Origin of the sequence: Streptomyces sp. AC602_WCS936 (genome assembly GCF_019049125.1) — a bacterium.
Lineage (GTDB): Bacteria > Actinomycetota > Actinomycetes > Streptomycetales > Streptomycetaceae > Streptomyces.
On the sequence record NZ_JAGMUF010000030.1, the window covers coordinates 1 to 46,207 of the forward strand.

Genomic DNA, 46,207 nt, shown 5'->3' on the forward strand with positions numbered 1-46,207 from the left:
GCTGGCTGGACTGGTACAACTACCACCGACCCCACACCGGAATCGGCGGCCAAACACCAGCCAGCCGCGTCACCAACCTGTCCGATCAGCACACCTAGCACAGTGATCCACTTCGCCGCTGGGGTTCCGTGAAATGCCTCCGGTCCTGCGTCGGGGCCGGCCACGGTCCGGCTCGTGCCGGTGGAATTTCTGAGTGATGAGCAGGCCGAGACGTACGGGACGTTCGCCGAGGAGCCGCTCCGCCCCGAGCCGCAGCGGTTCTTCTTCCTGGACGACGTGGCCAGGACCTGATCGCCCTGCGGCGGACGAAGCATCACCAGCTCGGGTTCGTGCTCCAGATGTGCACGGTGCGGTACGTCGGCCTGTTCCTGGAGGACCCGCTCCCCGCGCCGTGGCCGGTGGTCGAGCACCGGCCACGGCGCTTGAACGGCAAGTCGAACGCTCCCGCCGCATCGACGCCGAGGGGTTCCACCGGCTCCTCGACGGCGTCATCATCGACGACGCCGAAGTCTTCAACGACAAACTCCGCGAGTGGGAGGACTACTACAACTACCATCGCCCCCACGGCGGCCTCGGCGGCCAGACACCCTACGAACGCCTCAAGCAGAAGACCACGGCCCAGGCGTAATCGGTGATCGTCAGTGGCACACCGACACCGGACCCACGCTCGTCACAGGGTGCCACGAATCCTGGCGCTCAGTCCGCGACGAAGGGTGCGTATCCGACCGGGACCTCGCTCACCTCAAGGTCTGAGAAGAGCAAGGTCAGATCGTGAGCGTTGGTCTCAACGTGCACCTCATGGAAGTCGATCCCGACAGCCTTCGACCAGCGGAGGGCGGCCTCCGACTTGAGACGAAGCTCGGCACCGTACAGCTCGTGGTACTTCGCCCCCCAGACATAACCGCCGAGGTCAGGGTCAGCGGTTTCGTGGTCGAGTAGCTGGTCGTCCAAGGAATCCCGCCAGGTGTCAGTGGACAGGAACGTCTCACATCGGGCCTCGACGCAGTACCGGAAGAGATACCGCAGGTAGGTCGACGGGCTTTGGGGGCCGTTCCACACGTTGACGATGACCTCGTAGTCACGCATGTAGGTGGTGTATCCGTGGTGCACGACAACGGCTTCGATGTGTTCGTTCAGCGTCCGCTGAAGTTCGGCGGTGTCCATGCCACCCTTCTACCTCACGTGGCAAGTCCTTCGACAGCGAGATTCAGTGCGTAGGCAGGCGTCGGCTCAGAGATCGCCCGGACAAGTCCTCCAGGCGTTCGCGGGCTCGGATCCGCCCGCCTCACCGGTTGAGGTGAGGCGGGCGGATCCGGGGGTAGGGCTGCACCGGCCGGTTCAGGCCTTACCCGCCAGTTGCTGCTGCTCGGGCTCGTCGGAGCTGCTCCCACCGGGGTCGTCGGCCGTCGGCTTGGAGAGCCAACGCAGGGTGGCGGCTCCGAGCACGGCATGCAGCAGAGCGGCCACCAGGACGGCGGCGTGCAGGCCAGTGACAAAGGCGCTCTTCGCGTCCTGAAGCGCCGCGGGCACGAGATCCGGCAGGTGGCGCGTCTCCTCCAGGGTGGGAGCGAGGTCCGGCCCCTGGAGGCGGAAGATCAGGGCGGCGAGCGACCCGAGGATCGCGATGCCGAGGGCGTTGCCGATCTCGTTGCTGGTCTCGGCGATCGCGCCGGCCGAACCCGCACGCTCCGCGGGGACCGCGCCGACGGCGGTGTCGGCGACCACGCTGAAGGAGATGCCGTAGCCGACTCCAGCGATCATGGTCGAGGCGACGTACCAGCCGACGCCACCGGTGATGGTGGTGGGCAGGAGCAGAAGCAGGCCGCCGGCGATGGTGAAGTGGCAGATGATGAGCGCGCCCTTCTTGCCGATACGGTCGACGAAGGCGGGGGTGACGATGCAGGTGATGGTGAGGACCGCCGCTCCGGGGAGCGCGAGCAGTGCCGCGTGCAGGACGCTCAGGCCCAGGACGGACTGAAGGTAGATGCCGGACAGGTAGGCCGCCGCCGACCATGCCGCCAGCGGCAGCAGCCCGGTGATGATCGCGATCGTGAAGGTGCGGTCGCGGAACAGGGAGAAGTCGATCAGCGGGTGCTCGAGGTGCCGCTGGCGGAGCGCGAAGAACGTCAGGGTCGCAAGGCCGAGCAGCCCGGTCACGGCCGGCAGGACCGTAAAGCCGTCTGCGGCCAGGTGCTTGATGCCGTAGATCGTGAGCAGCAGGCCCCCGGCGGAGGCCACGACGCTGAGCAGGTCGACGCGGCCGGTCCGGGTCGCCCGTACCTCCCGCAGCAGGACCGGCGCGAGCACCAGGAAGACGGCGATGACGGGCAGGTTGACCAGGAAGACCGAGCCCCACCAGAACTGTCCGAGCAGCGCGCCTCCGACGACCGGACCGATGGCGAACCCGGCCGCGAACGCGGCGGCGAAGACCCCGATCGCCCGGGCACGCTGCTTCGGGTCGGGGAACAGCTCGCTAAGCACCGCGAGCGCGGAGGGCAGCAGGGTCGCGCCGGCCACGCCCATGAGGGCCCGGCAGGCGATGAGAAGCTCCGGGGTCGGCGCGAACGCCGCCCCGGCGGATCCGACACCGAACACGGCCGCGCCGATCATCAGCAGCTTCAGGCGGCCGTAGCGGTCACCGATGCTACCGAAGGCGACCAGCAGGGAACCCACGGCGAAGCCATAGATGTCCAGCATCCACAACGCCTGGTCGGCGGTGGGCGAGATGGCCTCGGTGATGCTCGGCATCGCCAGGAACAGGATCGAACCGTCCATCGAGACCAGCAGGACCGGGCCGAGGATCACCACGAGCCCGAGCCAGGCCCGCAGGCCGGGCGAAGGGTGTGCATGCTGTTGAGTCATGCCCTCGACGGTCCGGCACCGTGAGTACAGCAACCATCCCCGTGCTGTGGGTACACCTGACAGGTACACCCACAAACCCGGCCCGCGTCTTACGCTCGAACGCATGGAGAGCCTCGGAACGTTCCTGAAGAGCCGCCGCGACCGGGTCACCCCGGCCGAGATCGGCCTGCGCACCTACGGCACCTCCCGCCGCGTTCCCGGCCTCAGGCGTGAAGAACTCGCCCAGCTCGCCGGAGTGAGCGCGGGGTATTACACGCGCCTGGAACAGGGGCAGGCCGACACGGCATCCGAGCAGGTGCTGGACGCGCTGGCCCGCGTGCTCAGGCTCGACCAGGTGGAGACCGTCCACCTGCACAACCTCGCCCGACAGTCCGCGAAGCCCGGCCTGAGCCAACCGCCTCCCGAGGAACCGCACCCGCGCGTCCTCACACTCCTGAAGTCGCTCGGCGAGGCCCTCCCCGCGATCGTCCTCGGCAGGCGCGGGGACGTGCTCGCCTGGAACCGCACCGGGCACGCACTCTTCGCTGAGCACATCTCCTACGAGGCGCCACGGGACCCGGAGCAGCATCCGTCGATTCCCCGCATGTTCTTCCTCGACCCCCACACCCGGGCCATGTACTGCAACTGGCACGAGCTGGCCCGCGTCCACGTCGCCTATCTGCGGCTCACCGCGGGCCGGTACCCGACCGACGCCCGGCTCGCAGGCCTGATCGGGGAACTCACCATGCACAGCGACGACTTCGCGACGATGTGGGCCACCGGCGACGTCGCCGACTGCACCGTCGGCTCCATGCACCTGCGACACCCCACCGTCGGAACCGTGAACGTGGACTACCAGGTGTGGCTCCAGCCCGACAGCCCCGACCACCGGGTCGAGGTCTACACCGCGAACGACCCGGCCTCGTCCGATGCGCTGCGGGTCCTGACCCAGCAAGTCGGCCGGACCGACGAACCGGAGCCGCTCCGGCAGAGTTGACCCGGCCGTACCGAGCGTTCGCCGTGCGCCGAACGGCCACTCCCGTAAGACGCCCGGAAGGGGTGGGCGTCGTCGTACGGGAGTTGGCGTGCCGGGTGTGCGCCGGGGCGCCGGGGCGCCGGGGGTCAGGAAACAGCCTGTTCCCGTCTGCGCGGGAGCTCCTCGGCGGCCGCGTCCGGCTCCTCGCGGCAGCCAGCGCACCGCGAGGAGGCCGAGCGCGAAGGTGAGCGCGGCGGCGACGCCGATCGCCGCGTGCAGCCCGGTGACGAAAGCGTCCTTGGCCCGCTCCGCGTCCTCGGCGGTCAGGCCCGGGGTGCCCAGCGTCGTGCCGAGGGTGTCCGCGGGGCTGGGGCCGAGTAGCCGGAAGAGGAACGCGGCGAGCGAGCCGAGCTGGCCAACGCGTGAAGCCTCTGGTTCCGGAACGTGATCTTCGCAGACCAGTTCCTACCAGGGGCTTCTCGTGTATCTGATGCCAGGTCGAGCCCGTCTGACGGCCCTGGTCAGCCAGGAAGATCGCGGATCTGTCGGACGGGCGGCGTGGCCAATACCCTGAGCCCCGTCCGCACCACCTGGGGAGAGTCATGACAAGTAGGTTCACTGAGTTGGCCGTTGACTGCCACGACCCGGAGAGGCTCGCGGCCTTCTGGTGCGAGGTCCTGGACTTCAAGGTGATCGACCGGAGCGAGGGCAAGGTCGAGATCGGCTCCTGGGTGCCGACCGTCGACGGTGTTCGGGCCCGTCAGATGCCGCCCACCCTGCTGTTCATCCAGGTACCCGAGGGCAAGACCGTGAAGAACCGGCTTCACCTCGACGTCAGCCCGATCGACGGCAGCGCCGAGGACGAGGTGACCAGATTACTCGGCCTCGGCGCCACCAAGACGGATGTGGGCCAGGGGTCAGACCGAAACTGGGTGGTCATGGCAGACCCGGAGGGCAACGAGTTCTGCGTCCTACGCACCCTGGCACCGCAGGCCTAGACCGCGAGCGGGCACGCGACCCCCATCACACACCGCAACCGTCACGTGGCCGAGAAGACCTCAGTAGGAACACGCCTGGCTCCACTCCCCAGCCGAGTGCGCCGTCCGGCGCCGCACGACAGTCAGGTGAGGCCGGCGGTGGCGTTGTCCTCCCAGCCGTCGACCCGCTGGAAGTAGCCGTTCATGGAGCGGGAGTGCCGGGCCCATCCGCCCTGGTCGGCGATGGCCACGGCGTCCTTGCCCTTCTTACGTGCGGTCGTGGCCAGGCCGATACGGAGGGAGTGGCCGGTCCAGGCAAGCGGGATTCCGGCACGGGCGCTGATCCGCTTCACGGCCCGGGTGACGGAGTCGGGGACCATGCCGCCGGTGACGTTGCCGTGCCGGTCGACGCCGACGAACGCGGGAGCGTCCGGCTCCGACCAGTGCGGCGGGGCCTCGGCGGCGAGGCGGGACCGGTACGTCTTCCACGCCTCCACCGGGCAAATCTCCGGGTCCTGCTGGTAGTTGACCTTCGCGTCACGGACGCTGTGCTTCGTCTTGCCGGTGAGCACCGACACGACCAGGCCGCGCGGTGTCAGCGTGACGTCCCCGGCGAGGAGGCCGGCGGGGTCCTGGGCACGCGAGGCGTAGTGGAAGCCGGTCAGGACGAGCGCCTTGTCCCGGGCCCCGGCGAGATTGTCCGGGCAGGCCCTCGCCACCCGGTACAGGTCGGGGACCTCGGCCGCGGTGGCCTGGCCGCGGCCGCGCCGCTCCCCCGCCTTCAGCAGTTCCACGGCCGCCGCCTCCAGTGTGGCCCGCGCCTGTGCCTGGTCGTCCCGGCCCACCTCCGCACCGCGGCAGCGCAGTTCGACTACGGCCCCGGCGAGGATCGTGCTCGCCGACGAGGGTGCGTAGCCCTTGCCGTCCGCCCGGCCCCGGTCCAGCAGCCAGACGACGAACGCCACGAACGCGCCGCGCGTGGCCTCCAGTTCGGGAAATCCCTGCGCCGCGCAGAACCGCGTCCAGACCTTCCACGCCTTCGCGTACGTGTCCGTCGTGTTGGCCGGTCGCAGTCGCCGCTGCACCTGGTCCGCGAAGTCCTCCGCGTCCGCGAGACGCCGTGCGACCTCCACGCCATGGCGCTGCGCCCACTGGACGACCAGAGGAGACCGCTCCACTGGGACGGGAGTCGAGTCGGCCTCTTCTGGCGGATGCTCGGCGGCGGTGCTCAACGGGCGCTCCCCCGATCGGTCCTGACATCGGATAAGGAGAGGTTATCCGATGCCAGGACGCACGGCGCCCTCCGTGAAGGCCGGTCCGCCTCCCCATGAGGAATCGTGGCCACACTCCGCGAGAACCGCATGCGGGCCGACTGGGATGACCCCATGCCCTCCATGTAGATTCCGCAGAACCGGGTAAGAATCTGACGGAAGGCAACATGAAGATCACGATCGAGGGCGCGGACCGGGACTTCGCCGAGAAGCTCGTCGCGCTCGCCGCAGCGCACCACGCGGAGCTGACTGTCGCCGCCGTCGACACCGCCTGGACCGTCGAGCGGGCCAAGCGCTATCTGCGCTCGCTGACCGCCGGCGCCCGCCGGTTCGCCGAGATGGTCGTCGTCGACGGCGACGGTTACATCGACGCGGACCAACTGCGCTCCGCTCTCGGCAAACTCAACGGCCCGACCGTCGCCCTGTCCCGGGCCGTCCCGCGCGGCGTGCGCGAGGGCTGGTGGCCCGAGGGCATCAGCGCGCCCATCACACCGGTCTACGATCCGGACATTACGAGCTGGCAGAAGGTCATCGCCTACGAGATGACCAGTGACAGTGTCCCCGTCTTCCGCTCCGCCTTCGCCGCCCTGAACACCGGCTGAACAGCGGCCCCCGCGTCACCGGAGCCGCCCGCCCCTTGGAGCGGGGAGGCGCCGTCCGCCTTCGCCATACCACCCGGATGGGGCGCCGCCGACAACGTACCGCTGTCACGCTCGACGAGGGTGGCACCCGCGCAGGGACCGACACCGCCAACGCGCATCAGCGGGACAGATGAGCAGGTCAAAGGGGCGTTGCGCGTCTTGGGCTCTAACAAAGCTGCTGATCACGAGATTCTCGGCCTGCTGTCTCGTAGGTCTGGTTATGGGCATCCGTCATTCGCGGCCGTGGGTCGCGTCGGACGGACTGTGGTCGCTGGTCGAGCCGTTGTTGCCGAAGCCGGGTCCGAAGAAGTGCGAGGGCAGACCGCGGATGCCGGACCGGCAGGCCCTGTGCGGGATTCTCTTCGTCCTGCACACCGGCATCCATTGAGTACCTGCCCCAGGAGCTCGGCTTCGGCTCGGGCATGACCTGCCGACGGCGCCTTGCGGCCTGGAACGAGGCCGGCGACTGGGGCCGGCTCCACCAGCTGCTGCTGAACGAGTGCGGTCGACGAACCAGCTGGACTGGGAACGGGCAGTGATCGACTCCTCGCACGTGTGGACCGCACGCAGGGGACCAAAAGCGGACCCAGCCCGGTCGACCACGCACGGTCGGGCAGCAAGCACCCATCGGATGTCTCATCGTCGAGGGCAGGGCATCCGGCCCTCGTCGGAGCTCACCTCGCCGGGGTGATGTCGACCGACATCTCGGCAACAGCTGCCGCGAGGGATGCCTCGCACTCGGTGTCTGACGGCGCCGCGACTATCGCATAGCCCAGGCGAGCCATGTAACCGCGTGGCGGTAGCGCGACTGCTGCTCCTGCGGAGAGGAGAGTTCCGGTCGCGACGAGGTTGGGGTGGGACTCAGTGCGGGGAAGGCTGACTGCGTTGAACGTTCCGTCGCGATCCGCGTACACAATCTGATGCGCGGCGCTGCGGTGGACCTGTCGTTCGATGAGGGGCGGCTCTCCGCAGGCCACCCGGGCGGCGATGGTGGCGCCGTCCAGTCCCATGGCGAGTTTCGCCAGGTGCGGCACGAAGTCACCGGCGAGTCGACCGTTGACCTCGATGATCACTGGCCCGTCCGGAGTCAGTCTGATCTCGGTGTGCGTCATGCCAGTGCGGATGCCGAGCGCCGTGTGGGCTGTCCGCAGCATCTCAATGAGGCCGGCGTCGAGCAGCAATGGATCACCGGCGTTTATGGTCTGGCCGGTCTCCTCGAAGAAGGGCTCCGGACCGAAACGCTTCCGGATGATGTACATCGGCTCCAGTCGCCCGTCTACGACGACGGAGTCGACTGCGATCTCGGGGCCTGCCAGGAACTGTTCTACCAGGGCCCCACCACCATGCCGCTGGGCACCGTCTCGTGCAGCCGAGGCCGCGATCTGAAAACCCGTCTCGATGTCTGCCTGCGAACGGACCATGATGACGCCGATGCTTCCGGCGAGGCCGCGGGGCTTGAGAACCACTGGGTAGCCGAAGTCCTCGCCGATGGAGGCGGCTTCCGCAGCGGTTCTGGCGAAGGCGAAGCGGGGCTGACGGACTCCGCTGTCCGTGAGCAGCTGCCGGGTTCGTTCCTTGTCGCGGCAGTTTTCGGCGACACCGTGACCCAGGGACGGGAGGCCAAACTCGTCAGCGATTTGGCACGTGGCGGAAAGGAACATCTCCTCAAAGGTGAGAACCCCTCGAATGGGGACTGATGCGGCCAGCTTGCGTACGGCTTCGAGGAGGAAGGTTATGTTCGTGCTGACTTGGGCCGAGTTCAGTCGAGGTATCACCGTGTACCCGGAGACGTATTGCCGCTGCCAGGTGGGCTCTTGATCTGAAAGTAGCCAAACACGACTTCTTGAGAGCGACCGGAACAGCTCTTCCCGGTATTCCTTCGGTCCCGTACCTACGACAAGAAGAACGGGTTCCGTAGACATAAGTCCCCCATTGACAGGTTGCGGTGAGAACGACTGTGCGGGGGAAGTTGCTCCCTGAAATCCCGCCTGGAAGGCGGGTAGATGGTGGCTCGACTCCGCACCCCCGACGCGGATCGCCAGCCCAGACGCTACGACCCGGTGGCCACCTACGCAACAGACTTGATCATGTTTTTAAGGGTGCATGACCTGCAGAGATGCCACTATGTGTCGCCGGTCACACCCCGGTTGCGGAGGTAACCCATCCATGTATCGTTACCCCCCGTTCACCGTAGGGTCACCTGCGGTTAAGGGGGATTAGCGGGAGCGGGGGCCAGGCGCAGGCGTGCCGGCGATGACCTGACGTCTCAGGATCGGAACGTTTCCGGAGCCTCGCGCAGGGGCTTGACCGGCCTCTCCCACCTCCATCCGTATGTCTGTTTTTGGGGGCTTCATGGATTCCATCATGTCTTGCGACGTCGTGGTGGTTGGTGCTGGATTTGCAGGACTTATGTGCGCCGACCGACTGTCCAAGCTTGGCTACACGGTCACAATCATCGAGAAGGCGCCGGCCACCCTTGCAGGAACCAGCAGCCGAAACGAGGGATGGCTGCATGCCGGCACTTACCACGCTCTGTCGGTCAGGGATCCCCGCGAGGCTGCGGCCGTTGCCAAGCGCTGCCGCTTCGGGTGGGAAGAAATCCAACGGCGTTTCCCAGAGTGCGTAGAGGCCGAGAAGGGCAAGGCCGTCGCGATCCTCCCCGAAGCCCAGCTCGCTGAGTCGTTGAGCCGCTGGGAGGAGGCCCGTGTCGGGCATGTCCGGCTGAACGGCTCGCAGTGCGAGCAACTGGCTGATCATGTCCGCATCGGAGAGGACGAAGCGGCCTTCTGGGTCGATGACCTCGGGATCAATACCCGGATGCTGGCAGCCAGTCTCATCGCTGAACTGCGCACGCGCGGCGTACAGATCCTCCTCGGTGCCCGGATACTCGGCCGTTCGAACGACCGCTTGCACGTCGCGACCGCGGACGGGACCTTCGATCTCACCCACCGGTTCATCGTCTGCGCGGCCGGCTTCGAGACGGAACGCGCCTGCGCTGATCTGGAGATCCCACCAGTCCAGGTCCGGCTGTGGCGAAGCCACTTGGTGACCATGCCCAAGGTGGCGCCGGTGTCGGTGTTCGGCGTGGCTCCTCAGCAGGCCGCGATGATCAATCACGGGTCCTGGAGCATCATCGGTTTCAATGAGGACGCGACCGTTGTGGACCGACCGACGTTCGATGTGGACCCGGTCATCGCCGACCGGCTCGAAGAGGCCGTCCGGTGGAGGTTCCCCCAGGCTGACCTGAGTGCCACCAAGCGGTCCGCCTGTGTGAAGGTCGACTACGCGGCGCACGAGAACAGCGCGCGGTCCCTGAACATCCGCATGTTCCCGGTCCTCGACAACGCCGTGGTCGTTCTGCCCGGGAAGATGACCGAGGCTCCCTATAGCGCCAACGTCGTGGCCAGCCACGTCTTCGAGGTACTCGGCCAGGGCACCGTCACGGCTCGCCCCATCGACACCTACGCGTTGACCAGCCAGGGGAGCTGACCGTGCAGGATCACATCACCGGGTTGATGGACGAGCACCGTCGCAGGAACGGGCTCCTGACGCTGGCCGAGGTGGCGGCCCTGGCTGAGACGAACACCATCTTCGACCCGTTCTCGACGCTGATTGCGCGCGACGCCGCGATCGGCGAGGGCAACACCTTCTTCCCCGGGGCCATCGTGCAGTGCAACGGCGGGACGTGTTCCGTCGGCAGCGAGAACACTTTCTATCCATCGACACTGGTGATCGCTGCCAACGGCGGACGAGTCGTCATCGGCGACGGGTGCTCCCTGGGTCCCGGGGGGGTCCAGATCAAGGCCAACCAACCCGGCTCCGTACTGTCGATCGGCAACCGCGCGCGGCTGCTCAACGGTGCCGAGATCGTCGGATCCAGCTCCATCGGCGACGGTGCCCAGATCATCGGCGCCATCTCGGCACAGAGCGTCCAGCTGGCCGGAGGCGACGACTTCACGGGTCCTGACCCCGATCGTCGTGGCGCCGTACTCAAGGGGAGCGGGCTCGCCCGCGGAACGCGGCTCGAGATCGGCGACGTTGTGAACGGCCTCGGCGACTTCAGCTCAGCGGCCGTCGAGCGTCAGCTCGCTTACCACCCACGGAGCAAGTGATGAGCAGGACGACAGCCCAGCGAGTTCAAGGGGTAGAGCTCGGGCTCGGTCTGATCGGTATCGGCCGGCCGTGGCCCACCCCGGATGCCGCCGTGTGCACCGCCGAGCAGGCTTGGACCCTGCTCGATCGGGCGCTTGAGCTGAACATCCGCTTCTTCGACACGGCTGCCGCGTACGGCCGCAGCGAGGCGGTGCTCGGCGAGTACCTGGGCAATCTGCCGGCCGTTCGACGCGAGGAACTCCTGATCGCGACGAAGTGCGGCGAGACGTGGCCGACTCCAGCGGGCGCGCAGCCGGACCATTCGCTCGTCGCCCTGGAGATGAGCTTCGAGCGGTCCCATCGGCTGCTGGGCCGCATCGACCTCCTCCAACTGCACAAGTGCACCGTCGATGATCTGCGCGACGATCATCTCCTCGCCTGGTTCGAAGGTCTGCGGGCCTCCGGTGAGGTGGGTGCCATTGGTGTCAGTGTCTCCTCCGAGGAAGCGCTGCGGGCGGCGCTCGACACAGCTGTCTTCGACACCGTCCAGTTCCCGGCGAATTCGAGTAAACCCGACTTCACCGCCGCGTTCGCCGAAGCCGAGCGCTCGCACCTGCCCCTGCTCAACCGGCCCATGGCGTCCGGGGCTCTCGCCGACACCGGCAACCCCTTCGTCTTCCACACGGCCGCCTTCCAGCGTGCGGTCGTCCTGACCGGCACCACACAGGTCAGCCACCTCGAGGCAAACGCGGCGGCGTTCGCTTCGGCCATGGCCGCAGCGACAACAGATCAGGACGTGTAGATGACCACCACAGACACCCCGGCGACGGCCTCGATCATCCACCCCCTGTCGCCCCAGCAACGCCGCATGCTCGAGTTCATCGGCGGGCGTACGGACTCCTACTACCTCATGGTCGAGGCATTCGTCCTCAAGGGAGACCTGGACGTCGGCGCCCTGCGGCAGGGAGCTGTCAACGTACTGGACCGGCACGACGTGCTCCGTTCCGTGTACCCGGCCGATCAGGACGGCTACCGGACCATTGGTCCCGGCGCCGACCTGATCGACCGGATCTGGATCGAGGCACCAGGAGGGCGTTTCGCCTCGGCCGATGAGGCACTGGCCGCTGGGCTGGACACGGCGGCTCGACCGATGGGCCTGGACAGCGAGCCCCCGCTCAGGATGTGGCTGACCCGCCTGAACCAGACCGAAGCAGTACTGATCGTCTGCGGACACCACCTGGTGTTCGACGCCTGGACCTTCATGCTGTTCTACGAGGACCTCGCCGCCGAATACCGGACCCTGACGGCCGGCGGTAAGCCGCGGCGTCTGCCGCAGCAGTACTCCGACGCCCAGGCGCCGCAGGACGACGACGCGCTCGACGGCTGGTCCACGCTCCTGGGCCGTCGATACCTGGCTACCAGGGCACTGGACGCCTGCGCCAAGACTCCCAAGGGCCCCGGTGCGGTACACCGCCGTGTCTGGCCCGGGTTGAGCGCCGGCGTGCTCGGCGCTGCCAGGCATCACTCAGTCACCCCGTTCGTCATCGCCTCGGTGGCGATGCTGCAGGCCCTGTCGGACGTCCTCGGCGACGAGGAGGCCGTGTTCGGCTCCGCCTACGCAGGCCGGACCACGGCGGCTTCCGCAAACGCGCTCGGCTACTACTCGACGACCCTGTTCGTCGGAGAGGATCTCGGCGCCCACTCGTCAGTGGACCAGCTCATCTCCTCCGTCAACAGCGGCTTGAAGCGTTGGCACCACTGCGCGCGCATCCAGTGGGAGGACCTGCTCGCGCGCTACGACGCAAATGACCTGTATCCGGTGAAGTTCGCCTTCCAACCCAAGGAACTGGCGGAACGGCAGCTGAAACTGCCCGGCATCGACACCTCAAGGATCAGCCGCAAGAAGGCGAACCTGTCCGCGCGCCGGCCGGTCAACTTCATCGGCTCCTACGACGCCGACGTCGTGTCGGTGTCAGTGATCACACGCACCGATGTGCTCACCGACGACCAGGCGACGTCGCTCATCGACGGCTTCGGCCGACGCCTCACGGCTCTCGCTGAATCGGCATCGGCCCGCTAGTCGCTCGACCCACACCGCAACTCATCACAGGTGGCACGCACGCAACGCCGTGCCGGAACGGAGAGACCCAATGCAGTCCGAACTTGATGTCATGGAGAAGGAGATCGCGACCCTGTGGGCAGAGGCCCTCGGCCTCGACAGCGTGGCCGGTGACGAGGACTTCTTCGACCTGGGGGGCACCTCCATCACTGCCATCCGGCTGCTGCCCGAGATCACGGAGCGGTTCGGCGTCGAGCCGAGCATCGGAGTGATCTTCGATCACCCCACCGCACGCGCGATGGCGGTCGCCCTGGCCGACCTCGGCGCCAAGGTCGCCGGCTGACCCCACGGCCGATCCGTACAAGCACTCACCGAAACGGGGGAACATCCTTGAGTACAGAGCGCACCGGCGGCCCGATGACACATCCCGTTGTCAGCCTCCTCAACCATGCGGTCACAGCCCGCCCCGAAGGCAGCGCGATCGAAACAGCCGACCGCGTGATCAGCTACCGGGAACTCGGAAACGCGGTGGAGGGCCTTGCCGCATGGTTCGGCCTTCAGGGGGTCGCCCCTCGCGACCGGATCCTCATCAGGGGCGAACGGAGCAGCCTGTTCGTCACGGCCCTCCTCGCCTCCTGGTCGGCGGGGGCCGTGCCGGCACCGGTCGACGGCACGCATCCGGAAGCCCGGATCGCGCGCTACCAAGCGGCCGCCCGGGTTCACTGGGTGCTGTCATTGACACCGGAACCCACTCTGGTCCGTGTGGACCACGGCAGTGCACCCGTACCCGGGGACGGCCTGAGCCACATCCTCTTCACTTCCGGCACCACTGGAAATCCCGCCGCGGTCGCCGTCGGGCCCGAGCCTCTGCGGGCCATGTCCGCTTGGTATGCGCAGGAATTCGATCCCAGTCCTACCGACCGTATCGGACTGCTCGGCGGTCTGGGCCATGACCCGGTCCTGCGGGACGTGGTAGCTGCCCTCCTGGGAACGGCGACCTTGGTGGTGCCCGCTCCCGAGGCGTTGAGCATGCCGGGCCAGCTGGCTGCCTTCGCGGAACGCGCGGAACTCACCATCCTGCACGGCACGCCGGCCCTGCTCGAGTTCGGCCTGCTCCCAGGCGCCGGCCGGGATCGTCGGCTGTCGAAACTCCGGCTGGTCCTGTGCGGCGGCGCCCCCCTGCCGGGCGAGGTCGGGAGACGGATGAAGCTCCTCTGCGACAGCGCCCGCCTGTTCAACGTCTACGGCGCAACGGAGACGCCGCAAATCGCCGCCGCCCATGAGTTGCGCGCACCGCTCGGCGTCGGGGAGCACGTGCCGATCGGCAGCGGGGTGGCTGGTGCAGTCGTCCTGCTGGGGGCCGAGCTCCCAGGCGCAGACCTGGAGGCGGACGAGATTGTCGTCCGCAGCAGGAACCTGGCACTCGGATACCTCGACGACGAACGGGTCAACGACCGCTTCCGGCCGGACCCGCTGGGTGTGGAGGGCTACCGGCTCTATCTGACCGGGGATCTGGGCGTTCGCGAGGCCGACGGCGAGCTGTACGTCACGGGCCGAGCCGATCGGCAGATATCCGTCAACGGCTACCGGGTCGCCCTGCAGGAGATCGAAGCCGCAGCCACTCGCCACCCGCACGTCACCGAGGCGGCCGCCATGCTGGAAACGGGACCCCGCGGAGACTTCTTGGCGATCACCGTCACCGTCCGTGATGGAACACCCGTCACGTCGACCGACCTGCGTCGTCACCTTCGCGGTGAGCTGCCCGCACACGCGGTGCCCTCGGCTGTTCGCTTCGGCGAGTCGGGTCTCGACCGCAACCACAAGGCGCGTCTGGTAGCGAATGGCTGACGAGGTGGCGCAGAAACAGGATTCACCGATGGATCACACCGAGATACTGAGGTTCGCGCGGATTGAAGAGGTACCGGAGGACGTCTGGCGTGACCTCTCCGAACCAAGCTCCCTCTTCACCGCCCGCGCCTGGAGCCTGACGCTACGACGCTCCAACCCGACCGTACCCGTGGAGTTCTGGGCTGCCCGTAACAGTGAGGGCTGGCTCCTGGGCATACCCGTGCACATCTACCCGGAGGCACCAGGCCGGTCCACCTACGATGTGTGGGCACTGCATCGTCAAGACCTCGAGCCGGCCGCGGACTCCAACCATCGTTCCCGCCCCCACGTCCTCATCGGCACCCGCAACGGACAGCGCAACGGATTTCTGCGCTCCACCCGGCAACTGGACCCGAAGCTCACCGGGCGACTCCTCAGTGCGATCGCCGCGGAGCACCACACGAGTGTGGTCAGCATGCTCTACCTCGATCGCGCGCTCCTGCACGAGGTCCGCGGCCAACTCGGCAACTGGCACGCCGGATTCATCGGCGCAGCGGCCGAGCTCCAGGTGCCGGCCGGCGAAACGGATGTCGACGCCTTCACGAGGACGGTGCGCGACGGCCGGGCACGCGGACGTATTCGGGCCGAACTCCGCAGTATCGCGGACGAGGAACCGGCGATCCGCATCGAATCCGTCAGCGAGATCGAGGCGCTGGCTCCCCGACTGGCGCCTCTCCTCGTGAAGCTCAATCGACGGCACGGCCAACCGGCGGACGAAGCAAGCATGTCCGCATACATCTGCGCAAGCGCCAACTCCGGGCTTCAGCCGCAGCTCTTCCTGACTGGAAGTCTCGCCGAGCCAAGAGCCTTCTCACTGAGTGTGCAGGACAGTCACCTGATGTCGGTCCGTGTGGTCGGCCTCGACGACGACCGGCTCGGCAGCCGGGCCACAGACTACCCGCGCGTCCTCGTTTACGAGCCGTTGGCGTACGCCATGCGCGCGGGCGCGCAGGCCGTCGACCTCGGTGTTGGAGCCCTCTACGCCAAAATGCTCCGTGGGGCGCAGGCCGTGCCGCTGTACAGCCTCGTCCGACTTCCTGACAGCCTGGGCGCCACCGTCACCGCCGGCGGAGACCGCATGCGGCTCGCTGACCTTCGTGCTGAAAGCCCGAAGCTGTCCGAGGAGACGCTCCTTGGCTGGGCGGTCGACCATGGCTAGCCAGCTCCTTGGACGCGAGCAACACACTGGCTGGCGGCAATTCAACAACTACTGGGCGAGCCAGTCTTTCGCCCAGGCAGCCGGCCAGGTCCTCAACGTCGGATTCCCGCTCATCGCTGCGGAGCTCCTCGGCCTGAGGCCATCCGAGGTCGCGGTCACCACCTCGCTACAGTTCATCCCCTACCTGGTTGTCACTCCCATAGCGGGCATCATCGTGGACCGGATCAATCGCATCCGGCTGGTGATGACCTGCCATGCGCTGCGCGCGGTCCTCCTCGCACTGGTCGGCCTCCTGGCCGCCAACGCTTCCCTGACTGCCCCAGTTCTCTGGCTCACGGTCTTCCTGGCGGGTGCGCTGAACGCCCTGGCAAGCGTTGGCACGCTCGCCCTTGTGCCCGATCTGGCCCCGGACGGCGGCCTGGCCAAGGCCAACAGCCGGCTACAGCTGTCCATGTCGATCACGCAGGTCATCGGCCCCTCTGCTGCCGGCCTCCTGCTGGCTGTTTCCGGGAACTTGGTCTTCTTCGCCATCGCTCTGGCATTCGGTCTGGCTGCGGCCATGATCGTCCGTACTCGGGCCCGCGAGGTGGAAAGGGAAAAGGAATCCACGGATTCCTGGCTGGCGACGATCGTCGCCGGGGTCCGGTTCGTGCGCCAGACCACAACTCTGTGGGTGCTGCTGCTCCAGATGACCTTGTTCAACCTCTTCGAGCAGGCTGTGATCACGCTCTTCATGCTGTTCGCACTCCGCGAGCTGGACCTGGGCTCCACCCAGGTGGGCCTCGTCTTCGGCGCGGGAGCGATCGGATCCGTGGCCGGCGCCTGGCTCGCACCGCGCTTCAAGAGTGCGCGCGGTATCTCCGCCATCCTCGTCCTCTCGACCGGGCTGGCCTCTGTCGCACCGTGCGCGCTCCCGTTCGTTCCTCAGGGGTCACCCGTCGGGGCCATGGCCATGAGCGCAGTCGCTTTCTGCTTCTACGGGTTCGGGCTGACGGTGTTCAACGTCCACTCGAACACCCTCCGTCATCAACTCGCGCCGAGGGAGCTCCAGGGCCGGCTCGCCGCCGTTTTCAGGACCAGCGCCTTCACCTCGATCGCGCTGGGTGCAGCCCTCGGCGGTGTGCTTGCCGAGCAGATCTCATTCAGAACCGCCATCGGGGTCGCCTGCACCGGCCTGGTGTCCGCCTTCCTCCTCTTCGCCTGCCTGCTCACCCGCGCCACCAGAACCACATGAACACCACCTCATCGATCGTCCCGTCCACCGGCCGACCCGGAAAGCATGCCGTGCACAAGCAAGAGCAGATCATCCGTTCCTTCCGCCAGCTCAGTCCCGAGTCCATCAGCCTGGACGCACCGCTCGTCACCCTGTTCAGTGGTGGACTGGACAGCAGCTACCTGCTGCTGCGTTTGCGAAACTCGGGATACACCAACGTCCACGCGCTGAGCGTCGACCTCGACGAAGACGAGACCCGCGAACAGAAGCAGCGCATCGCCGACGAGCTCGGAGTGCGCCTGCACATCGTCGATGGTCGGCAGGCCTTCGCCGAGGAGTTCGTTCGCGCCGCCATCAAGGCCCAAGCGGTCTACCTCGACACTCACCCGGTCAGTTCGACACTCAGCCGTCCCCTCATCGCCCGATGTGCGGTGGAACTCGCCCGGGAACTCGGCGCTGTGGCCGTCCTCCACACCGCCAACCGGTCCCAGAACACCCTGCGGCGGCTCAACGGCGCCCTCGCCCTGCTGGGCTTCGACGGCTACTACGGGAGTCCCTACGACCTTGAGCCCATCGACCGCGACCAGAAGATCCAGGAACTCAAAGAGGTCGGCCTGGACCAGATGAGCGAGCGGATCGTCAGCGGGGACTCCAATCTGTGGTGCCGCGAATTCGAATCCGGAATCCTCGATGACCCTGAGGACCACGCCGTACCCGAGCATATGTACCGCTGGAGCCGAACGGAATCCGGGCTTCCTCCGGCTACGTTGGAAGTCCGGTTCCACGAGGGGACGCCCGTCGCGATCGACGGGGCGCACAAGCCTCTGCTCGAACTCATCAACGATCTGAACGCACGAGTCGGCGCCTTCGGCATCGGCCGGTACAGCGGCTTGGAGCACCTCGACAACGGCGAGAAGGTGCTCGAGATCAGAGAGATGCCGGCTGCCTGGTTGCTGCTGCGGACCTACCGTCACCTGGAGACCGCCTCCCTGGGGGCGGAGACCATCCGCGAGAAGATGCACCTCGAGCAGCTGTGGGTCCGGGAATCTCTCGAGGGCCGTTGGTATGGAGAGCTCCACAGTGCGCTTCAAGCGTTCATCGACATCTGCGCGCAGCAAGTCAGCGGGACCGTGCGCTGGAGGCTGACCGCCGGTGGCGCGGAAACGCGATCCATCGTGGCCGATGACCCCCGCTATCTCCGCGACAGGGAGATGTGGGAGAAGGAATCGATCCGAGCGGAGAACGCTCCGTACCTCGCGACCTGACAAGGTGTGCGGTCGACGCCGGGCCACTCCCGCGGAGCCGGCCCGCGTCCGCCACATCGCCCTCCTGCGCACCTAGGGCGCCGACGGCACGCCCGTGCGATACGAGACCACCACCCGGCCGACCGGAACCAAGACCACTCCTTGGACTCACTGCCGCCAGCGCCTCCACGACCTGACGGACGTGCAGCTTGAGGACAGAACCTACGCAGCCGAACACCTCGACCAGGTCTGACTGGCAAGCGCACGTGCTCTGGCATAGGTGCCGTCCGCCACAAGTCGGTGGATCAACGGCCGACGTCCCCTTGCTGATGCTGGTCAGCTGGAACGTGCACTCCCCGCATCGCCGAGGACGAGGTCGCTTCTCGCCGTGAGAATCGGCCTCAACTGGTGAAGGTGCAGTATTCCGACGCTGCGCTATTCCTCGGGTTCCGTGCAGGCGGTCAGGTAGGGGCGACTGCGACCTCGCCAATCAGTCTGGATTTGGCACCCCGTACGCTCGTTCGTCATCGGACCGACGCAGACTGGCGAGGGAGTAGGAGCGCATGACGGGGGACAAAGACTCGCAAGAGCTCGCGGCTGGAGTCGGCCGAGCGGCCCAGCCTGCTGAGAACGCCCGCCCCCGACTCCGTACGGGACCTATTCACTGGCTTCTGTTCAACAGCACGTGCGTTGCGGCCTTGGTGAGCCTGATGTGGCTCGCGCCGGTGATCCCGCTGCCGGGCCTGCTACGTGGCGCGGCCTTCCTCGTCTCTGCGCTGCTGATACCCCTGGCGCTGGTCCTGGTGCCGGCCCTCTTGCTCCGCCACATCCCTCACAAGAAGCCGCCGAAACTGGCCATAGTCGCGCTCATCGTTGCCATCGTTGCCGCAGTCGTGCTGGCAGTCATCACTCGCCAGGCCGGCAACGAGCGGGCGCTGCAAGAGAGGGGCCGGTGGGCAGAGGCCGTCGTGATCGAGGTCGAGAACCGCAAGACCGACAAGTGCACGCTCCGCACCCGCGACGGCCGAAAGATCTCACCTCAGCTGTCGGAGGGCGACGGCTGCGAAGCGGATTGGGTCGAGCCAGGCGACAAGCTGCGTGTGCTGTACGACCCCAAGGGTGCAGCCGGTCCGGTGGAGAACGTGGACGGGGAGCTGGAACCCGACTCGTACCGAGGGGCGGTCGGCGGCCTAGCAGCGCTGATCATCGCGGCAGGCACGTTGGGCTCTACACGGCTGAATCGGCGGGGCAACGAGTAGGACGGGGACACCTCTCCATTTCGCCCCCGGACGGCGCTGCAACCACGCAATTACGCTCGTTTGTCGTACTGGGGCATGTCGTGAAGCCCACGCGGTGAATCCGTTGGCCGCCCCTCCGGGAGGCCGCTGAGGGCCGTGATCGCGAAGCCGACCGTCGACCAGCGCGGGGCCCGGTGCGCATTCGACTACGCGGTGGACTGTCGGATGCGACGAACCCGGCCGTGGGCGCGACAAGAGGGAGAGGAGCGGGTGGGGCCTCCTCGTCATTGACCTTCACGACCCGGGGCCGGCCGCTGGTCGCGGTCAGCGTCACGTCTGCGCTCGAGTGCCAGGAGGCGCACGGCTGGCCGAAGTGATGAAAGCGATCAGGAAACCGCTGGTCAGGGCAATATCCTCAGGTGGCTGGCCTGTGCGTGGTCTCGCGCGGCATACTCGGGGCATGGCTGGCATCGAGATCGACGACACCACCGCGGACGCGCTGCGGGCCCTGGCCGACGCCGCGGGACTGCCGCTGGACGTCTACCTCGCGCAGGTCGCCGAGGAGAAACGGCGCGAGCGTGCGCTGGCCGAGGGCGCGGAGATCTTCCGGCAGGTGACCAGCGACCCGGAAACGGCCGCGGCGTTCGACGCCGAGTACGGTGGCTCTGCGCCGGCCCGGACCGCCCCGCGGGCGGCCTGACCTGTGCCTGCCGAGTACTACGTCGACTACCGGTGGTTCCTGGAGCGCCAGGCTGAGCTGCTGGACGATCTCGCCGTCAACGACTATTCCGTCTTCGTCGGCCTGGCCGCCCGGCACAAGGTCGACCCGCCCCGTCACGACCAGCACCACCCGGATGCCTTCTGGCGTGCGGCAGTAATGCTGGAGGAGTGCGTCGTGCTCCGGCCGCTGCCCGCCCGCAACGAGCTGTACGGCTTCGGCGTGGCCGTGGCGTACCTCGGAATGCACGGGGAACGGGTGAACACCAAGTTCGAGGCCTGGCGGGACCTCATCGCCGACATCACCGCCCTGCGGCTCGACTCCTTCGCCGTCGCCGAACGCCTGCGCTCACTGCGCCTGCCGGCGGCCTGATCTCGCTGTCGTCCTCCCCCTCCTCCACACTCAGGGTTTCCGCCGGCGGTCAAGGCAGAGGCCATCTAGCGGCGAGAGCCGGGCCGTGTTGCCGCCGCGAGCACGGACCATACCCACGGATGCAGGGAGAAGCCGCCTGCTGAGCGCCGCGGTGGTAGCGGGGGCCATCCCCGCGGGTGCGGGGAGCAGGGCGACAGCTCACGGCAGTGGCTCCCCCGCCTGGGACCATCCCCGCAGGTGCGGGGAGCAGATAGCCGCCGGTGGCCGCGCCTCGACGGATCGGGGCCATCCCCGCGGATGCGGGGAGCAGTTCGTGGCGGGCGTGGCGCTCGCTGCGCTGCTGGGACCATCCCCGCGGGTGCGGGGAGCAGAGCGCGTCGAGGGTCTCCTCGCCGCCGTTCTCGGGACCATCCCCGCGGGTGCGGGGAGCAGTCGATGCCGCCGAAATCGGCCTGGCTGGTGGAGGGACCATCCCCGCGGGTGCGGGGAGCAGAGGGGCTGACCGACCGCCGCGGCGAGCCGCTCGGGACCATCCCCGCGGGTGCGGGGAGCAGGAGTCCCCCGGCTCGCCCCCGTACCTGTAGGCGGGACCATCCCCGCGGGTGCGGGGAGCAGTCGTCGCAGGCGACGAGGTTGCCGATCACGCAGGGACCATCCCCGCGGGTGCGGGGAGCAGCCGGACGCGCGTGAGCCCCCGCACGAGGGACTGGGACCATCCCCGCGGGTGCGGGGAGCAGGTACAGCTGGGCGGCGAGCAGGGCCGGGGTCAGGGACCATCCCCGCGGGTGCGGGGAGCAGTCGCATCAGACGCTCGGCGCGGTCGACGCGCTGGGACCATCCCCGCGGGTGCGGGGAGCAGAGCGGCGGCGGTTCACGGCCGCGCCCCGGCGAGGGACCATCCCCGCGGGTGCGGGGAGCAGACTGCTTGGCCTGCGTCTTTATGACTGCAGGGACGCGGTTTCAGTGACTTTTGCAGATTCCGACAAATAGGGCATGGGTAGCTCCGTAGCTACTTGGCGGATCAGCCGCTCATTCTAGTCTCGAAGGGCCTTCTTCCTGGGGACTCTTCGAGCTGCCCTTCTCAGGCTCTCTTCACAGGGGCGTAGGTCCAAGGCCGAACGCTCGGGCGAGACTTGCCCGGATCACACTGTCTCCAGTGCGCACGACCGAGACGAGATCTCCTCGCAGCTCGTCCGGCATGCCCTCTCTCCCAAGGGCGCAGGCACGCACCAGGTCACGGCAATCCTGCGCTTGCCGGCCCGAGGCGATCGCGGTGAACAGGGGGCTGGTCAGAGTCTCGCGGGCCGCGTAGCCGTCCCGGGCCTTCGTCGTCCTGCGGTGGAGGTCGTCGACGATGCGGCGTGTGGCAGGTGTCTCGGTGGAACCGGTCGTGTCGAGGACTGTGAGGCCGAGGCGGGTGTCGAAGACGGTCATGCCCGGTTCGGTCTTCCGGCCGATGTACGCCGTCACCAGGTCCGCCACTTGGCGGTCGACCGGCTGCCCGGCGGCGCGGCGGCACAGGACGGTCAGGCAGGCCGTGACGGCCTGTTCCCACGGGTCGCCGGGCGTCGTGTCGGCGAGGAGGGCAGCGGCCCGGGCGATGTCGCCGGTGGTGAGCGCCGCGAGTACCGCGGTCTGGCGTCCGTCGAGCATCCGGCTGCCGACGCCGCGATGGGCTTCGATGTGTGCTTCGGCCTCGGCCCACCGTCCCGTGGTCGTGAGGGTGCGGGTGCCGTCGGCGAGGAGCACGCGCCACAGCCATGCGCGGACCTCGTGACGGTCCTCGTCCGTCGCGGTGAGGTCCGACGGTACGGCGACGCCCTCGAACCGGGCGGCCGTACCCGCCTCGACCGCCGCGTACAGGTCGAGCAGCCGCTGGCGTCCTTCGTCCGCGTGTCCGGCGCGGATCTGGAGGCGGGCGAGGTTGACGACGGGTTCTAGGCCCCGGATGGCGCTCATGCCGGGCAGGGGGCACGCGTCGAGATAGGCGGCGGCGTGGCGGCGGCACAGCTCGCGGGCGAGGTCGGGGAGGCCGACGTCGGAGGCGATGAGCGCGGCCTGGTTGCAGGCGGACGATGCGAGCCCCTGGTCGCTCTTCTCGACCGCGGTGCCGGTGAGTTCGACCAGGGCGCGTACGCGCTCGGGCAGTGGCAGGCAGGGAGGCCGGAATCGGGCGACGAGCGGGAAGCGTTGGGCTGTGGGTCCGTACGGGTCCATGGGTCCCCCGGGTGGGAGTGGGAGATGGTGCCCGCCGGCCACATGCCGGCTGGCGGGCACCGTCCGTCCGCTGCGTGAGGCGGTGTCAGCGCCAGTCGACGACGATGCGGTTCAACGGGGTGTCGAGTGTGAACAGGCCAGGGCTCGGCTCGGCCGTGGGGGCGTCGAGGGGGCGGAGCTCGAAGGTGGCCTCACGGCCGCGGTACTCCCGGTCCCAGGTGCGGACGGCGTCGGCGACCCGCGCGGCCAGCTCGTCGCCGCCAGGGCCGTGACCGATGACGCCGAACTCCCAGAGTTTGCCGCCCTCCGGTGTCTTCTGCTCCGACACCCGCCGCGCGAGGTAAGCGACGGCGCCCTTGTCGACGACCGCCGAAGAGGAGGGGTAGGGGTCCTCCGTGAGGAGAGTGCCCTTGGCGGTCCGGGGGAACAGCATCCGGATCAGGCCCGAGGGCAGGGAGCAGGTCACGAACAGTTCCATCCACTCGGGCGACTCCATGGCACGGACCGTCATGCCGGTCCACTCCTCGGTGCGCGGCTGGTACAGGACGCCGGTGAGGGCGTCGGCGTCGATGATCTGTCCGGCCGGGGCCTGCAGCCGTACGGTGCCGTCCGTGCTGAGCGGGATGACGCGGCGGGCGTCGTCGGCGATGCCGCGTCGCAGCGGCATGAAGGTGTTCATCTCGCTGCCGAGGGACACCCATCGGCCGTCGCGCTGCTCGTAGGCGACGGAGCGGGAGACGGTGCCCTTGAGGCGCTGGGGGACGAGGAGGCGGCCGCCGGGCGCGAGCTGCTGCAGCCAGGCGTGCGGCACTCCGTGCGCGCCGACGGTGGCGACGATCCGGTCGTACGGTGCGCCTTCGGCGTGGCCGAGGGCCCCGTCGCGGGTCACCGCCGTGACGTTGCCGACCCCGGCGGCGGCGAGGTGCGCACGGGCGCCCTCCACCAGGTCGTCGTCGACGTCGAGGGTGGTCACGTGTCCGCTCTCGCCGGTCAGGTGGGCGAGCAGAGCGGCGTTGTAGCCGGTGCCGGCACCGATCTCGAGGATGCGCTCGCCGGGGCGGACCTCGAGCTGGTCCAGCATGAGGGCCACTACGCCCGGCTGGGAGGCGCACGAGATCGAGGTGCCGTCGGTGTCGTACTTGATGTTCACCGGCGCGTCGGCGTAGGCGTCCTCGAGCGACGCGCCGGGCACGAACACGTGGCGCGGCACGGACCGCAGAGCGTGCTCGACGGCAGGCGTACGGGCGTACCCCTGCGCGCGCAGCCCGTCGACCAGGGCGTTGCGGAGGCGTACGGCGTCCGCCCCGGGGGTGGCGATCGTGTCGTTCACCCCGTGGACGCCCTCCCCTCCGGTCGCTGTTCCACTGGACGGTGCGGCGTTGTCGCTCGTTCCCATGACTACCTCTCGTGCGATGTCGGACATGGCGCTCTGGTCGTCCATGAGGAGACCGGCGCGGTTGGAGTGGAAGATCGTGTGGTGGGCGATGACGGCTCGGAGACCGCGGGTGAGGGCGCCACGACCGGCTAGGGCGGCCAGCTCGGCACCCGCCCGTTCGAAGGCGGCCACCCATCCGCCGTGCCCTGCGAGCGGGCCGCCCGGGCGGCACAGGCCGTGGGCGTCCACGGTCATCAGCTTGCGCATGGCGCGCTGGAGTTCGGGGGTCCGGTCGCCGGGCAAACGGCCGGCTGCCGGCCGGAGGGCGGCGACCTTCGCCCACACGTCGCCCTGCTCGAACCAGTCCAGTCCGGCCGCCCGCATCATCGCGCTCGCCAGCAGCACGGCGGTTTCCCGGCGCCCGAGGCTTTCCGGGCCGGTCCGCCGGTGGGTGAGCAGGTGGCGGCTGTCCCGGTGGAACAGTTCGTGGGCGACTTCCATGGCATCGGTTCCGCCGAAGGCCTCGGTCTCGGGCTCGTAGACGCAGGGCAGCCACGACACGACCGGGCCCCCGTCCTGGACGAGGTCGCTCAGCACCGCTTCCACGGCGGGTGACGGCTCGTCGGCACGGTACCGCAGCGGCCAGGGCTGCTTGTTCATGAACCACCAGCCCGCGAGCTGCCCGCCCTGTTCGGCGGCGAGGAGGACGGGGGTGATGCGCTCGGAGACGGCGCGCTGTGCGCTCTCACGGTCGGTGAAGGTGATGTTGTGCTGCTGCCAGCGGTCGGGGGGCATGCGGGTGTCCTTCGGTCGGTGGTCGGTCAGGCGACGAGCAGGCAGGCGTCCCAGGCGGTTCGGGGCGGTTCGGCGGCGCCGGCCGCGAGGAGGGCCAGTGCGATCCCGGCTGCACCGTCGAGGAGGCCGGGGCCGCGCTCCTCGTCCTGGACGAGCGCCGTGGCGGTGTGCGCCGGGTCGGTGTCGGGTGGTTGTACGGCGGCCAGGAGTGCCGGGATCACGGCGCGGAGTTGTCCGGCGGTCGAGGGGTGGGCGTCGTCGGCCGCCCGGGCGGCGATGTGAGCGAGGCCGGCGAATCCGTGGCACAGGGCGTTGTCCGTCGTGGCTCCGAGCTGGGCGGGATCGGTGAGAGCGACCACGAGGGCGTTCTCGGCGTCCAGTCGGCGACGGGTGTCGCCGAGGGCGAGTGCGGCAAGTTGCCGGGCGCGGGCGAGACCGGCGGTGCCGTAGCACCAGGACGGCCGCCGCGGTGCGGACGGAGCGAGGCGGCCGGCGCGCAGCTCGGGCCGGGTGACCCAGTACGGCCACGCCGGGCCGTCGTCGGTGTCCTCCTGCCAGTTGTCCAGCCAAGCCAGGATCCGGCCCACCGCTTCGTACTGGCCCACGACGAAGGTGCCGTGCCGGGCGGCGAGCGCCAGCAACGCCAGTACCCCGCCGATGCCGTGCGCCATGCCGCTGTTGGCGTGTCCGCCGGGGAAGCGTTCGTCCGGACGGCCCGACGGACCCGTTGGCGTCCACCAGCCCGGCAGGGTTTCTCCGTCATGGGTGATCGGCTGGGTGAGGCGTACGCAGTAGCGGAGGACGGCGCGCAGGCCGGAGGAGTCGGGGGCGCGGCGCAGGAGGTGGGCGCCGTAGCCGGTCAGGCCCCGGACGGTGTCGAACTCGGCGAGCGCCGGGAGACGTCCGGTGTCGATTCGGCGGTGAGCGGCGTCGACGCGGCGCTTCGCGTCGGCCGCCGTCTGCCGGTCCAGGGTGGCGAGAGCGCGTCGGTAGGCGCCGGGCAGGTGATCGGCGGCGCAGGCCAGTGCGTGCGCGAAGGCGGGCGCCCCGTAGAACGGGTGGCTGTCGGCACCGCTGGTGAGCGGCTCGCGGGAGGCGGCGGCGAGCCAGTCGTGGGCGCGCTGCCACGGGCCGAGGCCGGCCGCGGCCCGTTCGATGTGCAGGAGTGCGATGCCGGGGAGACCGAGGGCGAGGTGCTGCCGGTGTGCCGTCGGGAACGTCATCCCGTCGGGGTCGGCGAGGTGCTCGGCGACGGCGTCGGCCACCAGGCCGAGCGCGGTCTGCGCCGTCTGTGCGGTCATGGCGTCCTCCCGGTGGTGCGGGCGGTCCAGGCCAGGGCGGCGGCTCGGGCGAGGTGGAGGCAGGTCTCTTCTTCGGGGAAGTTCACCGCGATGTGCCGTACGAAGTGGACGTGCAGCAGCGAGGTCAGGACGTCGTCGAGGGCGATGCCCTGCGTGTGGGGTCCGGGCAGATGCCTCCGGTAGGCGGCGAGCGCCGCGTCACGGTCCGCCCACGCCTGCACGATGGGCGTCCCTCCGGGGGCGGCGCGCAGGGCGGCCCAGCCGTTGCCGGGGTCGGCCAGACGTACGGCGTCGGCGAACTGCGGGCGCGGTACGGGGCCGGGCGCCGTGGGCGGGATGTGGTCGATCAGCCAGCGCGTCCCGGCTTCCGTGCTGCCGAGGAACGCGGAGGCGATGGAGACGGTGTGCGCGGCCACCAGTGTGCGCTCGTGGGGGCGCCACGGTTGGGAGAGCTGGGCCAGGACGGCCCGCGAGTCCGCGCGGAACACGTCTTCGGCCGCGTCCCATGCGGCGCCGCAGCCCCAGCGTCCCGTCTCCCGGTAGGAGGTGGGGTAGCGCAAGTCCGCCAGCAGGCCGGTGTGGCGCAGTTCGTCGGCCCACACGCTCACTGTCCGGGCCGTCTCGGCGAACGCCTCGGGCGTGGGGAGCGCGATGCGCAGACGCAGGTGCTGCTCGGGGTCGCGGAAGCGGACGAACCACCACGGCGGGCCTCCGAGCCGTTCGAGCAGGTCGGGCAGGTGGCGGGAGAGCAGCGTGTCCTGGCGGCGAGCGTCGCCGTACAACGCGGCCAGCAGCACCGACGATGCGGCCGGGGTCTGTGTCTGGACCGTGGAGAGCGCCCGGGCCGGGGTGGGAGCGGGCAGCACTGGCCACGGAGACGGGCGGGTCGCCCGGAGCGGCACCACCACCTCGTGGGCACGGCCGTCGCACCAGCCGAACGCCCCCGGCTCCGCCGCCTCGACGAGCACGGCCTGGCGTACGCGGTCGAGGTGGTGGCGCAGCAGCGTCCGGTGGCCGGCCTCGTCGAGGTCGAGGAAGAGACGCCGGTCGTTCTCCACGAGGTGGACCCGCCGGGGCAGCCGCCGTCGGGAACGCCAGCCGGTGAAGGCGGCGTCCCATTCGGCCCGTGGGCGTGCGCGGCCCGGCAGCTCGGATGCCTCGAGGCGCCATCTGGCCGGGGTGAGCACGACGCGCCCGTACCGCAGGCGCGGCAGGAACGGCATCGCCGCCGCGGCGCCCCAGTCGAACACGGTGACCTGCGCGCACTGGGCGCGGGGCAACTCGGTGAGGAAGCGGACGAGCGGCGGAGTGTGCGTGCGGAGGTTCAGCGCGTGCATCCCGACGGCCTCGACGCGCCGGCCGCGCTCCGGATCGGCCAGGTACATGCGGCGGCCGTCGCACCCCACCGCCAGGTCGGTGGGAACGAGGACGTCGGCGTCGGGTGCCCGGTGTTCCTGGAGGCTGATCACGGTCGGCAGGACTCGCGGGGTCCGCGTGACGTGGGCGCTCTCCGGCAGCAGCGGCGGAAAGGAGAGCTGCGCGGGCACGGTGTCGCCGTCGGCGGCCGGGAGGCCGGACAGATCGGCGGCCAGGGCCGCCCGCTCGGCCGGGGCCAGGACGCCGAGAAAGCGGCCCGTGGTCACACCGACGCCGCGGGACACGCTCACGATCTCCAGCCGGAACCGCCCGAGCCGCAGCTCGTCCACGCCGGCCGCATGGACCCGCACCCCCACCTCCAAGTGCGGCGGCACGCGCGGTTCGTCGGGCCCCACGTCCAGGGCGTCGATCAGCTCGTCGGTGAGGAGCACCTCGTCACGGCCGTCGAGCGCGGCGGCCTGCGCCAGCCGTACGAGGGCGTCGTCCCGGGCGGAGAGGCGAGGGCGGCGGGCGCCGGGCGAGGAGCCCGGGTAGCCCTCGGGGTAGCCGATGCCGCTGTCGGCGACGACTTCCTGGAGCGGCACCATCGTGCCGATGCCGTACCGCTCGTAGAACCGCTGGTGGTACGCGCCCCACGCCGCGGTGCCGTAGGGGCGGGCGCTGAGGCGGGTCAGGAGCAGCGCGGCGCGCTCGGTCTCACGGGCGACGGCGTCCGGCAGTACGAGCTGCGCGTCCAGGCGCAGGTCGAGCGCGACGGGGTGGCGGCGCAGGCCGGGCACGAGGGCCCTCATCCGGGCTGCGACACCCTCGCGCCCACTGCGCGAAGCGCACCTCGTCAGCGCGGTCCGGATCTCCCCCAGTTCGCGCACGGTCCCGGCGAGAGCGGGGAAGGAATCGGCGCCGGCCAGGCGGAGCTGGTCGAGGAGATGCCCGAGGGCGTCGGTCTCGGTGCTCGGCGCGTGCAGGCCCGTGATCAGCACCCGCCGTCGGATCAGCTCGGTCAGCAGCCGGCGTACCTTCTCCGGTCCGGCTTCGGGAAACTCCGACTCGAGCTTGTCCGCGAGCTCACCGGCCCGGACCGGCTCTCGCGCCGCGGCGAGGACAGCGCGCACGGGCTCGGTCAGAGCCAAGGACGCCTCGACCGAGCGAGGCCGCTCACTGCGCTTGCCCCGGTTGGTCCGGTCGCCTCGGTGGCTCCGGTCGTCGGACTGGAACGGCACGACGAGCCGGTCACCGCGGCTCGTCACGGTGTTGTTGACGACAACGGGCAGTCGTTCGAAGAGTTCCGGGCAGGTCTCCAACCGCTCGACGACAGCGGCCAGCCACTCCGCGCCCGCACGGCCGACGGCCACGTGCTCCCCACCCCAGGCCACACTCGCCTGCGGGCCGAATCCCGCGACGGTCACACCGGCGAAGAGCCCGAACGGCGTCGCCCTGTGCTCGGAACGCAGCAAGTAGCGGGCCACGGAGGGCACAACACGCCGTACGCCGCGCGCGGACGGCTCGACGCTCCCCGTGGACAACTCAGCGGACATGCAAAGGCTCCATACCCGCGCGGCCAGAACCGGGCTGGCGTGTTCGAGTGCTTCGGCGAGGTCGTCGTCGGCCAGGACCGCACGCAGCCACGCGGTGCAGGCGGCGACTCCGGCGACGGAGCGATCATCGAGGTCGGGTAGCGGAGGGCACGGCGGCGCCGGCCGGGCAACGGCTCGTAGCAGAGCGGTCGTGCCGGAGCGGAACACCGGGTACTGATCAGCCACCACTACCTCCGTGTGTGCGGGATGGGGGGCGGCTGGTGCCGCTGCGCCGCGATACGCGGCGGCGGCACCAGCCCGCGAAGGCGCGAAGACACGGAGTCTCCGGATGCCCTCGGGATGCTCAGGCGACGTTCGTGGTGCAGGCGCCGCAGGTGGATCCGCAGTTGTCGTCGGTCAGGTTGACCAGACCTGCCGGGTCGGCCACCTCGACGAGGGAAACGTCCAGGTCAAAGCCGTCCGACGTCCTCGGGGCCTGCCGGCTCACCTGAGTGCTGTTCGGTACTACCGTGTTGCGGGTCATCTTCGACTCCTTGGTGGTTGGAAGGTTCTGTGCGGTGCCGCCCGCCCCCGGCCGTACGGCACGGCGCCCCATGACCGGAGGCGGGAGTCTGGTGGGGCGGCGGCAGCCGGCCGCCGCTCTCGGGAGGTCATGCGGAGACGGGCGAGGTCGGGTCCGTGAGGCCGGGGCAGCCACAGAGGCGCGTGCTCACGCCCCGCCCCTCAGCAGGAGTTCGGCCCAGACCTCCTTGCCCCACGGGCGACTGCGCGGACCGTGCAGGTCGTAGCCCCAGCGGTCGGCGATGCCGTCGATCAGGAGCAGGCCACGCCCTGACTCGTCGTCCTCGCCGGCCCGCCCGAGAGCAGGTAGGTGTGAGGGCTCCCGGTCCACCACCCCGACACGTATCCGTGTCGCGCTCGGCCGCCCGACGATCAGGCGGATCGACCGGCACGTCGTGTGCGTGACGGCGTTCGCTACCAGTTCCGACATGATCAGCGCGGTGACGTCGGCGAGGTCGTCGAGGTGCCATGCGCCGAGGGCGTCACGAACGAGCGTCCGGCCTGCTTCGGCCGTGGACGGCTCGCACGGGAAGGTCTGGCTGTAGGCGGGGTGTCCGGTGGCTGCGGTTTGCATGAGAGTGATCAGACTCGTCATCGGGGTTGAGCCCTCGCGTCGTCTCGGTGCCCGGCCCACCCTGAGAAGGCGTCAGGAGAAGGCCGGACCGTCACCGGCCACCCGCTCCGGAGCAAGGGGCGAGCGGCCGACACCCAGACAACTCGCTTCCGCGGCCGGGTGGTTAGGGCGATCCACCCTCCGCTCCGAGGAAAGACCTAGGGCGATTTGACTACTGCTTTACCTGGTGGGTGAGGGGTCGTCAGGGCTACCGTGCGGGCATGGACACCACGCGCAACGTCGTGCTCGAGGCGTGGATGGCCGAACACGGCTACAGCTCCAACAGCCTCGCCGATGCCGTGAACAGTGCTCTCGAGCGCCTGACCGGGCGGCTTGGCGGACTCGACGGCTCGTCGGTCCGAGCCTGGAAGGCGGGCCGCGTCATGTGGCCCAAAGCAGCCACCCGCAAGGCGCTCGAGGACGTCAGCGGCCTGCCCGCCGTCGCTCTGGGGTTCGTGCCACGGGGCCGGTCTTCGTCCACCCCAGTCCCACCGCAGCAGGAGGACCCCGACATGAAGCGCCGTACCCTCGTCGGCGGCATCGCTGCGGTTGCCGCGGCAGCAGCGGCCGCGCCCGGCACCGCAGGGCCCCGCCGCATCGGCATGAGCGATGTGGACCGCCTGAACAAGCGCTTCGCCGAGATCATCGCCAGCGATCACCGACACGGTGGGCAGCTCGGCATCGAACAGCGGGCGGCCGCGCTCGCCGACGAGGCGCTGAACCTGCAGAACGCCGGCAGCGCCACCCAGCGCGTACGCAGCAGCCTCTACGCCTCAGCGGCGGCGTTCCGGTCGTCGGCGATGTGGGCCGCCATCGACGGCCGCCGCTACGACGTCGCCAAGGCGCACATGCGTGAGGCCCAGGCCCTCGCCGAGATGTCCGGCGACCAGGCCATCAAGTTCCGCATCTGGAGCCACACGGGCACCATGTACCGCCACATGGGGCGACCCGCCGACGCGTTCGCCGCGAACGACGTGGCCCGCAACCTGCACATCACGCGCCGCGACCCGATGTTCGCCTGCCTTGGACACGCACGCCACGCCGCCACCCTCGGCCACACCGGCGACAGCGCAGCCGTACGGCGGGCTCTCGGCTCCGCTCGGGACGCGCTCGAACGCGCCGACCCGGATCTGACTCGTCCGGTGTGGATGGCTCCTGTCCGAAATGGAGCAGAGCTCGAAACTCTCGCTTTGTCCGCACATCTCCGTCTGGGCAACTTCGAACAGGCCGAATCGCATGCCCACCGAAGCCTGTCCCTGCTCGACCCCCAGATGCAGCGTGACCGCGCTATCAACACGGCCCGGCTCGCACACGCCCAACTCGGACAAGGCGACGCCGACGCCGCGGCAGTCACCGCGATGACGGTCCCCATCGACGCCGCCACCAGGCACGCCCGGGTAACGCGCATGCTGCAGGAGTTCGGAGCCGCGCTACGGGCCTCCGCCCACGGCAGCATCACCGTCCAGACCTGGACCGTGTACACCGACGCCTGGAGGACCGCCGTATGACCATTACCTCCCTCGAACTGCGCACGCTCAACGACCTCGACGCCATCCGAGGCGATGTCCTCGACGTGTACGCCGAGATGCGGTTCCCACTGCTCCACTTGCCCAACTACGCGGTCACCGCGTTCGGTGAGCGCTTGGACCGCCACGGTGTCGAGCCAGGGTTCGTGGCCACCATCGCCTATGCGGACAGGCATCCGGTTGGCTTTGTCTATGGCAACATCATCGAGCGTGGCGACCGCTACTGGCAGCGTACGAAGCCGGCCCCGCCGGAGGGGTACACCAATCGTCCGGCCTTGGCCTTGAAGGAGGGCGGCGTCAGGCCGGCATGGCGGAAGACCGGCACCGCCCGGCGCATCCACGACGCCCTCCTGGCCACCCGCGACGAGCCCTTCGTCACCCTCATGGTCAATCCGGCCGCGGGCGACGGCAAGGTGCACGCGCTCTACAGGTCGTGGGGGTACGAGGACATCGGCCAGAGCCAGCCGTCACCGGCGTCGCCGGTCCTGACCGTAATGATCCGCGCCGTTCGCTGACCGCGGCAGGGGGCTGAACGCTCCACGCACTACGGCTTCGAAGGCCGAGCGCGTCATCGCCGCACCGCAGGCCGGGCGGCGCGGCCACGGTGCCGCCGTTGTCGGTGCCCGATGGCACCATCCAGCCATGAGCAGCGAAGGTTTCAACTGGCACGCTTTCCTCGGCCGGTGGCAGGAGGAGTGGGTTCCGCGCACGGACGCCGGCCAGGACGAGGGAGACGAACAGGCCCTCGTACGCCTGGGCAGACCCGGCGCGGACGAAGTGGCGATAGCCGCGGCCGAGCGGCGACTGGGGCGGCGGCTGCCACCCTCGTACCGGGCCTTTCTGGCCGCGAGTGATGGGTGGCACGTCGACCAGACGGCCGGGATCTACCGGCTCGGCGGGGTCTCGGACATCGACTGGTTCCAGGATCCGTACGACATGACCTCGCTCTACGAGGAGAGCCTGGGCCCCGATCCGAGCAAGGAGGAGGCCCTGCTGACCGGGATGTGGAAACGGGCGCTGCGGCTCGAGACGGAGTCCGACATGTCACACGCCCTGCTCGACCCTGGCGACACCGATCAGGACGGCGAGTGGGCGCTCTACGTCTACCACGGCTGGGGTGGTGAGCTGCCGGACCGCTACCCGTCGTTCCGCGCGTACATGGAGGCCATGTACGGCGGTTTCCACTCCGCCCGGGTGGACAGACCCGGCTTCGTGAACGCCACCACGCGCGCTCAGGACGCCAACGTGGAGGAGGCCCGTCGCCTGGCCCTGCGTGGACGGTACGAGGATGCCCTGCCCCGGCTCGAGGAGGCGCTGTCCTTCGGACGGCCGCGAAGCGCCGTCCTGCTCCACCAGATCCGGCACCTCCTGGACCCGCGCGGCTCCTTCGGTTACGACAACCTGGCGTCGGACCCTTGCTACCTGCCGGAGATCCTGCCCGTGGAGGCCATGAGTCCGGCGAGCGGCGCGTGGCGGCTGGGTGGGGACGACCACTGGCTGAGGATGATGGCCGCCCGTGGGGTGGCCCGGGAGACCGCAGAGGCGGTACTGAGGGCGATGCGCGAGGGCACGCACCGCTACGCGCCTCCCGGCACCTGGGGCGGAGCCGTCGCCGAGGCCCGGGAGCAGGCCCTGTGGGGCGCGGGTGACGCGGCGTGGCGGCTGCTGCGGGACGCGTTCCCTGCGTGGGAGGCACCGGGCCCCTTGCTGATCGCTCCGATCGGGCTGCTGGCCGATCCGGTCCTGGGGCCGCTGGTCACGCCCGAACGGGGGCGCGAGCTCCTCGGAACACCGCGAGCCGGACAGACGGGACCCGCTCCCGAGCCGGTGCCCGATCTCGACCCGCCGGGCATCGCCTGGCTGACCGGCCCGGGCGCGAACCGGAGGCCGTTCGACGGCTACCGCTGTGTCTGGGCCGACGGGATCGACCCGACCCGCCTGCCCTCCCTGATCGGCGAGGAGGGCGCCGAACTGAGCGCGCCGGTGGATCCGCGAACGGCTTCCTGGCGGGCGCCCAAGCCCCATGAGCGCGAGGGAGTGGAGCTCTGGGAGGACCGGGCCGTCGTCGCCGTCGGCCGCACGGGTGAAGGGTGGTCCTTCGCATTCGACGGCCACTCCCACCGGCACCTGAACGAACGGTTCGTGTCGCCCACAGCGGCCGCGTCCCTCTCCGGCCGCGCGGTCGTGGTGTGGCGCGAGCCGGCGCCTCCTTCCCCGTCTGACCGGCCGGCCGCGTTCCACCTGTCGGTGGCCGAACACGGCGAGGAGCTCTACGCCTTCACCGTACGGGGTACGCAGATCCAGCGCTCCGGCGCGATACCGGAGGCTTTGGAACCCGCACACCTGTTCCACCCGGAGGGCACCGAGCTGGACGGCGAACGGCGCGTACTGGAGGCCCTGCACACCGAACTCGGGCTCTCTCTCCCCCGCTTCGCGCTGACCCGGGGAAGACTCCGCACCTTCACCACCCGATCATGGACGCGGGCGCCACGCGCGGGCGAGGGGTACGTCTACATCAAGGTCGGAGGGCACCCGTCCTGAGCGCGGTGTGGGACACGGGTCCACCGGCGCCGGCGACGCCCCGGCCGTGGCTCTCGGCTCAGGTTGTCACGCAGCGCGTTTTGCGTCTTCCAGCCAGGTGCCAGGCGGCAGGAAACCCAGAGCCTCGCCTTGAGAGAAGCGGTGGGGACGGTCAGCCGAGGAGTCTCCCTCCCCGCGTTTGCCGTTGGCCCGTGGTCGGCTCAGTACCACCAGCAGATTGTGGAACTCGTGAGGCATAGCGCCGATTGCTGATGTACCCGTTCTCGTCGTGGCACCCACGTTCTCGTCGTGGCACCCATGAACCCCGCGAGTAGGACCATCCCCGCAGGTGCGGGGAGCAGCGTCGTCAGATCGAGGTCGTCTACCTGGACGGGGGACCATCCCCGCGCGTGCGGGGAGCAGACCCGCAGCGCCGGCCGCCGTGCCCCGTGGCAGTCACGCGGGCGCGGTGCAGAACTGCCGTACGCCGCGGAGCGTGGTGTGCAGCTTCCGCTGGGTCGCGCGGCTGTCGAGGCGTACGTCGAGGGCGCCGGGCAGGATGCTGTCGGCCCGCCGCCCGGCGGGCAGGCTCGAGGCGTCGAGCCCGTCACGGCCGGCGATGAGCAGGCCGAGTTCGTAGCGACTCACCGCGTCGGCTCCTGCGATGTGGTGGATGCCGGCCGCCGCGTCCTGGAACGCCAGTTCCAGCAGGGCGGCGGCCAGGTCGCCCACGTGCACGGGGCAGCGGATGTCGTCGGTGAACAAGGCGCCGTCCCGGGTGCCGGCGGCCAGCTGGTACACGGTCTGCTCGTGGGCGGACCGCCCGTGGCCGATGATCAGGGACGTGCGAGCGACGACGGGCTCCGGGTGCACGGCCAGGACCCCGGTCTCGGCCGCCGCCTTCGCCGCGCCGTACGGGGTGATGGGGTCCGGGAGACTGGACTCGTCGTAGTGCACTCGCGAGCCAGAGAACACAGCGTCGCTGGACACGTGGACCAGACGGATCCCGTGCTTCGCGGCAGCCATCGCGAGCCGGACGGGCCCCTGCGCGGTGATCGCCCAGTCGGCGGCGCCGCTCGAGACGTTGATGACGACGCGTGGCCGGACCTCGGCCAGGACGGCGTCGACGAGCCACGGGTCCCGCAGATCCAGGTGGTGCCAGGACGCTGTGGAGGTGTCGCCCGGCTTCGTGGCGTACGTCGCGGCTGTGGCATGTCCGGCTTCTGTCGCCTGCCGGACAAGTTCGGAGCCGAGGAACCCGCTGCCGCCGATGATCAGAGTGGTCATGGTGCGACACGGTAGACCGCTTGGAGCCGGCGGCGAGGGACCCCTCGGCGGTCCTGCGAACCCGTCGGCCTGTGGCGGCCACCGTGAAGTGCAGGTGACGGCCACGGGCCGACGGCGTTGCTCTCGGTTCTGACGGGCGGGCGGTTCCGGCCGGTTCTACGCCGCGGGTGCCCAGACGTAGCAGACGTCCGGCTCCCGCTCGTCGTTGCGGGCACCGTCGGTTCGGTCGGCCTCGACAAAGCCGTGCCTCTCGCAGAAGCGCCGGCCGGACCGGGACCATCCCCGCGCGTGCGGGGAGCAGTTCGAGATGCTGATCGGCCTGGTGATGGTGTCGGGACCATCCCCGCGGGTGCGGGGAGCAGTACTCGGTGAAGCGGGGCCCGGGCTGGTAGCCGGGACCATCCCCGCGGGTGCGGGGGGAGCAGTCGACCGCCGCGCCGGAGCGTACGAGGTCGTTGGGACCATCCCCGCGGGTGCGGGAGCAGGTGTTGGCAATCTCCGCCTGAAACCACACCATGGGACCATCCCCGCGGGTGCGGGGAGCAGGCCTTAGACCAGTCCCTACGGGACGTGTAAACGGGACCATCCCCGCGGGTGCGGGGAGCAGCTGGACACTCCGCCTCGCCACAGACCAGCGGGGGGACCATCCCCGCGGGTGCGGGGAGCAGGCCGAGTGGGCCGGGGCGTCGATCTCCAGAGCGGGACCATCCCCGTGAGTGCGGGGAGCAGAGCGTGTCGTTGGCGAAGGTGGTGAACCGCTCGGGACCATCCCCGCGGGTGCGGGGAGCAGTGGACCGACCTCGCTCGGGCCGCGAAGAGGAGGGACCATCCCCGCGGGTGCGGGGAGCAGTCGAGGTACGTCATCCCGGAGTGGTCCTGTCCGGGACCATCCCCGCGGGTGCGGGGAGCAGACCAGGCCGGACATGATCCCGTCGATCTCCTCGGGACCATCCCCGCGGGTGCGGGGAGCAGGTGGCCGTCGGCGACCAGATGTTCCACTGGCCGGGACCATCCCCGCGGGTGCGGGGAGCAGGAGGCCGACAGTGCGTCGGCGGTGTCGGCGCGGGGACCATCCCCGCGGGTGCGGGGAGCAGACTGCTTGATCTGCGAGCTTACGGTTGCAGAGGCGTGCTTCCAAGGACTTTCAACGATTCCGGCAAATGAGACATCTGACATCGATTGGCTCCATAGGAAATGCAGGATTGGCCAACCAGCTTGCTGCGGAACGTCACCGCGGCCGGTCCGGCATGCGCGCCCCCGTGGAGCCCGTACACGGTTACCGCACCTCATCTCCAAGAGGGTCCGCAAGGCTCGCCGGCGCGGCGCCGTGGACGCCGACATCGACGAGTGGGCGAGGTGGAGGACTCCTCGTCCCGGAAGTCGTGTTTGAGAAGCCGTTGAAGCCGCCGAGCACGTTCCGTTCCCGGCGGTGCCGGGTGGTGCCCGGCCCGGAGAAGGTGGGCGGGGCTGACGGAGAACCGACCGGCAACGAACAACCCCGCCCCACGGGGGAGGAGCGGGGTCCGTCCGTGCCCCGCGGAGCCGACCGCGGGTACTGTTCTGGTGTCGAAGCAGAACAGGAGCCAGTATGCACGCTCTGCCTGAAGACCACACCGGGATGCGGATCGCGCGTCTGCGCCGGGAACGACACCTCACCCAGAGAGCCCTCGCCGACCTGTCGAACGTGCCGTACAGCACGCTGACGAAGACCGAGCAGGGCATCCTCCCCGCCACCCCGCATGTGATCGGCGCGTGCGCCCGTGCGCTACGCGTGGAGGTCGCCACGATCGTCGGCCAGCCCTACGCGAGCGACTTGCGCGCCGACGAACTCGACGTCCTGATACGGCCCGTCCGGGAGGCCCTGGACGTCTACGACCTCGGTCCCGACCCCGACATCCGGTCCCGGCGCCCCGAGGAACTGCGGGACGAGGCGGAGAAGCTGTGCGCGGCCGTCCGCGCCGGCGAGATCAAGCAGGCCGCCGGCAACGTCGCCGGCCTCATCGAGGAGGCCACAACCGCGGCTCACGCGAACGGCACCACCGAGGGCTGGTTGACGCTCGCGTCGTTCTACCGGACGGCGTACGACGTCGCGGCCAAGCTCGGTTTCCCCGACCTGGCGCAGCTCTCCCTGGCCCGCATGGACTGGGCTGCCCAACGCGGCTCCGACGCCGTCCTCGGCGGCATGTACCAGTACCTCCGTGCGCTCACCTACCTGCGTGAGGGCAAGTACCGCACGGGCCAGCGCCTCGTCGCGCTCGGGCTGTCCACGCTCGAGCAGGCGGAGTCGACCCGTGAACGCAGGGTCGTCACAGGGCAGTTGCACCTCGGTGGGGCGGTGATGGCCGGCCGGGCGCACAACCAGGACCGGGCCCTCACTCACCTGGGTGAGGCCAGGCGGATCGCCGACGAGACCGGCGAGTCCGTCAAGGTGCACTGGCTCGCCTTCGGGCCGACCAATGTGAAGGTGCACCGCGTGTCCGTCCTGGCCGAGCTGGACGAGTACGGCAAGGCGGTCGACGCCACGGACGGTCTGACCATCCCCCAGGACTGGCCGAAGTCGCGGACCAGCCACCACTTCGCCGAGGTCGCCCGCGCCCAGATGTGGACCGGGAAGCTGGATGCGTCGTTTCAGAGTCTGCTGCGGGCCCGCAAGGCAGCACCGCAGCAGGCCAAGTACCACCCGACGGTGCGGGAGACGTACGCCGGCCTGGAGGCCGCGCACCGTCGTCTGCCGGAAAGCTTCCTGTCGTACGGCTCCTGGCTCGGCTCCACGGCAGCGCACTGAGCAACTGCGTCACGTACGGTCAACCATTGGCCCCGACTATCACCAACTCGTGATAGTTGGGGCCTTGTTGTGTCAGCACCATGTCGTCACTGGCCATTGCGACATGGAGCCGACCATGACGACGACGAACCTTGCGGAACAAGGGCGCAACCGTCGACGCGCCCCCGCCCCCATCAATGGATTACCGAGCAGCCTTGCAGGAACCCCGCCCTGGCTCGAGGTCTCTCTCACACGCCGCCCCGCCCCTGACGGCGGCGACGGCATGTCGGAGGCGGACGCCGTCTGGCCGCGGCGACTGCGTCGGCTCGTCCGTGCGAGTCTCATCCGCTGGCGGCGCCCCGACCTGGTGGAGACGGCGGAACTGCTGCTCACGGAGCTCGCGACCAACGCCCTGCGCCACGCACACGGCCCGGACATCGGTGTTCGGGTCCAGCTCCAGGACGACCAGCTCGTGATCGAGGTGAGCGACGGCTCCCCTCTCGTCCCCGTGCCACGCTGCGCCGGTCCCGACGACGAGAACGGGCGCGGGCTGCTCCTGGTCGAGGCGCTCGCCGGCGCGTGGGGCGTCAGCGCGGACGGCACGACGACCTGGTGCACCGTCCCCCTGGCCGATGGGCCCTGCGAGAGCGAGCCCGTCGCGGCGACCGCGCCGGTCTTGCGCGAGGTGCAGTTCGCCCTGCCCCCGGACTCCAGCGCCTCGACGATCGCCCGCATCTCCGGCCGGACCAGGCTCACGGTGCTGAACTGGCCCGGGAACGTCCACGCCGCGACCGACGTTCTCGGCTGCCTGGTCGACAACGCGGCCAAGCACGGCTCTTCCGCCGGTGAGGCCGGACAGCTGCTCTCCGTCCGGCTCAGTGTCACCGAGGCCCACGAACTGCTCATCGACGTCACGGACCCCGATCCGGCGTTCCCGGACTTCACCGATGCCGTGGACGGCGCCGTGGGGCGCGGCCTGTGGAACGCCCGGCAGCTCGGAGCCCGGCTCTCCTGGTTCATCGTCTCCGACAGCGCGGGCAAGACGGTACGCGCCACGATGAACGCCGGCTGGGTGGCCCTGTGACCGCGGTCGACGACGTGCCGAGGAACGCCGCGGGCGGGCCGATGGCGCCGTACGTGACGCCGTGGACGGGCGAAAGCGTTCTTGCCGCTTCCGTGACGGTCACCACGTCCGGTGTCGCCTACGCCGATCCCGTGCTGGACGCTCACGCGCGTGACCTGGACGGCATGCTGTGGGCTCTGTGCGCCGGCACGGCAACCGGGCGGCCCGAGTATGCGGCCGAGCTGCATCCCGGCCGGCAGCGGATCGCGATGGAGGGCCTCCTGTGCGCTGGCTGCGGGAAACCGGCCGCACGTGACGACCGCGGCATGCTGTGGATCCTGCCGCTCCTCGACCGCGTCGTGGACAGGCCCTGGGAGGACGTGCGCTCCGCGATTCCGCCCATGTGCGAGCCCTGCGCCGAGGTGGCGCCGATGCTCTGCCCGCGCCTGCGCAAGGGACATGTGCGGCTCCGGGTGCGCGAGGCCGAACTGATCGGTGTCCGCGGGACGCTCCACCCCCGCCCTGGCGCCCCGGGTCCCCCGGACTCCGACGCCGAGGTCCGCCACGACTCCCCCGAGGCGCCGTTCGTCATCGCCCGTCAGGCCGTACGCGAACTGCGCCGCACCACCGTCGTCGCCTTCCTCGCCGCCACACCCTGACCCCTCTCCGACGGCCCGGTGGATCCGACCGGTCCGCCGGACAGTCACCGGACAGTCCCGCGCGCGGTGCCCGCGTTGCGCGCTGCACCTGCCCTCGGCAGCGCGCAACGGGGGTCCCGCGGACTCCCCCGCCCGACCCTCGGGCGGCCGACTCTTCAAGGAGCTCAGCCATGACCACTGCCACCGCCACCGCCACTGCCACCGCGCCACTCACGACCGACACGCTCGAGGTCCCGCTCTCCGACGAGTGGGTGCTGGACACCACCATCACACGGACCCCGACCCCGATCGTCGAGGCCTGCGGCACCAACGACGGGTGCGCCCCGAGCTGCGCCTCGTCCTGCACGTCGAGCTGACCCGGCAGCCCGCTGGTGCGGGCGGTGCACGCTGCGCCGCCCGCACCAGCGATCACGCGATCACTCGATTACGGATGGAGGAACCCGTGAGCCAGCCGATCTACCGGCGGGACGATGACGCGCTCGTCCTGCGTGCCGCCGCAGCGCCGGCCAAGGCTCGCCCCTCGAGCTGGCCCGCCCTCGACTCGGCCGACGCATGCCGCCGATGGCTTGCCCGCGTCTGGGCCGACGGCACGTTCGCCGTGCCGCTGCGCGCCGCATCCCCACGCCTGGCCGACCACGTCGAGCGGATCCTGAACGGCGACGACGTTCCGCCGAAGAAGATCCGCAAGGTCACTTGCTCGGTCGCCGGGTACGTGCTGCGGGCCACGGGGCGTCCGACACCGTTCGGCCTATTCGCAGGCGTTGCCCTCGCCGAGGTGGGGCCCACGTCTGCCGCGATCGGCTCGGACCATCGGCCCGTCGCCCGTCCGGACACGCTGTGGGTCGACCATGTGCGCAGGGACCTGCAGGGCCGGGGCGACGTACTGCCGTACCTGACCCTCGGCATCAACTCCTTGGCCTTCCGCCGTGGCGGCACCATCAACACGCCCCGCTCGGGCGGCCGCATCGCAGGCGCCGGCATCACCCGGCCCGTGTCCGTCCTCCTGGAGGCGGCCACGGCACCGACGTCCGGCCGCGAGCTCCTGCGTCGGCTGGCCGAAGCAGGCGGCACTCCGGAGCAGGCCCGGCGTCTGATCGTGCAGGCCCTCACCGACGGGTACCTGACCAGCGACCTCGCCGCTCCCATGACCGTGGACGACCCCATGGGGCACATCCTGCGCGTCCTCACACCTCATCTGGCGGAGCTCGAGCCGGGGACCCGAAACGTCCTCGCCCACCTCCAAGAGATCCGCGGACTCCTTGCCGCGCACAACCGCGCATCGGGCCCCGACGCCCACAAGCTCCGCGAGACGGCCGACGACCGGATGCGGCTCGCCGCCGCGGAGAGCCGGAGCCGCGTCGGTCTCGACCTGGGGCTCGACGCCCGCGTACGCGTCCCGGCGCATGTTCTGGACGAGGCGGAGAAGGCGGCACACGCGCTCCTGCGCCTGACCCGCACGCGCGGCCCATCCCCGGTGTGGGCGGCGTACGCCACGCAGTTCTGGGAGCGGTACGGCGCCGGGGTCCTGGTCCCTGTCCGCGACGTCGTGGACCTGGCGACGGGTATCGGATTCCCCGCCGACTACCCCCTGTCGCAGTGGTCCCGTACACCGCCCGCGGTGCTGCCCCGTGACGAGAGACTCGCCGCGAAGGCGGCACAGGCGGTCATGGTCGGCACCCAGGAGGTCGTACTCACGGAATCGGACATCACGGACCTCGAGAACGTCGGGAACGTCGAGAACCGCGAAGACCTCGCCGGCCACGCCGGGACGACAGGACCGGTGGCGCCCCATGTCGAGATGGGGTTTCGCGTCCGGGCCGCCAGTCAAGAGGCGGTGGACCGCGGCGACTTCCTGCTGGACGTGCGCCCGGCCTGGACGGCGGGCGTCCTCTCCGGACGCTTCACCGCCGTACTGGGGCCCCGGCTGTCGGCCCCGTACCGGACACTGCCCACCATGACTGAGGGAGCACTGCCCGCACAGCTCTCCTTCGCGCCCGACTTCCCGCACGCGGAGAACGTCGCCCGCGTCCCCGCTCTGCTGCCCCACATCCTCAGCGTCGGCGAGCACCGTGAGCCGGCCGGCAACGTCATCGGACTGGACGACCTGGCGGTCGTCTCCACCGGCACGCGCCTGCATCTGGTCAGCGTCTCCCGGCGGCGCGTCGTCGAACCCGTCGTTCTGCACCCTCTCGCGCTCGAGAAGCAGGCCCCTCCCATGGCGCGTTTCCTGGCCATGCTCGGGCGCGGCTTCGCCACCGCATGGACCGCGTTCGACTGGGGCCCGGCCGCCGCCGCGCTGCCGTTCCTGCCCCGGGTCCGCCACCGCCGTACGGTCCTGTCCCCGGCACGGTGGATCCTGCCCGCCGCGTCTCTGCCCTCCGGTCCGTTCACCTCCGCCTGGCACGACGCGCTGACCGGCTGGGCCTCCGCCTGGCGCTGCCCGCCTCGTCTCGAGCTCCGCGACGACGACCGCTCCATGAGCCTCGATCTGGCCGAGCCGCTCCACGCACGCCTGATCCACCGGTACCTCCGGGCCCACGAGCACGCCATACTCACCGAGACCGTCGACGACGGCGACCTGGGGTGGATCGGGCACGCGCACGAGATCACGATGCCCCTGGCCGTCACCGGCCCCCAGGTACCGCACCCGGACCTGGCGGGAGCGCCGCTGCTGAAGAGCACGTGCCTGCACCACCCCGGGGACACGGGCACACGATGGCTGCAGGCGAAGGTGTTCACCCATCCGACGGCGATGGACGAGATCCTCACCGGGAGGCTGCCCGCTCTGCTCGAGGACCTCGGGACCGCCGACGTGTGGTTCGCGCGGTACCGCTCGCTGCACGAGACGGGCCACCTGCGCATCCGCGTCCCCGCCGACGGCGGGCCCGGATACCCGGGCACCCTGCGGAAGGTGGCCGCGTGGACCGGGCGGCTCACCGCCGACCGGCTCGCCTCCCACCTCGTCGTCGACGGCTACCGGCCGGAGACCGGCCGCTACGGCACCGGCCCCGCGATGGCCGCCGCCGAAGCCGTGTTCGTCGCGGACAGCCTCGTGGCACGCTACGCACTCACCGACGTTCCCTCACTCGCCACGGAAGTGCGGTGCGCCCTCGGCATGATCGACATGGCGGAGGGCTTCCTCGGCACCCGCGAAGGCCGGACATGGATGGCCGGCGCCCCGGCACCGCGGCCCAAGGGGCATCCCGAAGTCACCACCCGGCCCGCCGTCCGCCACGTGCGGTCCCATCCGCTGCTGACCGCCTCCCCACGGCTGGCGGCGGCCCTGGCGCAGCGCCGGGCCGCACTGGGCGCCTACCGGGCCCACGTCGACGGCCGACGCACCGAGCAGGTGCTCGAGTCGCTGCTGCACATGCACCACAACCGGATGACGGGTCCCGACCGTGTCGGCGAAGCCGCCTGCCGACACGCTGCCCGTCAGGCCTGCCGGTCCCTGACGGCACAGGGGGCAGCGTGATCCACGACGACCTGGGCAGCGGTCTGGCCGGCATCGCCCTGCACGAGATGGTGGTCGCCCGCGCCCGTGGCGACTGGCGCGCGGCCCACGCGGCGGCGCAGGCGGTCACCGCGCTGCCGTTGACCGGCCATCCCGACGAGGCGGGCCTGTACCGAGGGGTCCCCGCTGTCGGCTACGTCCTGCGCGTCGCCGGGCACCCCGCCTACGCGCGGACGCTCGCCGAGCTGGACGACGAGACGGCCGCGATCGCCGCCGCCCGCGTGGCTGCCGGGCAGCGGCGCATGGACCGCGGCCGGCCCGCGCGCATGGCCGAGTACGACCTGATCAGCGGAGTGACCGGTCTCGGCGTGTACCTGCTGCGTTCCGGACAGGACGCAGCCCTCGAGCACGTCCTGGACTACCTCGTACGGCTGCTCACCGAACCCGTCACCGCGGCCGGTCACCGAGTTCCCGGATGGTGGGCGGCCGACGCGCCCAGCGGCGTACTCGAGGACGGCCCGTTCGGCGCCGGACACGCGAACTTCGGCCTGGCGCACGGCGTGGCGGGCCCGCTCGCGCTCCTCGCCCTCGCAGGCCGGTCCGGGCACACCGTCGACGGCCAACAACGCGCCCTCGACGAGGGGATCGCCTTCCTCGTCCGCTGGGCGCAGCCACGCAACGGCGACGGCGGGGCCGTCGGATGGCCCGGCCCGCTCCCTCTGAACACCTTCCTTCAGGGGCCCGCCGCCGGCCTGCCGCCGTCGCGGCCGTCGTGGTGCTACGGCACACCCGGCACCGGCCGGGCCCTGCAACTGGCCGCGCTCGCCCGCCACAACGCCCTGGCACGCGAGACCGCCGAGCACGCCGTCCTCGGCTCCCTCACCGACCCCCGGCAACTCGCCCGGCTCGACGACGCCACCGTCTGCCACGGCTGGGCCGGATTGCTGCTGACCTGCGACCGTGTCGCCGCCGACGCCGTGTCCGACGGCATCGCACGCCGGTTGCCGAGGCTCCGCGCACAGCTCGACAGGCATCTGGTGCGGCACGCGACACCCCAGAACGTCGGCCTGCTCACCGGCAGCGCCGGCGTCCTCCTCACCCTGCACACCCTCAGCGCTCCCCGCCCCGTTCAGCCGGGGTGGGAGGCCTGTCTCCTCCTGAACTGAAAGGTCCACCGTGAACCAGACACCGACCGCCGCCGAGCTCCGCGACAACCTCGTCGACCAGATGATCCTGAACACCGTGAGCCTGACCTCCGACGTCGAACGCGCCCTGCGAACCGTGGGCCGCGAGACGTTCATCCCCGGTGTCGACCTCAAGGCCGCCTACGCCGACCAGGCCGTGACCATCAAGGACAACCCGAACGGGCCGCTGGCCCTGTCCTGCGCCTCGGTGCCGTCCGTCGTCGCGATGATGCTCGTCCAGCTCGACGTCCGGCGCGGTGACAACGTCCTCGAGATCGGCGCCGGAACCGGCTACAACGCGGCACTGCTCGCAGAGCTCGCAGGTGCTCCGGGACGGGTCACCAGCATCGACATCGACTCCGACGTGGCCCTGCACGCGCGCACCATGCTCGACCGCGCCGGGTACGAGCACGTGGACGTCATCGAACGCGACGGACTGACCGGCGCACCGGAGAACGCCCCCTACGACCGCATGCTGGCCGCCGTGGGCCTGTGGGACGTGCCCACGGCGTGGTGGGACCAGCTCCGCGAGGGCGGGCGCCTCGTCCTCCCGCTGCGCTGGCGGGGCCAGACCCGGTCCGTGGCCCTGACCCGGCGAGGCGGCACCCTCGTCTCCGACGACATGGCGCTGTGCGGCTTCGTCCCGATCATCGGGCAGGACGGGGAAAGGACGGCGGCCCTCGACGCGGACGACACGATCCGGGTCCACTACGACGAGGACCAGGCCGTGGACGTCGACGCGCTCGGGGACAGCCTGCGCGGCGACGCGCAGGGCATCGAGGCGCTGTCCGAGCAGCGTATCGGCGGGGAGGAGTCGTTCGACGGGGTGTGGCTGCGCGCCACCGCCGGCGACGACCGCGTGTGCCGTCTCGAGGTCACGCCCGACGCACTGACCCGGGAGCAGATCATCAGGCCGGCCATCCCCAGCCGAAGCCCGCTCCTCGCCGACGGCGGCTCCCTCGCCTACCTGATCGTCCGTCGCGAAGGCATCGACCCCCAGCGCCCGTTCCGGCTCGGCGCGGCCGCGTACGGCCCGCGCGCGCAAGCCCTCGCCCAGGACCTCATCGCGCACATCGAGACCTGGGGCGAGGCACGGACAGCCGTGCCCCGCCTGACCATCACCCCGGCCAACGGCTCGCCGGCTGCCGGACCGGGCCATGAGATCAGCAAGCCGGAGAGCCGGATCATGCTCACTTACTGGCTCTAACAAAAGCGGCTGATCATGAGTCTGTCGGCCTCTCTGCTCGTAGGTGTGGGTATGGGAAACCGTCAGTCGCGGCCGTGGATC

At 70.1% G+C, this 46,207-nt stretch carries 39 protein-coding genes, 1 pseudogene and 2 CRISPR repeat arrays; of the genes and pseudogenes, 29 read left to right on the top strand and 11 right to left on the bottom strand.

From position 1 onward, the window contains the following. The 3 genes and pseudogenes from KUM03_RS12295 to KUM03_RS39010 all read left to right on the top strand — a co-directional run. Positions 1-98 (top strand): integrase core domain-containing protein (locus tag KUM03_RS12295; protein WP_217246962.1); only part of this gene is annotated, 98 nt, incomplete at its 5' end. A gap of 76 nt (positions 99-174) precedes the next feature. After that, positions 175-425, top strand: a pseudogene (locus KUM03_RS39195) (DUF4158 domain-containing protein); the annotation flags it as partial. After that, positions 392-628: an integrase core domain-containing protein gene (locus tag KUM03_RS39010; RefSeq protein ID WP_308406308.1), complete on the top strand. Its 237-nt coding sequence runs from the start codon at positions 392-394 to the stop codon at positions 626-628. The pseudogene KUM03_RS39195 and the gene KUM03_RS39010, both read left to right, overlap by 34 nt. Positions 629-696: 68 nt before the next feature. Here KUM03_RS39010 and KUM03_RS12310 read toward each other — a convergent pair whose 3' ends face one another. Both KUM03_RS12310 and KUM03_RS12315 read right to left on the bottom strand, forming a co-directional pair. Further along, a complete protein-coding gene (locus KUM03_RS12310; RefSeq protein ID WP_217247074.1) occupies positions 697-1,164 on the bottom strand; it encodes a hypothetical protein in 468 nt (155 codons plus the stop codon). Between the two features lie 174 nt (positions 1,165-1,338). Beyond that, on the bottom strand, positions 1,339-2,862 hold the full coding sequence (locus KUM03_RS12315) for an MFS transporter (protein ID WP_217247075.1): 1,524 nt from the start codon (positions 2,860-2,862) through the stop codon (positions 1,339-1,341). A 103-nt stretch (positions 2,863-2,965) separates the two neighbouring features. Between KUM03_RS12315 and KUM03_RS12320 the strand changes: the two genes are divergently transcribed. Together KUM03_RS12320 and KUM03_RS12325 are read left to right on the top strand one after the other, a co-directional pair. Then, the gene (locus tag KUM03_RS12320) at positions 2,966-3,838 is read left to right on the top strand and encodes a helix-turn-helix transcriptional regulator (RefSeq protein ID WP_217247076.1); all 873 of its coding nucleotides are present in this window, start codon (positions 2,966-2,968) and stop codon (positions 3,836-3,838) included. A 581-nt stretch (positions 3,839-4,419) separates the two neighbouring features. After that, positions 4,420-4,815 carry a VOC family protein gene (locus tag KUM03_RS12325; RefSeq protein WP_217247077.1) on the top strand — a complete coding sequence of 132 codons (396 nt, stop codon included), beginning with the start codon at positions 4,420-4,422 and terminating at the stop codon, positions 4,813-4,815. A gap of 122 nt (positions 4,816-4,937) precedes the next feature. Here the strand turns inward: KUM03_RS12325 and KUM03_RS12330 are convergent, their stop codons facing one another. Next, the gene (locus KUM03_RS12330) at positions 4,938-6,026 is read right to left on the bottom strand and encodes a tyrosine-type recombinase/integrase (RefSeq protein WP_254399245.1); all 1,089 of its coding nucleotides are present in this window, start codon (positions 6,024-6,026) and stop codon (positions 4,938-4,940) included. Between the two features lie 206 nt (positions 6,027-6,232). Here KUM03_RS12330 and KUM03_RS12335 point away from each other — a divergent pair, with 206 nt between their 5' ends. Both KUM03_RS12335 and KUM03_RS12340 read left to right on the top strand, forming a co-directional pair. Next, a complete protein-coding gene (locus KUM03_RS12335; protein ID WP_217247078.1) occupies positions 6,233-6,667 on the top strand; it encodes a hypothetical protein in 435 nt (144 codons plus the stop codon). Positions 6,668-6,926: 259 nt separating this feature from the next. Continuing rightward, positions 6,927-7,094, top strand: coding sequence for a transposase (locus KUM03_RS12340; RefSeq protein WP_217247079.1), 168 nt, complete (start codon positions 6,927-6,929; stop codon positions 7,092-7,094). Positions 7,095-7,380: 286 nt separating this feature from the next. Here the strand turns inward: KUM03_RS12340 and KUM03_RS12345 are convergent, their stop codons facing one another. Beyond that, a complete protein-coding gene (locus KUM03_RS12345; protein ID WP_217247080.1) occupies positions 7,381-8,628 on the bottom strand; it encodes an ATP-grasp domain-containing protein in 1,248 nt (415 codons plus the stop codon). A gap of 430 nt (positions 8,629-9,058) precedes the next feature. Between KUM03_RS12345 and KUM03_RS12350 the strand changes: the two genes are divergently transcribed. The 12 genes from KUM03_RS12350 (at position 9,059) to KUM03_RS12405 (ending at position 20,688) form a co-directional block, all read left to right on the top strand. Beyond that, positions 9,059-10,195: an FAD-binding oxidoreductase gene (locus KUM03_RS12350; RefSeq protein WP_217247081.1), complete on the top strand. Its 1,137-nt coding sequence runs from the start codon at positions 9,059-9,061 to the stop codon at positions 10,193-10,195. Positions 10,196-10,197: 2 nt separating this feature from the next. Next, entirely contained in the window at positions 10,198-10,818 is a 621-nt protein-coding gene (locus KUM03_RS12355) for a hypothetical protein (RefSeq protein WP_217247082.1), read from the top strand. After that, positions 10,818-11,600: an aldo/keto reductase gene (locus KUM03_RS12360; protein ID WP_217247083.1), complete on the top strand. Its 783-nt coding sequence runs from the start codon at positions 10,818-10,820 to the stop codon at positions 11,598-11,600. Before KUM03_RS12355 ends, KUM03_RS12360 begins: the two co-directional genes overlap by 1 nt. Next, a complete protein-coding gene (locus tag KUM03_RS12365; RefSeq protein WP_217247084.1) occupies positions 11,601-12,878 on the top strand; it encodes a condensation domain-containing protein in 1,278 nt (425 codons plus the stop codon). Between the two features lie 70 nt (positions 12,879-12,948). Further along, on the top strand, positions 12,949-13,200 hold the full coding sequence (locus KUM03_RS12370) for a phosphopantetheine-binding protein (protein ID WP_217247085.1): 252 nt from the start codon (positions 12,949-12,951) through the stop codon (positions 13,198-13,200). Between the two features lie 47 nt (positions 13,201-13,247). Beyond that, positions 13,248-14,705, top strand: coding sequence for an AMP-binding protein (locus tag KUM03_RS12375; protein WP_217247086.1), 1,458 nt, complete (start codon positions 13,248-13,250; stop codon positions 14,703-14,705). Between the two features lie 28 nt (positions 14,706-14,733). Further along, positions 14,734-15,903 carry a hypothetical protein gene (locus KUM03_RS12380; protein ID WP_217247087.1) on the top strand — a complete coding sequence of 390 codons (1,170 nt, stop codon included), beginning with the start codon at positions 14,734-14,736 and terminating at the stop codon, positions 15,901-15,903. Beyond that, complete coding sequence (locus tag KUM03_RS12385; RefSeq protein ID WP_217247088.1) at positions 15,896-17,137, top strand: MFS transporter; 1,242 nt, start codon at positions 15,896-15,898, stop codon at positions 17,135-17,137. Before KUM03_RS12380 ends, KUM03_RS12385 begins: the two co-directional genes overlap by 8 nt. Then, positions 17,134-18,381, top strand: a complete 1,248-nt coding sequence (locus tag KUM03_RS12390; RefSeq protein WP_217247089.1) for an argininosuccinate synthase-related protein — start codon at positions 17,134-17,136, stop codon at positions 18,379-18,381. Before KUM03_RS12385 ends, KUM03_RS12390 begins: the two co-directional genes overlap by 4 nt. 689 nt (positions 18,382-19,070) lie before the next feature. Then, positions 19,071-19,619: a hypothetical protein gene (locus KUM03_RS12395; protein ID WP_217247090.1), complete on the top strand. Its 549-nt coding sequence runs from the start codon at positions 19,071-19,073 to the stop codon at positions 19,617-19,619. Positions 19,620-20,058: 439 nt separating this feature from the next. After that, positions 20,059-20,298 carry an antitoxin MazE7 gene (locus KUM03_RS12400; protein WP_217247091.1) on the top strand — a complete coding sequence of 80 codons (240 nt, stop codon included), beginning with the start codon at positions 20,059-20,061 and terminating at the stop codon, positions 20,296-20,298. A 3-nt stretch (positions 20,299-20,301) separates the two neighbouring features. Next, entirely contained in the window at positions 20,302-20,688 is a 387-nt protein-coding gene (locus KUM03_RS12405) for a hypothetical protein (RefSeq protein ID WP_055419567.1), read from the top strand. Between the two features lie 103 nt (positions 20,689-20,791). Further along, positions 20,792-21,608: a CRISPR direct-repeat array (repeat unit 29 nt; unit sequence GGGACCATCCCCGCGGGTGCGGGGAGCAG). 172 nt (positions 21,609-21,780) lie between these two features. Here the strand turns inward: KUM03_RS12405 and KUM03_RS12410 are convergent. From KUM03_RS12410 to KUM03_RS12435, 6 genes are all read right to left on the bottom strand, one after another. Further along, positions 21,781-22,905, bottom strand: coding sequence for a hypothetical protein (locus tag KUM03_RS12410; RefSeq protein WP_217247092.1), 1,125 nt, complete (start codon positions 22,903-22,905; stop codon positions 21,781-21,783). Between the two features lie 85 nt (positions 22,906-22,990). Next, positions 22,991-25,075: a methyltransferase, FxLD system gene (gene fxlM / locus KUM03_RS12415; protein ID WP_217247093.1), complete on the bottom strand. Its 2,085-nt coding sequence runs from the start codon at positions 25,073-25,075 to the stop codon at positions 22,991-22,993. Positions 25,076-25,101: 26 nt separating this feature from the next. Beyond that, on the bottom strand, positions 25,102-26,376 hold the full coding sequence (locus tag KUM03_RS12420) for a lanthionine synthetase C family protein (protein ID WP_217247094.1): 1,275 nt from the start codon (positions 26,374-26,376) through the stop codon (positions 25,102-25,104). Beyond that, positions 26,373-29,375, bottom strand: a complete 3,003-nt coding sequence (locus tag KUM03_RS12425) for a lantibiotic dehydratase (protein ID WP_254399248.1) — start codon at positions 29,373-29,375, stop codon at positions 26,373-26,375. The genes KUM03_RS12420 and KUM03_RS12425 overlap by 4 nt, the downstream gene beginning before the upstream one ends. A gap of 256 nt (positions 29,376-29,631) precedes the next feature. Then, on the bottom strand, positions 29,632-29,811 hold the full coding sequence (locus KUM03_RS12430; RefSeq protein ID WP_217247095.1) for an FxLD family lanthipeptide: 180 nt from the start codon (positions 29,809-29,811) through the stop codon (positions 29,632-29,634). Positions 29,812-29,997: 186 nt separating this feature from the next. After that, a complete protein-coding gene (locus KUM03_RS12435; protein ID WP_217247096.1) occupies positions 29,998-30,444 on the bottom strand; it encodes an ATP-binding protein in 447 nt (148 codons plus the stop codon). Positions 30,445-30,683: 239 nt separating this feature from the next. On the opposite strand from KUM03_RS12435, the gene KUM03_RS12440 reads away from it, so the two are divergent. The 3 genes from KUM03_RS12440 to KUM03_RS12450 all read left to right on the top strand — a co-directional run bounded on the left by KUM03_RS12440 (position 30,684) and on the right by KUM03_RS12450 (position 34,529). Beyond that, positions 30,684-31,970 (top strand): XRE family transcriptional regulator, encoded by a 1,287-nt coding sequence (locus tag KUM03_RS12440; RefSeq protein ID WP_217247097.1) that lies wholly within the window; start codon positions 30,684-30,686, stop codon positions 31,968-31,970. Then, complete coding sequence (locus KUM03_RS12445; protein ID WP_217247098.1) at positions 31,967-32,503, top strand: GNAT family N-acetyltransferase; 537 nt, start codon at positions 31,967-31,969, stop codon at positions 32,501-32,503. The genes KUM03_RS12440 and KUM03_RS12445 overlap by 4 nt, the downstream gene beginning before the upstream one ends. A 127-nt stretch (positions 32,504-32,630) precedes the next feature. Further along, complete coding sequence (locus KUM03_RS12450) at positions 32,631-34,529, top strand: SMI1/KNR4 family protein (RefSeq protein WP_217247099.1); 1,899 nt, start codon at positions 32,631-32,633, stop codon at positions 34,527-34,529. A 435-nt stretch (positions 34,530-34,964) separates the two neighbouring features. On the opposite strand, the gene KUM03_RS12455 is transcribed toward KUM03_RS12450, so the two are convergent. Beyond that, positions 34,965-35,795 carry a sugar nucleotide-binding protein gene (locus KUM03_RS12455; RefSeq protein ID WP_217247100.1) on the bottom strand — a complete coding sequence of 277 codons (831 nt, stop codon included), beginning with the start codon at positions 35,793-35,795 and terminating at the stop codon, positions 34,965-34,967. A 272-nt stretch (positions 35,796-36,067) separates the two neighbouring features. Then, a CRISPR array of direct repeats spans positions 36,068-36,889; the repeat unit is 29 nt; unit sequence GGGACCATCCCCGCGGGTGCGGGGAGCAG. A 494-nt stretch (positions 36,890-37,383) separates the two neighbouring features. On the opposite strand from KUM03_RS12455, the gene KUM03_RS12460 reads away from it, so the two are divergent. The 7 genes from KUM03_RS12460 (at position 37,384) to fxlM (KUM03_RS12490) (ending at position 46,126) form a co-directional block, all read left to right on the top strand. After that, positions 37,384-38,580, top strand: coding sequence for a helix-turn-helix domain-containing protein (locus tag KUM03_RS12460; RefSeq protein WP_217247101.1), 1,197 nt, complete (start codon positions 37,384-37,386; stop codon positions 38,578-38,580). A gap of 262 nt (positions 38,581-38,842) precedes the next feature. Further along, positions 38,843-39,643 (top strand): ATP-binding protein, encoded by an 801-nt coding sequence (locus KUM03_RS12465; RefSeq protein WP_217247102.1) that lies wholly within the window; start codon positions 38,843-38,845, stop codon positions 39,641-39,643. Beyond that, positions 39,640-40,281 carry a hypothetical protein gene (locus KUM03_RS12470; RefSeq protein WP_217247103.1) on the top strand — a complete coding sequence of 214 codons (642 nt, stop codon included), beginning with the start codon at positions 39,640-39,642 and terminating at the stop codon, positions 40,279-40,281. The genes KUM03_RS12465 and KUM03_RS12470 overlap by 4 nt, the downstream gene beginning before the upstream one ends. 170 nt (positions 40,282-40,451) lie before the next feature. Beyond that, positions 40,452-40,637: an FxLD family lantipeptide gene (locus KUM03_RS12475; RefSeq protein WP_217247104.1), complete on the top strand. Its 186-nt coding sequence runs from the start codon at positions 40,452-40,454 to the stop codon at positions 40,635-40,637. Positions 40,638-40,723: 86 nt separating this feature from the next. After that, entirely contained in the window at positions 40,724-43,756 is a 3,033-nt protein-coding gene (locus tag KUM03_RS12480) for a lantibiotic dehydratase (protein ID WP_217247105.1), read from the top strand. Next, on the top strand, positions 43,753-44,901 hold the full coding sequence (locus KUM03_RS12485) for a lanthionine synthetase C family protein (RefSeq protein ID WP_217247106.1): 1,149 nt from the start codon (positions 43,753-43,755) through the stop codon (positions 44,899-44,901). Before KUM03_RS12480 ends, KUM03_RS12485 begins: the two co-directional genes overlap by 4 nt. A 10-nt stretch (positions 44,902-44,911) precedes the next feature. After that, positions 44,912-46,126: a methyltransferase, FxLD system gene (fxlM, locus tag KUM03_RS12490; RefSeq protein WP_217247107.1), complete on the top strand. Its 1,215-nt coding sequence runs from the start codon at positions 44,912-44,914 to the stop codon at positions 46,124-46,126. Positions 46,127-46,207 lie beyond the last annotated feature (81 nt).

Excerpts from the sequence above, each read along its gene's own strand:
- KUM03_RS12400 (WP_217247091.1), top strand. The coding sequence starts at position 20,059 with ATGGCTGGCATCGAGATCGACGACACCACCGCGGACGCGCTGCGGGCC.
- KUM03_RS12315 (WP_217247075.1), bottom strand. The coding sequence starts at position 2,862 with ATGACTCAACAGCATGCACACCCTTCGCCCGGCCTGCGGGCCTGGCTC.
- KUM03_RS12430 (WP_217247095.1), bottom strand. The coding sequence starts at position 29,811 with ATGACCCGCAACACGGTAGTACCGAACAGCACTCAGGTGAGCCGGCAG.
- KUM03_RS12435 (WP_217247096.1), bottom strand. The coding sequence starts at position 30,444 with ATGACGAGTCTGATCACTCTCATGCAAACCGCAGCCACCGGACACCCC.
- KUM03_RS12390 (WP_217247089.1), top strand. The coding sequence starts at position 17,134 with ATGAACACCACCTCATCGATCGTCCCGTCCACCGGCCGACCCGGAAAG.
- fxlM (WP_217247093.1), bottom strand. The coding sequence starts at position 25,075 with ATGCCCCCCGACCGCTGGCAGCAGCACAACATCACCTTCACCGACCGT.
- KUM03_RS12465 (WP_217247102.1), top strand. The coding sequence starts at position 38,843 with ATGTCGGAGGCGGACGCCGTCTGGCCGCGGCGACTGCGTCGGCTCGTC.
- KUM03_RS12325 (WP_217247077.1), top strand. The coding sequence starts at position 4,420 with ATGACAAGTAGGTTCACTGAGTTGGCCGTTGACTGCCACGACCCGGAG.
- KUM03_RS12445 (WP_217247098.1), top strand. The coding sequence starts at position 31,967 with ATGACCATTACCTCCCTCGAACTGCGCACGCTCAACGACCTCGACGCC.
- KUM03_RS12340 (WP_217247079.1), top strand. The coding sequence starts at position 6,927 with ATGGGCATCCGTCATTCGCGGCCGTGGGTCGCGTCGGACGGACTGTGG.
- KUM03_RS12360 (WP_217247083.1), top strand. The coding sequence starts at position 10,818 with ATGAGCAGGACGACAGCCCAGCGAGTTCAAGGGGTAGAGCTCGGGCTC.
- KUM03_RS12420 (WP_217247094.1), bottom strand. The coding sequence starts at position 26,376 with ATGACCGCACAGACGGCGCAGACCGCGCTCGGCCTGGTGGCCGACGCC.
- KUM03_RS12440 (WP_217247097.1), top strand. The coding sequence starts at position 30,684 with ATGGACACCACGCGCAACGTCGTGCTCGAGGCGTGGATGGCCGAACAC.
- KUM03_RS12335 (WP_217247078.1), top strand. The coding sequence starts at position 6,233 with ATGAAGATCACGATCGAGGGCGCGGACCGGGACTTCGCCGAGAAGCTC.
- KUM03_RS12345 (WP_217247080.1), bottom strand. The coding sequence starts at position 8,628 with ATGTCTACGGAACCCGTTCTTCTTGTCGTAGGTACGGGACCGAAGGAA.
- KUM03_RS12365 (WP_217247084.1), top strand. The coding sequence starts at position 11,601 with ATGACCACCACAGACACCCCGGCGACGGCCTCGATCATCCACCCCCTG.
- KUM03_RS12310 (WP_217247074.1), bottom strand. The coding sequence starts at position 1,164 with ATGGACACCGCCGAACTTCAGCGGACGCTGAACGAACACATCGAAGCC.
- KUM03_RS12350 (WP_217247081.1), top strand. The coding sequence starts at position 9,059 with ATGGATTCCATCATGTCTTGCGACGTCGTGGTGGTTGGTGCTGGATTT.
- KUM03_RS12320 (WP_217247076.1), top strand. The coding sequence starts at position 2,966 with ATGGAGAGCCTCGGAACGTTCCTGAAGAGCCGCCGCGACCGGGTCACC.
- KUM03_RS12370 (WP_217247085.1), top strand. The coding sequence starts at position 12,949 with ATGCAGTCCGAACTTGATGTCATGGAGAAGGAGATCGCGACCCTGTGG.
- KUM03_RS12410 (WP_217247092.1), bottom strand. The coding sequence starts at position 22,905 with ATGGACCCGTACGGACCCACAGCCCAACGCTTCCCGCTCGTCGCCCGA.
- KUM03_RS12385 (WP_217247088.1), top strand. The coding sequence starts at position 15,896 with ATGGCTAGCCAGCTCCTTGGACGCGAGCAACACACTGGCTGGCGGCAA.
- KUM03_RS12380 (WP_217247087.1), top strand. The coding sequence starts at position 14,734 with ATGGATCACACCGAGATACTGAGGTTCGCGCGGATTGAAGAGGTACCG.
- KUM03_RS12450 (WP_217247099.1), top strand. The coding sequence starts at position 32,631 with ATGAGCAGCGAAGGTTTCAACTGGCACGCTTTCCTCGGCCGGTGGCAG.
- KUM03_RS12475 (WP_217247104.1), top strand. The coding sequence starts at position 40,452 with ATGACCACTGCCACCGCCACCGCCACTGCCACCGCGCCACTCACGACC.
- KUM03_RS12395 (WP_217247090.1), top strand. The coding sequence starts at position 19,071 with ATGTGGCTCGCGCCGGTGATCCCGCTGCCGGGCCTGCTACGTGGCGCG.
- KUM03_RS12455 (WP_217247100.1), bottom strand. The coding sequence starts at position 35,795 with ATGACCACTCTGATCATCGGCGGCAGCGGGTTCCTCGGCTCCGAACTT.
- KUM03_RS12460 (WP_217247101.1), top strand. The coding sequence starts at position 37,384 with ATGCACGCTCTGCCTGAAGACCACACCGGGATGCGGATCGCGCGTCTG.